Origin of the sequence: Bacillus sp. MMSF_3353 (genome assembly GCF_030733445.1) — a bacterium.
Classification (GTDB): domain Bacteria; phylum Bacillota; class Bacilli; order Bacillales; family Bacillaceae_G; genus Bacillus_A; species Bacillus_A wiedmannii.
Window position 1 is genome coordinate 171848 of record NZ_JASHJA010000006.1, and the last position, 57671, is coordinate 229518.

Consider the following 57671-nt stretch of genomic DNA (forward strand, 5'->3'; position numbering starts at 1 on the left):
GGATTAAAGAATATATGTTACCTACATATTTAGAACGAGATTTATTTTTGGGAAAAGGTTCTTTCGTTCAAAAACCTTCATTTGGTAGAGAAGGAGACACAATTACCGTTCGCGATAAGGACGAAAATATTATGATTCAAAATGCACACCAAACGTATAAAGCGTCACTGCCGATATTTCAAAAGTATACAGAACTTCCAGTCGTATCTTTGGAAACAGAGAAAGGGATGGAGAAACTGTCGTATGTGTTTGGTTCGTTTTTAATTGCTGGAAAAGCGAGTAGTATCGGTATTCGCGCTGGGGAAAAAATTACGGGGAATGAATCGTACTATTTACCGGTAGGTATAAAAAAGGAGGAAAGTATATGATTAATTTTTTATTATATTTAGCAGCAACACTGGGCCTTTTATGCATTGGTCTGTTCCTCATGGAAGTGACAACGAAAGTAAAAGAATTTAAGTTAATGGCCCAAGGGAATAAGGCGGTAAGCTATGTACTTGGAGGACGATTACTTGGGTTAGCTATCGTTTTATATTCGACAGCAGCTAATTCCATTTCACTTCTTGATATGGTTTCGTGGGGAGCCGTTGGGATTTTGGCTCAAATTATCGTCTTTTATTTAGCTGAGTGGCTTACACCACGCTTTAATATAAACAAAAGTCTTGAAGAAGATAATCAAGCAGTCGGTCTTTTTCTTATGTTTTTATCGCTTTCCATTGGGATTGTAATTGCTGGTTGTATAACTTATTAAAACCTTTACGTTTAGACGTAAAGGTTTTTATTTTATATACGTTAGTTCGCCATACCTTTCGAAAAAATTGTAGGCTACTGTTGACATCTATTTTAAATAAGAGTAACATTTTCTATGTAATAAAAATAAGTCTCTGTTAGGTGAGGCTCCTGTATAGAGAAATGCTACTGCCCAAAAATGTCGAGAGACGCCAATGGGTCAACAGGAATGATCGAATTAAGGTTTTTCTTAACGTAGCTGGTAATGTACCTATGCTATACAGTGCTAAAACTCGGTGAGGGAGAGGTCCGTAGATTTCTAATTGTTTAGGAATCGTTTATTTGTGTATGCCATGACCTTTACTCTTTTCGGAGTAAGGGTCTTTTTGTTACAAATCTATGAGTAACTTCATAGTATAAACTATAAAATTAAACGAGGAGGTGAGGAGCATGTCAAATTCTGACTCGGTTCCGTTACCCATATACTTCAAATCAAAAATATATGATGTAGGCAGGAAACGACTTGTTCCTCCCTCTATATTTATCATAATGTAGCGTTTATATGTATGTTTAAGCGCTAAACACTGTTACGGTAAAGTGGATAAATTGAGAAACAAAGCGTTTCTTCCTATGTTGTACAGGAGGAGACGATAATATGTTATATGCAAACAAAACTGTGGGTAACACGTCATATAAATTAAGTAAAAAATCAATGAAAGAACAAACAATGCTTCAAAAAAATAAAGATTTATTAATTGAAATCGCAACGAGAGATGTAAAATCTGTATTTGCGTATTTTAAAACAACAAGAGACGGATTATCTATGAAAGAGGCACAAAAACGCATTCAAGTATACGGCCGAAACGAATTAATTTCAAAAAGAGCGCGTATTGCGGAAGTAATGATGAAGCTAAGTGGAATGATTCCAGGTTTTTCAAAACAATATGTGCGTGATGGATTACAATGTGAGAAAATTACTGTGTCTCGAGTAGAATGTTCTAGTGTAACAGGTTTAAACGGTGAATTAAAAATGATGAATGTGCCAGTACAAGAGCTTGTTCCTGGGGATATGATTTTTCTTTCAGAAGGTGATACAGTACCAGCAGATGTACGTATCATTTACGCGAATGATTTATTAGTAAATGAATCCGTGCTAACAGGAAAAGATGCAAGTATTGAGAAATTTGAAAGTTGCTATCACCTTGAGCGTAAACGATTTATTCCTTTAAAACGAATGAAAGACTATAATCCACTTGAACTTGAAAACGTATGTTTCAAAGGGACTCATATTGTTGGCGGAAATGCAAAGGCTGTAGTTGTTTCGACTGGGAAAAATACGTATACAGGAATTCTTCATACTTGTTGTAGTAGAACGTCTTAATGTGTAAATGATGCTAAATATACAAAAACAATGTATAATAGACAAAGTTGAAAAAACGTAGAATGGTAATCTATTTATATAACCTTACGTGATGACGTGGGGTTATTATTTTTTTGGTAGGAGAGGGATTATGAAAAAAGTATTATTAGTTGATGGTATGGCACTATTATTTCGTGCTTTTTACGCAACAAGTGTCTACGGACAATTTATGAAACGACAAGATGGTACCCCTACAAATGGGATTCATGGTTATATGAAACATTTATTAACAGCTATGCAAGCAATTGAACCGACACATATCGTAACATGCTGGGATATGGGTAGTACGACATTTAGAACAGAATCGTTCTCGAATTATAAAGCGAATCGTGTAGCGCCGCCTGAAGAATTAATTCCGCAATTTGATTTAGTTCAAGAAATGACTGCGAAATTGTCTATTCCAGTTATCGGTATGAAAGGGTATGAAGCGGATGATTGTATTGGTACGCTTGCAAAACAATACTGTAATGAAGCGGAAGTTTATATTTTAACAGGCGATACGGATTTACTTCAGCTTGTTGATAAGAACGTTACAGTTATGCTCTTGCGCAAAGGAATTGGAAATTACGAATATTACACACCAGAGAAAATCATGGAAGAAAAAGGCGTAGAGCCGTGGCAAATCGTGCATGCGAAAGCGTTTATGGGAGATACGAGTGATAATTACCCAGGTGTAAAAGGTATCGGCGAAAAGACAGCGTATAAATTGATTCAAGAGCATGGAACAGTAGCAACCGTACTAGAAAATGTAGCAACATTAACGAAAGCGCAGCGCACAAAGATTGAAAGTGATTTAGAGAACTTAAATATTTCATTACAATTGGCACAAATTCATTGTGAAGTTCCAATTTCATGTTTACTAGAAGAAGGATTACACACAATGGATGAAGAAAAACTTAGATTCGTTTGTGAAGAAATGAATTGGGGAAGACCTGAAATATTAATCAATATGCTATAGATAGTTTTGAAAGAGGGGTGTTATATAAGTCAAACTTTGACTTATATAACACCCCTCTTTTTGTTTTTAAGAACAGTATAGTAGTAAATAAAATTATATCGAACTCAATTTTAAATATATAAATGTTTCGACAAAATATATTGATAGAAGTTGATGACAATAGCAACTTTTATAATGAAATGAAGCAATTTCAAAATGGTTTTAAGATGATCACATTTTTGTATGTTCACAAAGTTGTCAGAAAATAAATGGAATTTTCATATGAAGTTCAAATGGAATTCACAACAATCAATTATTATAAGGGCACACAGATAATTCCTTATCTTTTATATAAACCATCCCCCAAGGAGGACAATGAAAATGAGAAAAAAAGTGAGAAAATCTTTTAAACAATTATTAATTGAAAATAAACAATCACTATTAAATAATAAAGAAAATATGAAAGAAATTGAAGAGAGAATTGAGAAACGACATGTAGCATATAGTGGTGCCAATAATTAAATAAAATAAAAAAGATAGCCTTTAAAGGCTATCTTTTTTATTTTATATTGAAAAACTCTATTCCTCTCTTTAATTTTGTAACTATGCAAGATGTTTTTATAGTGTTTTTCTGTCAATATTATTCATTTTTCGAGGTTGTAATTGGTATATATCAATTTTGAAGATTCACTATCCATAATATTACAAAAAATGTTACAATACATTCAAAATTACGCTATAAAATCATTTTAATATGAAAAATTGGAATGAAAAGAAAGGAGAGGAATATGAATAATGGTGTCGCTTTGAAATGATTATTATCATTTCAGTAGGAGTTGATGTAAAACGATGGATAGGTATGAAGAACTGGATTCTATACGAGGAATTTCTTCATTAATAGTAATGATTGGCCATCATTTAATGATTTTTTCAGTATTTCAAAATTACAGTTATGAAGATAATAAACCATTTGTTATTTATCTATTAAAAGAAACACCTGCTCGTCTAATTTTTAGTAGTGGTAACGAATCTGTTATTATCTTTTTTGTTTTGAGTGGATTTGTTTTGTATAGATCCATTCAAAAAAACTACGATAGCTATGGATCATTCCTTTTAAAGCGTATATGTAGAATCTATATTCCATATATCGTAGCAATAATTATAGCTATTTTATGCCAGACTACAATGAGTAAATATGGTATTTCTAATTTAAGTGAATGGTTTAATCGCTCATGGACGATTGAAAGTTCTTTAAGCTTAATAGCGCAACATATTTTATTAATTGGGAAATATAATACAGATGCATATAACGGCGTAATTTGGTCACTTGTTCATGAAATGCGAATATCGATAATTTTTCCGTTAGTTTTGATGGTTTGTTTACGAAAAACGTTGAGGTATTCATTATTGTCATTGTTTAGTTTTAGTATATGTTCTGTCGTGATTTTATTTTTATTTCACTCAAGTTTAACATTAACTAGTTATGCATTAACTCTGCATTACACAGTGCTGTTTTTACTAGGAGCACTAGTTGCGAAATATAAAAATAATTTAATAGTTTTTTATAGTAATCGTACTAAAAATGAGAAAATTGCATGGTTTTTATTTGCGGTTTTACTTTATATGTATGAAGGGCTTGTTGGAGAAATTAATTTGCTTAATAATTTTATATTTCGAGACTACGTAGTAGCGATAAGTGCATGTTTATTTGTCATATTAAGCTTGTCAGTATCAACTTTGTCATCCTTGCTACGTAATAAATACTTGTTATATTTGGGGAAGATTTCTTACAGTCTTTATTTATACCACATCATATCTTTATTTTCCCTAGTGTATATGCTTCATGAAATATTTCCGTTACCTATTGTTTTAATGTTATCGCTCATTCTTTCGTTTATACTAGCAATAATTTCTTATTTGTTTGTAGAAAAATTTGCATTCAGGATCGGAAAGTATATAACAAAGCAATCGAATTTAGAAAAGAAAAGACTATCTGCAGAAAGTGAGTTGCAGGATGTCATTCAAACAAAGGCGGTGAAATAATTGAAGCAAGAAATTAGTATGAAGGATTTTCAGCAGCTATTGAAAAGAAGAGTAGTAACAATTATTTTGACGATGTGTTGTGTAACAGGTTCTTTAATTCTTATTTCTATGTATATATTAAAGCCTTCGTATCAATATTCAACGCAAATTCTCGTTGGGAATTTAGATGGGTTTAATAAGGAAAATGCAGTGAATAAAACACAGGAAAATAAGCAACTTGTAACGTCGTATGTTGATATATTAAAAAGTCCACTCATTATTTCAACGGTTAAAAAAAATTTAAAATTAGAGCAATCAACTTATGAATTAGCACAAAAAATTTCAGTGGTGAATATGGACAACTCACAAATCGTTACTGTCACAGTAAAAGATTCGGATCCTACAATCGTCAAAGAAATTGTAAAGTCATTGGCAGAACAATCTCAAAAAAGCTTTCAACAGTATACGAATGTACAGGGGATAAAAATATTAACTGACCCTGAGTTACAGGAAAAAGCTGAAAAGTTGTTTCCGAAATTTCAACTTATCATTCCTATCTCTTTAATTGTTAGTTTTTTTGTTGGGATAGGTTTAGCTGTATTTCGAGATTATTTTGATGAGCGTATATACGTGGAACAAGATTTAGAGAAAATAACAACAGTATCTGTTATTGGTCACATAAATATGAAACCGAATAGAAAAAAGAAATCTACAGAAGTTGATGCGCAATCATCTATATATCGAGGTGAACATGTCGATGTTTAAGACAAAGAAAAAGCTGCCATTTAATCCGCATGATGCTTTTATGAAAGAGCAGTTTTATACGGTGTATCACGAGTTGAAAAAATCGGGGAAACAAGTGTTCACAGTTACTTCAACGAAGGATAGAGGTGTTATCGCGTCGCTTATAGTAAATCTAGGGGTAGTGTTTGCAGAGATGAAAAAAAAGGTGTTACTTATCGACGTGAATTTTTCTGATCCTAAACTACATCTACTATTACAAAGCAATTATACGAAAACAGTGAACGATATAATAAACGATTCCCCTTGTAGTTATGAATCTTTTTCTAGTAATTTATCTAAATACTTATATTGTATTCCTGCCCAAAAAACAGTACACACCGGAACGCCTTTAGTTGCTACGGATGAATTTGATCATGTAATGGCGAAGTGGAAAGAAGATTTTGATTATATTTTCTTGTATTCCTCTGAAGTATTTGAGCTTCCTGCTACGCACATGATTGCAGGGAAATGCGATGGAGTGGTCTTAGCAGTCAAAAAGCGAAAAGATTCCCTACGTAAGGTGCAAAAAGTGATAGCAAATATAAAGAGGAAAGAATGTGAATTAATAGGTATAGTTTTATATTCTTGAATGTGGGGGTAACGATCTATGATTCGTGAAACAAATCAAGCCAAGTTGTATACGATTCCGGCTCAAGAAAAGACCAGTATTTTGAATCGAAGTATAAAGCGCTTGTTTGATATTATATTTTCACTCATATTGTTACTATTAACGCTACCAATTATGTTGTTCTTTTGTATTATGATTGCTTTCGAAACAGCAGGAGCTCCAATTTATTTTCAAGAACGTTTAGGGATTAATGGAAGGAAATTTAATGTATTTAAATTAAGATCGATGGTAAAAGATGCTGAAATAAATGGACCACAATGGGCAAATGAAAATGATCCAAGAATTACTAAAGTTGGATCGTTTATAAGGAAAACGAGAATTGATGAGTTACCGCAACTTTTAAATATTTTAAAAGGTGATATGTCTTTTGTCGGACCAAGACCAGAGAGAGAGTATTTTTATAAACAATTTGATACGTATATTCCAGAATTCAAGGATCGTTTAATAGTGAAGCCAGGGTTGACAGGATGGGCACAAATAAATGGAGGATATAATCTTGATCCGAAAGAAAAGTTGAAATTGGATATGGAGTATATTGAATTGAAAACGATTAAGATGGATATTCGGATTTTATGTAAAACTGTTTTAATAGTATTGAACGGTAATGGTGCAAGATAAATATATGTAAGTAGGTTGCTTGCAAAGGAGAGCAGGTATGGGGAGATCTATTTTAAATAATATTATCCATCTATTTTATAGCACAATTTTAGCTAATCTTCTTCAGGCTGTGAGTTTAATTGTTTTAGCAAATTTTTTTAATGCACAAAATTATGGGATGTTTAGTGTTGCCATAGCAGTGACGTTTGTTATGTTATTTTTTACAGATTTAGGACTTACGAATACGTTTCTTCGAGAAGGGGCAAAAGATGGAGTAGACTTAGAGACAATTTTATCGTCGTATATAAAAGTAAGGATGATTCTACTTATTTTTATTTCTATAATCGGCTATATTGCTATTCATTATATGTATGCGGATAGAAATTTGATTTATATGATGATAAACGTAATGTTTTTCATGTTAATAGGATTAACTTGGCAAAATATAGGGATTGCCTACTTTCAGCTGACGGAGCGTATGAAGTATATAGCGCTTATTAAAGTTGTATCAGCGGCAGTTGTCATTATCATTACATGTTTTTGTATTTTCGTAGAGTTACCAGTTTATATAACTGCTCGTTTATATGGATTTGGTTATATGATTGGTGGTGTATTCAGCATATATGTAATGAAAAGAAAGACGAGTATGAATATGAAGGTCGTAATTCATAAAGCGTTATTTTGGCAATTGACACCTTTTATTATTAGTGGTTTTTTAATAATGAGTACGCCACAATTAGCACCTATCTTACTTAACTATACATTGCCATTAAGTATGGTAGGTGTTTTCGCAGTGGCGTATCGGATGCCAGCAGCTTTATATCAAGTGCCAGGGGTGATTGCAGGTGCATTTTATCCAGTACTCTTTAAGCATTATAATCAGAATAATTTAGAAGAGCATACGAAATTAAACTTACTTCAAATAAAATCAATGGCGATTGTGGGAATATGTATGACGATAGGTTTATATCATTTAGCGCCATACTTTATTTCTATATTTTTTCAGGAGGAATGGAGAAATGCAGTAGAACCACTCCAAATATTATCATTTCTCATTGTGCTGCAAAGTTTAAATATTGCTATAGCTGACGGCTTAACAACGAGTGGACGTCAAAATAAAAGAACGGTGGTGCAATGTATAGCATTAGTGATAGGTGGGATTATGCTTTATAGCTTTAGTAGTATTGGTGGAGTGATAGGAGCGGCTTACGCTATGGTTTTATTTGAAATTGTGGCTTTAGTTGGGTATATAGCGGTAAGTGTAGTGAAGAAAAAAATTGTATTCCAAATTGTAATACCGTATACAATTTATTTTGGCGTAACTTTTATTGGAGTGCAATATATATTGCACACATATCATTTCATTGCGCTCGTTCTGAATACGTTAATCGTAGTAGTTGGTATATTCCTATATGATTACGAGCTGAAAAAACTTCTTCTTTCGTTTATAAGAAAAACACGCAAAAAGGATTATATTACGAAACAGGGGATATAGCCTATGGAAAATAATATAAAGATATCGATGAAATGGATTATGCTCTTAATATTATTTGTCATGTTAAGTAAATACAACATATATATTGGATTTTCGCTGAAGATATATATGATTTTTTTAGTTATATATTTTTGTTTAACAATTAAAAACTTTCATATTCAAAAGCTATATTTTCATGAAGTTGTATTTTTACTATTTTATTTCATCTATTGTTTGAGTGGAATTCTTTCTATATATTTAAATGCTAGTATTCGTATGATTCTTGGTGTGCTACTTGTTTTAGGGTGTTATTTTATAATGAGAAATTTATTAGGAAATGTTGAAATAGCAACACTCGAATCATCTATCGTCTATGTAGGATTCGTATTTAATGTTGTAAGCCTAATACTTTATATAGTCGGTTTACAGCACTTTGGATTATACGGTGGAGAAGAGAGAGAAATTTTTGCTGGACTATTAGTTGATAGAGGGTATCCAAGATTAATTGGTTTGCTAGATGATCCTAACATTTTTATTTTTTATAATACAATATTTTTTATGTATTATATGACAAATCTACATAATATGACGAACATTATAGGATTGATTTTATGTGTTACGACAAGTTTATTAACTTTTTCAAGAGGAGGGATATTAGCACTTATGCTTGTCGTTTTTGTATATATATGTACATCTAGTTTTGCAAAAAAAATAAAAATAATGATAAGTTTACTATTATTTGGTGTAGTGATTTTTAGTTTATCAAATAGTGTAATGGGTGGCCAATTGGATGACATATTGAATAAACGAATTTCTGATTTTTCGCACGATAATGGAAGTGGTAGATTTACATTATGGGAAGCTGCTTTTAAATATTATTTATCCAATCCATATATCGGAATCGGTGCGTTTAATTTTTCGAATTATTATGAGTTTCAATTTAATGAAAAGTTATATGTACACAATACATTTTTAGAAATTTTATCTGAATCGGGTACAATTGGTTTTCTTTTATATAGCGCTTTTTTATTCATATTAATGTTCAAGTTAACGCAGTATACTTTGTTTCGTGAAAAACCGTACCTTTTATTGACTATAATTGCATTTTTATTTCAGATGATGTCATTGTCACTTATTATTAACGAAGCGTTCTTTTTATTTTTAGCAATGGTTGTGAAGTACATTTCAATATATGAAGGAAGGGGAAAGGTAGATGGTAAAATGTCTATCAGCACATAATAAGGCGCCTCATGTTTCTGTAATAACACCTTCTTATAATAGTATACGATTTATAGGTGAGACGATTTTATCTGTACAGAATCAATCATATGAAGATTGGGAAATGATTATCGTTGATGACGCTTCAACTGACCAATCTCTTGCAAAAATTAAAGAGATAATAGAAGGAGACTCGCGTATTAGATTATTATCATTAAAAGAAAATGTTGGTGCTGCTAAAGCTCGGAATATAGCGATTGAAGAGGCGAGAGGAAGGTATATTGCCTTTTTAGATAGCGATGATATATGGTTGCCTCATAAATTGAAGACGCAATTGTTATTTATGGAAGAAATGAATGCGGCCTTTTCATATGCATCGTATAGTTTAATCGATGAAAACAGTAATGAACTAAATCGTGAAGTGGATGTACCAAAATTTGTTGACTATCATTGTTTGGCAGGAAATACAATTATCGGTTGTTTAACAGTAATGATTGATCGTGAAAAAATTCCGCATATTGAAATGCCTAGTGTACAGCCGGAAGATACAGCGTTATGGCTGAACTTATTACATGAAGGACATGAAGCGAAAGGGATACAGCAAGTGTTAGCGAAGTATAGAATTGTAGCAAATTCTGTTTCGAGAAATAAAATTAGAGCCGCTTTTCGTTATTGGAAATTATTAAGGGAACAAAAGCGACTTAATGCTGTGCAAATCCTTTACTATTTTAGTAAGTATGCTTATCATGCCTATAGAAAAAATAAAATCAATGTAGTTGGGAAGACGCAATTATGAATATATTGTTGATGACAGATAAATTGATAACTGGAGGAGCCGAGAGTTATTTCTGTAAATTGGAAAGCAATTTGCGTGATGAGAAATTTACGGTTTATACAGCTGCAGGTGATGGAGAACTATATGAGTCTCTTACTAGAAAAGAAAATTTCATGTTACTTAGTCGATGGAATCATTTGAGAAATATTCATTACTTACGAAGTGAGATTTGTAAACGAAAGATAGAACTTATTCATGCAAATAGTTTGCGAATGGTATTATATGCCTTTTTAATTCAAAAGTTCATGAAAAAAAAGATAAAAGTCGTGTATACGAAACATAATGTAACGATATTAGAAAAGAAAATGCCAACTCTTTTTCGTTATTTTATAAATAAATATGTGAATAATATTATTACAGTAAGTGAGTTTGAAAAAAATAATTTAATTTCAATGCATGTAGCAGAAGAGAAAATAAAGACAATTTATAACGGTGTGGATATTGAAAAGTTTTTATTCCAGCAGAAAAAGACAGAATCTATTTATAAAATAGGGATATTAGCAAGACTATCCAAGGAGAAAAACCATCAATTATTTGTAAAAATTGCAAATGTGTTAAAAAAAAGAGATGACTTTTTGTTTTATATTGCTGGTGATGGACCAGAAAAAGAATCTATTATGAAAGAAATAGAAAAGTATGGATTGCAGCAAAGTGTAAAGATGTTAGGGAATATTTCAGAGCCACATAGGTTTATAGGAAATATGAATGCCCTACTTTTATTATCTTTTCGTGAAGTGTTTCCAATGGTGGTAATTGAAGCAATGGCTACAGGAACACCGATTGTTTCAATAGATGTTGGCGGAATAAATGAAGCGGTAATAGATGGAGAATCAGGTGTTTTGGTATCTGAATATTGCGAATTAGGGTTTGCAAGTGAGCTTGAGGAACTACAAGGAAATGAGGAAAAGGTGAATCGTATTAGACTGAAAGCACGAGAGAAAGCAGAGAGATATTTCTCATTAACTAAAATGATAGAAGAAACGAAAAGTATATATGAATTAAACAAATGACCGTGCAAGTCGTTTGTTTTTTTTATTAGAGAAACTTTTAAGAGAAAACTCACATATTATATGAAAAAGGTAATATGAGGAGTGAATTTATTTTGTCAGAATATATTTCTTCCCAAGAAGATTGTGCACCAGAAAATAGTGTCCATATTGATTGTTTTGGTGCAGTTCCGAACTCAGGGAATGATAGCTCATTAGCAATTCAACAAGCTATAAATTATTGTGTAGCGAACCGTATTTCGACGGTTAGAATTACAGGGATAAATACGTACAAAATTGTAAAACCGATTGTTATTAAATCAAATGTAAGATTAGAGCTAGATCCTACTGTTACGTTGCAAATTGATGGAGATTTTAATGCGTTTGAACTGCAACAAAATGCGTCTATTACAGGTGGTACAGTTCAAGTTATAAACCCAGTGTTTCAATCTGCTGTCATTTATGTTTCCGGTTCACAACAAATAGAAGTTCCTAATCACTCTCTTATATCAAATATTAATATAATAAATGCAACGTCGTCATATAAAGGTAAGGCTATACACTTTTATTGTCAAAAAGCATGGGATTATATTAGTTTCTTTCAAGTTAACTTTATTCAAATTAAAAACTTTCAAACTGCAATACATTTGAAGACAGAATATATAGATGATATAAATACACCTTGCTGGATTAACGCAAATGTATTTCAATCTATATTTATTGATGGATGTCAGTATGGGATAGAAGTTGATGGAAACAGTGATTTACCAAATGAAAGTTCAGGAAATACGTTTCAGAATATTCAAGTGCAATGTAGACAGCAAACGAAAAAAGTCATTCGTTGTACGGGTGCCTATAATACATTTGATTGTATGATTTGGGATACGTACCGGATGAGTAGTGAACAGATTGTCATTGAATTTTCTTCTAATTCACATCGTAACTACCTTTTTTCAAATTTACTTTCCACAACTATTGTAGATAAAGGGCAATACAATGTTTGTACGTCTACCTATGAAGAATCTCTTCGAATTCAGTTACCGATTACGTTAAATAAACCACATTTAATAGGGAATCAAGATGATATTTTAGTAAACGCTCAGCAAAAGTATACTGTTAAGCAAGTTAGTGGGAAATTACCTTATGGGGGGAATCTTGCAAATTGCTTCAATTTAATAGATGAACAAAGTGTAAACTATATCGATGTTCCAGATAGTAATCCAGTTGTGATTGAGCTAGATTTTACGAAAAATCCAATCAAAATGTTAAATTGTTTTGGAATGTATTTTGGATGGGGAGAGAGCCCGAAGAAAATTAAAATTGAATATGCATTAAGTGCAACTGGAAATTGGGTTGTTGCATCGGATGTTCCATTAAATGTAGGCGATACAATTATATCGAATATGAAGGCGAGTCAACTATATAAAGTAAGAATTACATTGAGTGGTTATTCTCAAGACCATAAACGTTTTCGGATTAATCGTATGTTTGCAAGGTCTTCGATGGAAAATGGGAATGCTTGGTTAGCGACAACTGGTGGAAGAATGTTTGGAGATATTGAAATAGAAGCAAGTAAAGGTATCATTATGAAGACTGCTAGTGGAGCAAAATGGAAAGTAACGATTAATGAGGCTGGTCAGCTTATTACGACTAAAATAACTTGAGATGATGATTGGTTGTAAATGCTTGGACGAGTTATTAGGTATTACGATAAAGGGAATAAAAAAGAGATTGTAATTTGGTTTCAACCAAACTACAATCTCTTTTTGTTTAAATTAACGCCACCAAATCCAAGTCCAAAAGTAATTTCGTATATTTCGAGGAGTAATGCGTATAAAACGTTCGCCGTCAAAGAAACAATTGAAATTTGGAAGTGTTTCATCAGGATTTTTTGGAATAAAAGTGACGATGTTTTCGTTGCTTGTAACGGTTACTGTAATTGGTGGATCGGTAGGCGAGACTTGAAGTTGTAAAGAAATATCCGCCGTATTTTTAAATTCATTATTAACAGGTGGACTTATCACTTGTACTGTGAATAATACGATAATTGTTTCGTTTGGTTCCAAATTAGTAGCGACTAGGAAACCGATATTCGGATTCGCTAGTGGAGAGCGTTCGCTGTTAATAAAGACAGTACCGTTCATAAATTGTAAACCTGCTGGAATGGTATCTTGTAACGAAACATTTGAAAGTGAAATATCAGAAGTATTCGTAATACGCATCGTATAATCAAAATATTGGTTTAAATAAGCTGAGCTGACGGAAGCATCTTTCACTACTGTTGCAGTTATAAATTGAACTGGTATACGAACGATATTTGAATTGTCAATGAAAGTAATAATTGGGTCCTGTGGTGTCAATTGGAAGGCGGCTGTGACGGAAGCAGAATTGATAATTGTGCTGTTTGAAGGGATAGACGTGACGAGAACTTTAAATGCTATCTTTGCTACGGAGCCAGCTGGTAAAGCACCGATATTCATACCAGTGTCTGGACGGACATTTAGAACAGGAGTGCCGTTAATGGTTACGCTGTTTTCTATAAATGTTGTACCAGTTGGAATGATATCTAAAATAGAAGTACTTATCGTAGGAATCGGGGAATGGTTCAATACCTCTAATGTGAATGTAATCATATCACCTATAACGGCAATAGATGTGTCGGCTGTTTTGTTAATACGAACCATAGGATCAACTACTGTTGTTGTAACGACATTTGTTTGCTTTGTAATTGTAATAGGTGGTTCATTCGGGTCAATGGTAACAGTATAGGAAACAGAAGCATCGTTATTAATTGCTGGTTGAAGAGTTGTAGGAGATATTGTTACTTGGAAAGTAATGATAGTAGATTCATTAGGAGTAAGGCTTCCTAATGTAATACCGTTTTCAGGATTTTCATTAGGCTGATTGATTCCGTTAATCGTAACGCTGCCTGTAACGAAGGTTGTATCTACTGGTGCGGTGTCTATGGCAATAATATCTTCAATCGTTACATTACCACTATTCGTAATCGTAATTGTATACGTTACAGTTTGACTAGGTAAAGCATTCGAAGCATTAACAGACTTTATGGCAACGACATTATCATTTTGGACAGTTGTTGTGACGGTATTTGTTGTAGTCGTGTTTGTAACAGGTAAATTATTTGGATTGACTATATAGTTAAAAGTAGTAATGGCTTGGTTCGTCAATTCATTTGGTGTTGGGATAGAAGTCACGGTTACTTGGAATGAAGCGACAGCGTTTCCGCCGACAGTTATAGTATCAATTGGTATACCACTTACTGGATTAACTTCCGGAAGGGCTTCTCCGTTTACAATGACGCTATTTTCTATAAATGCAGTACCTTGAGGAATCATATCTTGAATGGTTACATTATTCGCTGCAACATTACCAGTTTGATTGAGTGTAATCGTATACGTTAACGTGTCACCGACTGTTGCAAATGCAAGGTCAACAGCTTTATTACTATTTAAATTTGCGTGATGAATTTCTGTTACGGCAGCTGATGAAATGATAGTTTCGGTAATAGGCGGCTGGTTTGGTATGGTGTATTGGTATTCGATTGTACTCGTGTTAGAGATTGGATTTGTTTGCGGAATCGAAGTAACCCGTACTTGAAATAGAATAGTTGCTGTCGTATTAGGCGGAATGTTATCAATTCGTATCCCGTTAAGTGGATTGTCACTTGGACGGGCGTTTCCATTCACAATAACACTATTATCTATAAAGCTCGTATTCGCCGGAATAATATCTGTAACGATAATGTTTTCAACTTGTATATTCCCATTGTTCGTGATGGAAATTGTGTAAGGGATAATCGTTTGTAGGTCAGCGTATTGGATAGGTGTTGTTTTTGTTGCAATTACATGAGCAGAAATAACTTCGGTGATAGTAATATTACTAGTCGATATTTGTTCTTCGTTATTAATTGTATAACGAGAAGTTGATTGATTTTGAATACGACCACTAGCTGGAAGAGCTACCACAGTAACGGAAAATGTGACTGGGATAGAAACGTTAGGAGCAATCGTTCCTACAAGTATACCAGTACTTGGATTCGCGTTAAGCTGAGGAATATTATTTACTAAAACGCTACCTTCTATAAAGGTTGTTCCGTCAGGTATATTGTCTGTAAATACAACAGTAGTAGCATCTGCATTTCCTATATTCGTTAAAGTTGTTGTATAAGTTAAAATGTCACCAATCGTTACAGAAGTTAAATCAACAGTTTTCAGTGAAACGATATCAGCATCATTAATTTGGACGAAAGTAGTATTGGAAGTAGTAGATTTTTGAATTGGTGCAAAGTCAGGATTGAAAATAAAGTCGTAGACGATGTTTGCAGTATTAGGCGTTGGATTTAAAGCTGGCAAATTCGTAACGGAAACTTGTAACGTTATTGTAGTCGCTTGCCCTGACGCAATATTAGGAATGAAAAAGCCGATATTCGGATCTGCTGCAGGAAGTACAGTGTTGTTAACTGTTACACTTCCCGGAATAAATACTGTTCCATCTTCTATAGTATCTGTAAAAAAGATGGAGTTAGTTGTAGTAGATCCGTTATTTTGAATGAATACTGTATATTCAATGGTGTCATCAATATTAGCTAATACTTTATTAGCAGATTTTGTAGCGATAAGAATCACATCAATAAATTGTATATTTGTAGTATTGGAAGAGGTTGTTTCTGAAATTGGTGGTGCGCTTTGTTCTGGTTTATATTCATAGTGTATAACAGCGATATTATTAATAGTATTTTGTGCAGGTATAGAGACTACATTTACTTGGAACGTAACAATAATCGTATTATTTGGAAGGATAATACCAAGATTGATACCGGTAATTGGATTTTCGTTAGGTCTTGGTATGCCGTCTACAAGGATGCTATTTGGAACGAATGTAGTGCCAGCAGCAATTGCGTCAATTAGGATAGTATTTGTAATAGGTACTGTACCAGCGTTTGTAACTGCGACTGTATATGTGATGATTTGACCGATACGTGTAATAGATCTGTTAGCAGATTTAATTGCACTAACATTTGCCGTCCGCACTTCAGTATTTACTGCATTTGATAATGATCTACGCTGAACAATCGGAGAACTAGGGTCAATTTGGTATTCATACGAAGTGTCTGAAATGTTAATGACAGTGTTGCCCTCTGGTATATTTGTAAGTTGTACTTGAAATGAAATAGTGACTGTTTCATTTTGTTGTATCGTGCCGAGAGTTATTCCATTTTGAGGATTTGCACCAGGCTGAATCACATTATTTATTGATAAGCTATCTTCAATGAATATAGTACCTTCTGGAAAGTTGTCAATGAACACCGTATTGTTAGCTGGAACAGTTCCTATATTTTGTATTGTATTTGTGTAGGTAATATTTTGCCCGATGGCTACGAAAGTAACATCCGCCTGTTTAACAGAAATAATGTTTGCATTTTGAAGTGATGTTGTAACGATATTAGAATTTGCAGAGCGATTCACTGGTGGAGCTGTAGGAATACTTACATATTGATAATTTACAGATGATTGATTTACAATTTCGGTTGCAGTTGGTGGATTATTTGTTTGTACTTGAAATAGTATTGTTTTGGAACTGTTTGGTGTAATCGTTCCAATTGGTATTCCGTTTTCTGGATTTACACCTGGCTGAAGTACACCGTTAATTGTGACACTGTCGGGAACGAATGTAGTCCCAGCTGGAATAGAATCTGTAAAAATAATATTTATTGCGTCAACGTTGCCGATATTTTTCACTTCAGAAATATAAAGTATAGTTCCGCCAATATCTACAGTTATTGGATTGGACGTTTTTGTAACTGTCAATTGTGCTTGCACGAAATTTGTAATGACAATATTACTTGTAGATGTTTCGGTAATAGGCGGTTGTCCTGGGTCTGGTTGAATTGTATATGTTGTATTAGATTGATTTGTAATCGATTGTTGCGAGAATGAATCGTTAATAAGAATTTGGAACGAAATAAGGTTTGCTACTAGGTTAGGCAAAGTAACACCTGCATTTGGATTTGCACCAAGTATAGCTGTTCCGTTAAGTGTAAAACTATTTTCTACGAATGTAGTCCCTTCTGGAATCGTATCTGAAAATATGAGATTAGTAGCTGGAATATTTCCGGTATTTTCTAGCGTTATCGTATAGGTCAAAATGTCACCGGTTGTTGCTTGTTGTGCATTGACAGCTTTTAAAGAAAGAACATTCGCATCCGAAATTTGTGTGAAAGCTGGATTAGACGTAATTGTTCGAGAGATGATAGGAGCAGTTGGATCGGCGATAAAAGTATAGTCAATACGGGCTATATTAGAAATTGGATTCACGTTTGGAATGGATTGAACGATAACTTGGAATGTGACGGTGACGATTTCTGAAGGTGCAATGGCGTTTAAGGAGATTCCTACGTTTGGATCAGCACCCGGAGCTGAAACGCCATTTATGGTTACGCTATTTGGAATAAATGCAGTTCCTTCTGGGACCAAATCTGTTAAAGTAACTGTATTTGCAGTTGTATTTCCGTTATTTTGAACGACTACCGTGTAAGTGATTGTACCGTCAGTAGATTGTACGAGAGAATCTGTATTTTTAATTACAGATAGCGATGCATCAACGACAGCTATATTTACCGTATTAGATGAAGATGTTGCTGTAACTGGAGGTTGACTTGGGTCGACAATATAAGTGTAACTTGTAAGTGCTTGATTTATAATCGCTCCTTGTGGTGGAATAGAACTTGCAAGAAATTGGAACGTAATAGTAGCAGAATCACCTGGTGCGATAATACCAACTGGAATACCGAGAGTTGGACTTGCATCTGGAAGTGAAATCCCGTTAAGCGTGACACTATTTGGAACAAATAATGCCCCTTCAGGAACTCCGTTAATGAGTAATACAGAATTTGCAGGGAAGTTTCCAGTATTCGTTAATGTTGCTGTATACGTAATGATATCTAAGGTAGATACGATTGTACGATTTGCTTCTAAAACAGTTGTAACAGTCGCGTTATTAATTTGTGTGGAAGCACTATTAGAATTTATTGTGCCGGTAACAGGAGGAGAGGCCGGATCAACTATAAATTCGTATTGAATAGATGCAACGTTTGTAATTGGATTCGAAGGTGGAGTAGATGTAACTATGACTTGGAAAGTAGCAGTTAAGGAACTACCCGCGTTAACGGTTCCGATATTCACTCCATTATTTGGATTTGCACCTGGAATGGTACTTCCATTTACAGTAAAACTATTTTCAACAAAGGTCGTTCCTGCTGGAATGAGGTCTGAGAAATTTACATTCGTAGCGTTTGTATTGCCGCTATTTTGAATCAAAACTGTATAAGTGATCGTGTCTTCGATATTTGCAAAGGCTGTATTAGCAGTTTTTACGGCTGAAAGTATTGCTGAATTAATAGAAGTAACGAAGACGTTCGTTTCCACATTGCCAGGCTGAGGTTGTAATGCATTTCCTACGTTATATTGGAAGTTCACAAATCCTAAGTTTTGGAGTTCAGGTGTGAACGTTGTTGGGTTGCTTATGATTTGCACTTGGAACATAATTATTACGATTTGATTGGGAGTTATTGTATTTATGCCAACACCGTCAATGATAGAAGCGGATGGTAATGAAGTGCCATCAACAATGACTGATCCTGCAACAAATTGTGTCCATGTCGGTATAGGGTCTGAGAAAACAACATTGTTAGCAGAGATATTTCCTGTATTCGTAATAGTGGTTGTATACGTAATCGTATCACCGATCGTTGCAAAAGCTTTATCTCCTATTTTAATAGTGTTTAAAATAGCACTTTCAATTTTTGTTGTAACGCTATTAGAAGTAATATTTTTTGAAACAGGTGGATTAGCCGGATTAACGATATGCTGGAAGCTAGCGCTAGCTTGATTGGTAATTGGATTTATAGGTGGAATTTCATTGGCATTAATATGAAATGCTACGATGACAGATTCGTTTGGCGCGATATCACCAATTGGAACGCCTGTAATGATATCTGCATTTGGGATGGTAGTTCCGTTAAGTGTAAAACTATTCGGTTCAAAGGAAGTTCCGTCTGGAATTAGGTCGGTAAAAATAACATTCGTCGCACTAACATTGCCGCTATTTGTAATCGTAACTGAGTATACAATATCTTGCCCGATATCTACTGTTTCCGCATTTGAATTTTTTTGTGCAGTAAGGATAGCGCTATTAATTTGTGTTGTCGTTGTATTGGATTGATTGGAAGTTGTAATAGGTGACTGGCTAGGATCAACGACATAATGATATGTGGTAGAAGCAAAATTAGAAATTGGATTAAGTGTTGGAAGTGTAGTAACAGTTGCTTGGAATGTAACGATTGCCGTATTACCACCATTAATTGAACCTATGTTTACACCAGTAGACAAATCAGCGCTTGGAATGGTTTGCCCATTAACTGTGAAACTATTTGGAATGAAACTTAAATTGCTATCAAGAATATCGATAATAGTTACATCAGTAGCAGCAACATTCCCGGTATTAGGAAGGTTAAGTGTAAATGTTATTGTATTACCAACATCTGCAAAAGTAAGATTTGCTGTTTTTGTGCTAATAATATTTGCGTTGTTTATTTGAAGAAGTGTAGTGTTGGAGCTAGCTGTATTCGATACCGGCGGATTACCTGGATCAACACTAAACTCATACGTCGTTGATGCTATATTTGGTGCAGGGTTAATAGGTGGGATGCTGTTAACCGTAACTTGAAATACGATACTATATATTTCATTTGGTGGAAGTGTTGCAAGTAATACACCTGTATTTGGATTCGCGTCAGGTTGTAAAACACCATCAACAGTTAATGTGTTAGGAACAAATGTGAGTCCACTTGGTAATGCATCTGCAAATACAATATTAGTTGCATCTGTATTTCCTATATTCGAAATAGACGTAGTATAAAAAACAGTTTGCCCGATATCTGCAAAGGAGACACTTTCATTTTTCGTCATGGATAATATAGCTTCTTTAATTTGTGTTGAAACAGGATTACTAATTGAAGTTTCTGGATCAGGCGGTGAGACTAATTGGTACGATGTCGATGAGAAGTTTACAATTGTATTTTCAGTTGGTAATGAGTCCACGTTTACTTGGAATGAAACATTTACTGTAGACCCAGCTGTTATAGGCCCAATATTTACACCGTTCGATGGGTCCGCACCACTTTGAGGAACCCCGTTAATAGAAAATGAGTTTACAATAAATGTAGTTCCGCTCGGCATTGTATCTGAGAAAATAACATTTTGTACGGATGAATTTCCATTGTTTGTTAAAGCAACAGTATAGGTGAGTGTGTCTCCAATACGACTAAAGGATTTATCGACTTGTTTTAATGAAAGAATGATAGCTGTGTTAATTGTAGTGAACACTGTGTTTGAAGTAACATTCCTTGAAACAATAGGGGCATTAGGGTCAGTGATAAATGTGTAAGAAGCACTAGCCGAATTGGCAATAGGATTTTGAACAGGAGTAGAAGTAGCGGTAACTTGAAATGCTATTGCTATTGAGCTGTTAGGAGCAATTGATCCAATTGTAATACCTGTATTAGGATTAAGACCAATTTGTGTGATGCCATTTATTGTGACACTATCCAAAACGAACGTTGTACCGTCTGGAATAAGGTCAGTGAACGTAATATTCGTAGCATTTGTATTCCCACTATTCGTTAAAAGTGTCGTATAGGTAATAGTATCACCTAGTGTTACAAGTGTTTGATCAACTGATTTAATCATCGTTATCATAGCATCTAGTACAGGGTTTGTAACGCTGTTCGTTGAAGTAGAAGTAGTAACAGGAGCTGCGCTTGGATCAACGGTATAAGAGTATAAAATTGTATCGTTATCCATAATTGAACTTGAAGGGGGAATAGAAATAACAGTTACTTGGAAAGTAACGGTTACTGTTTCGCCAGGAGCGATATTGGGTATATTGACTCCAAGTGCTGGCCGTGCACCAAGTTGCTGCATACCATTGATTGTGACCGAATTTGGTATAAATGTAGTGTTGGCTGGAATAGCGCTTGTGAAAGTAATATTCGTTGCTGCAGTATTTCCTGTATTTGTAATAGTAGTTGTATACGTAATCGTATCTCCGACAGAAAGAATGGATTTATCAGCACTTTTTGTAGTAGTTAATATAGCACTATTAATAGTTGTCGAAACAGTATTAGATATATTCGTTTGTGATACGGCAGGTTGGCTAGGATCGACCACATGTGAATACTGTACAGAACTAAAATTTGAAATTGGATTTATACTTGGAATGTTTGTTACAAGTACGTTTATCGTAATAGCAATCGTACTGCCAGGATTTATATTTCCAACTTGAATTCCGTTAGCGGGGTTTCCAATTTGCTGAGCACCAGAATCATTTACAAGAGTACCAGATATAAATGTCGATCCATCAGGCAAAATATCCGTGAAAAGTATATTTTGTGAAGTGACATTTCCAGGGTTGCTTAATGAAATTGTATAGGAAAGTGTATCCCCGATCTTTGCAAAAGTTTTATCTACAGATTTAATTGCCAAAATTTCTCCGGAATTTATTTGTGTTGAAACCGGATTAGATGTTGTACTTCGTGAAACGAGTGGTAAATTAGGCCCTGTCATAAATTGATAATTAATAGAAGCTCCGTTTACAACGGGTGAGTTTGGTCCCCCAGGTCCGATTGTAAAAATAGGATTTGGGATGCTAACTACTTGCACACGAAAGGTGACGTTTATAAAATCTCCTGCAATAATATCCCCAATTGGTATCCCGTTCGCCGGATTTACTCCAGGTAATAAAACCCCACCTACTCGAACGCTATCTTCTATAAATACTGTATTATTTGGAATCGGATCTGTAAAAGTGATATTAGTAGCAGTTGTGTTTCCTATATTATCCAATAAAACTGTATAAGTTAAAAATGAATTTCCGGGTGCGATGTCAGAAAATAGACGATCGACACTTTTTGTTGCTTGAATAATTGCTTCGTTAATTTGCACTAAAGTTGGATTACTTGTAGCTGTTTCTGTCACTGGCGGCTGGGTAGGATCCACAATGATAGAATATGTCGTACTGGATTGATTCAACGTAGGATTTGTAGCTGGTATTGAGCCAACGATAGCTTGAAAGCTAATTGTTGTTGTTCCTCCAACTGGAATGGGGTCTAAAGAAATCCCGCTATCTGGTCTAAATCCAAGTTGTGGGATGGTATTAATTTGTAAGCTATCAGGAACGAATGAAAGTTCAGGTGGTAATATATCGATAAAAACAGGTGTGTTTGCGGTAGTATTTCCGCTATTAGTGAGAGTAGTTGTATACGTAATTGTATCTCCAACAGCAGCAAATGTACTGCTTGCAGTTTTTGTTGCAATAACGGAGGCAGTATTTACTTGAGTAAAAGTTTTATTGGATTGAACGGTTCGTGAAACAGGCGGTTCATTTATATCAACAATAAAGCTATATTGAAGCGATGATTTGTTAGGAATTGGATTAGGATTTGGGATTGTTGTAATGTTTACTTGAAAGCTGAGTATAACTGATGCATTTGAATTTATGTTCCCGATATTGATACCGTTTTGTGGATTTGTATTAGGAATAGTTATTCCATTTACTGTAAAACTATTTGGGGTAAATGTCGTACCATCTGGCAGTAAATCTGTAAAAATAACATTGTTTGCGGTAGTGTTCCCGGAATTAATAATGGTAGAAGTGAAAGTGAGTGTATCTCCAATAGTAGCGAATGTTGAATTGACAGTTTTATTTATAGATAGAGTAGCATCAATAATTGGAGTAACCGTCGTATTCGTAATTGTACTACCAACAGCAGGTGATTGGTTTGGATTCACGTTATATTCATAATTTACAAGAGCATTATTTGTTAATGTGCCACTAGGTGGTATCGCTAAAATTTGTGCTTGAAAAGTAATGAATATAGTATCTCCGGGAGGAATATCTGCTAAGTGAATACCAAGTGATGGATCTAATCCTGGCTGTGGAACATTATTAATAGTTACAGAATTCTGGATAAATGAAGCCCCTGCGCCAAGTCCATCCGTTAAAACAGTTGCACTAGCGGGAATATTTCCTGTGTTCGTAACTGCAATCGTATAGGTAACGATATCTCCAATTGCAGCAGTCGGTGTGTTCACTGATTTTGTAGCGATAATCGTAGCATTGTTAATTTGAGTTGTTATTAAGTTACTTAACACATTGGCGGATGCTGGAGGTAAGTTAGGATTTACGACATATTGGTATGTTGTGTTACTTTGGTTCGGAATTGGATTCGGACTAGGGATAGAGTTTATGATTACTTGAAATGAGATTGTTGTATTTGTATTGGGATTTATCGGATCAATTGCTATGCCATTAGCAGGATTTGCATTAGAGAGTGTAGTACCATTTACTGTTACGCTATTTGGAATAAAAGATGTCCCGCTTGGAATGGTATCTGTAAATACTATACTTGATGCAAGTGTGTTCCCGTTATTTGTTAAAGTAGTCGTATACGTAATAATATCATTTACGTTCGCAAACTGTTTATCAGCAGATTTTGCAGAGGTAATCGTAGCGTTATTAATAGTTGTCTGTACAATGTTAGAAGTAACCATCTGCATGATGGCTGGTTTGGATGGATCGTACGTGTATTGGAATGTAGTGCCTGATTGATTCGTAATTGGATTTACAGCAGGAATAGTTGGTACAAAAACTTGGAATGAAACGGTACGTGATGAATTTGCCCCAATCGTACCGATCAAAATGCCGTTAGCAGGATTTGCATTTGCTATAGGGACACCGTTAATCGTTACAGTATTAGGAAGAAAGATGGTACCATCTGGAATGATATCTGTAAACGTTACATTAGTGGCAGGGATATTGCCGTTATTCGTTAAAATTGTTGCATAAGTTATGACATCGCCAACATCAGCGAAATTTGTACTTGTTAGTTTCGTAGCAACAAGATTTGCGGTGTTAATTTGTGTCGTTACGATATTGCTAGTGGCATTTCTAACAACAGCAGGTAAATTTGGATCTGCGATAAAGCTATATTGTAGTGCAGCACTATTTTGAACTGGATTTGGTGAAGGTAAACTATTTGCACTAATTTGAAAAACAATGGTTGTAATTCCACCTGCGGGAATTGTTCCAACTTGAAGACCAACACTTGGATCAGCACCTAGCTGTAAAGCGCCGCCTATAAAAATACTATTTGGTACAAGAGTCGTACCAGGAGGGAGTATGTCGGTAACAACTACATTATTCGCTGGAGTATTCCCAAGGTTCGCTAAGGCAATTGTATATGTGATTGGTTGCCCAACATCAGCAATAGTTAAATCTACCTGTTTGACAATAACTACATTTGCTAAATTAATTTGTGTGCTTACAGTGTTACTTAAAGAGGTTTCTATAGTTGGTGGATCGCCTGGATTTAGAATAAAGCTATACTGTGTACTAGATGAATTTGTTGTTGGATTTTGTGTAGGTAAAGCAGTGACGGTTACTTGATAAGAAACAGTAATTTCACCGTTAGCAGGAATGGAAGGTAACGGAACACCGGCGTTTGGATCAGCGTTATTTTGGAGTACACTATTAATAAGGAAAGTGTTTGGAATAAAGGTAGTACCGTCTGGATTCGTATCAACGAAAGTAGGGCTATCAGCAGTAACACTTCCTGCATTCGTTAAAAGAATAGTATAAGTTAATACATCCCCAACAGTAGCAAATGCCCGATCCACTGTTTTTGCTGAAATGACATTTGCATCGTTTACTTGAATAAATGTAGTGGTTGAAGTAGTGTTCTTACTTACAGGTGAAGCGTTTGGATCCACGATAAAGTTATAGGAAATAGAAGCGCTATTTGAAATAGGATTTGGATTTGGGATGCTAGTTATTAATACTTGGAATGAAGCTGTAATTGTAGTATTTGCATTGATGCTACCAATATTGATGCTAGCTGGTGTAACACCTGGCTGAGCAACATTGTTAATTGTAACACTGTTTGGTACAAAGGCAGTACCATTCGCAATTGAATCGGATAGTACTACATTGTTCGCCGCAACATTTCCATCGTTTGTAAGAGCAAAGGTATAAGTTAATACATCTCCAACTTCCGCAAATGTTTTATCTACAGACTTCGTAGCTTGAAGGTTTGCTAGTCTAATTGTTGATGTAACAGAATTAGAATTTGCTGTTTTTGAAGTTGGTGGCAGACTTGGATTAACAGTATATAGATAAGAAGCGAAAGCATTATTAATGATAGGATTTTGGGCGGTAATATTAATAACTGTTACTTGGAAAGAAAGAGTAAAAGTAGCTCCGCCAGGAATTGTTCCGATAGGTAAAGCGACGAGAGAATTTCCATTTTGCAAAACTCCATTTAGTGTTACAGTACCAGGAGTCAATATCGTTCCATTTGGAAGTGGATCTGTTAGTTGCACGTTAGTTGCGGCTGTATTTCCACTGTTTGTAATGAGGATTGTATAACTTATCGTTTCGCCAATTGTAGCAAATTGTTTGTTTGTTGATTTTGTTAATGTTAAATTCGCGTTGTTAATTTGAGTGGAAACAAGATTAGAAGAGATATTTTTTGTAACGGGTGATTGGCTAGGATTGACGGTATATTGATAAGAAGCGCTTGATCCATTAGAAACGACATTTGACGCGGGTATTGTGTTTACTACTACTTGAAACGAAACATTTTTTGTTGTGCCAGTTGGGATGGATCCTACATTTACACCGTTAGCAGGATTTGCTCCAACTTGTGTCGTTCCATCTATTGTTAAACTGTTGAGAACAAAAGTTGTTCCAGTAGGAATGATATCTGTAAAAATAACGTTATTCGCATTAGTATTACCTGTACCTGTAAAGGAAACAGTGTACGTTAGTGTATCACCAATATCTGCAAAATTTTTATCTACCGCTTTCGTCATTGTGACAGTAGCGTTATTCACTTGAGTAGATACGATATTGGTCGTATCAGTCCCGCTTACTGCTGGCTGATTTGGTACAGGAATGTATTGATATGTTGTTGTGCCACTATTTAATATTGGATTTGTTTGCGGGATAGAAGGAACGAATACTTGAAATGAAACAGTAGTCGTAGAATTAGCAGCAATGGTTCCAATGAATATACCATTAGCGGGATTCGCTCCAGCTTGAGTAACGCCGTTAACAGTTACACTCCCTGGAATGAAAGTTGTCCCGCTAGGAATCGGATCCGTATATATAACGTTCGTTGCCGCGATATTTCCTATATTAGCTAAGGCAATACTGTATGTTAACGTTTCTCCAAAATCAGTAAAAAGTTTGTTAACTGATTTTGTACCATTAATATCTGCAAGATTAATTTGTGTTCCTGCAGAGTTGCTTGTTGCAAGACCGTTAAAAGTTGTTCCACCGGCAATTGGTGTATATTGAAATGTAATATTCGCAGTGTTAGAAATTGGATTCTGATTTGGAAGGGAAACGACAGTTGCTTGGAAAGTTACTGTACGAGAAGCGTTATTATTAATGGTTCCAAGAGATATACCAGCAGCCGGGTTTGCATTTGTTTGTGGTATGCTATCTACTGTTACAGTGCCAGGTATAAAGGAAGTGCCGTTAGGAAGACTGTCTATAAAAATAACGTTATTGGCAGGAAGAAGCCCGGTATTAGGGATAGTAACGGTATAAGTGAGAACATCTCCAATTGCTGCGACGCTTTTATTCACGCTTTTCGTTGCTTGTATGTTAGGCGAGTTTATATTAATTTGTAATCCGACTGTATTTAACATATATGCATCTCCGTTAGTTGTTAAACGGATCGCGGCGGATACTTGGGAATTTGTTAAATAAGGAGAAATATCAATAGAAGTAATGTCCCAGCCTTGCCTTCCTGCGGAGATATTTGTACTTGTAGAAGCACTTTGATTTCGTGTTCCAAATGTCCCAGTTGTATCTAAATTTCCAGCAGCATTATTCACTTGAGAACCGAAGAAATTATTTACAGCATTATTTGGCCCGGATAATGCATTTAATGAACTGAAATTTGGTCCAAATAATGCTTGATCCCCAGTTAAATCAGCATCCCCTTCAGTAGAACTTATAAATAATCTCCCGCTTACAGGTCCTCCGGCAGGTGTTAAAAACCCTGAGACAGATACATCTGCACTACCAGTTTCTACAGAAACACGGTTACCAGCTACGTAAATTGTTAAATTTCTTGCGGGTAAGGAACCGTTTTGATAAGCGACAATGAGCGTCCATCCAGAAGAATTGATAGCTCCGTTAGAAGCATCTAAAGGATCAACAAGTCCAGGGACAGAACCGGTTGTATAAGAGCCAGATCCTCCAGCTTGAACGAGGGATGTTACATCTGCGGAACGTGTATAAAATCCAAATGTGACAGATCCGGAAACGAATGTTTGATTTGAAGCTGTAACAGCTGAAGGGGTAATCGAGTATGTTGAAACAGGTGTTGTAAAAGAAACCGGGTTTCCTAATACACTCGTAATGTTTTGATCACGAGATAAGTAGTTTCCACCCCAAACGAGTTCTGCGTAAAGAATAGTACTACCAGCAGGGATATTTAAAATAGCGGTAGAACTATTTTGTGTATAACTTAATGTTGTACCAGCAGGAAAACTCGGTACTTGTAAAGCGGTATTTATAGTTATAAATGCACCAATTGCCCCGATTGTACCAGCCCGGTTTTGATTACTAATTTTACTTAAGCCTAAAGTATTACCTGTAATCGCGAGTGCGCCGTTAGTGGTGGTAGAAAATCGATTCGTAATGGGCATGTTGTCACCTCATTTATAATATAGTCTTGGTCAAAATAGGATATGTGTGTGACAAATAAAGGGAAACATGTACAAGTTGATTTAATAATAATGATTTAAATGTCTAGAGAAGGGGATGAAGTATGCTTGAATTGGAAATTAAGGTGGAGCGTCTTAGGGACGAACAAATAGGCGATATTGTAGCATTATCTTCTTATATTGGGTGGGATTATAATAAAGAAGAAATTGAGACTATTTTTGATTCAGGTATTATATACGGTGTGTGGAATAAGAGAAAGGAACTTATTGCTAGCGCGGCAATTATATTATATGGGGAGAAATTAGCGTCTATCGGAATGGTCATTGTACATCCGAAATATGAGGGGAATGGGATTGGAAAGGCGATAACGAATTCATGCATTAAGAGCGTATCGGCTCAAACTCCAATTATGCTTATTGCTACGGATGAAGGAAAGCCGTTATATGAAAAACTAGGATTTAGGGCAGTAAGCTATGTTTCTAAATACATATGTAACTCGTACAATGTGAATGATTATTGTGTAGGAAATGAAGATTATATGATGAATTATGAAGAGTGTGATTTAGAAAAAATAATAAAATTAGATGAAAATGCGTTTGGAACAAATAGAAAAGCATTTTTAACGAAAAGAATTATACAAAGTGAACAGTGCATCGTTGTAAAGGACAACAACCAAAATGTATTAGGTTACGGTTTAAGTATACAAACACCAGAAAATAAAATAATAGGTCCAGTCGTTGCGAAAAATGATGCGATGGCAATGAGAATTGTGCATGATTTAGCAAGAGAGCATCATGGTAAATTAAGAATTGATGTATCAGAAGGAAAGAAAGGTTTCATGAAAGAATTAGAGATTACTGGTTTTCAAAAGGTTAATACACCTCCAATTATGATGAGAAATAGTGATCAATTTTTGAAAAGAAATGGGGAACTATACAGTATTGCAGCGCAAATTTTTGGATAAAAAAGAATCCTTCTAAATGAAGGATTCTTTTTTATTAATCACGATATTGGTCGTGAGTTGGTTGGAAGAGGTCTTCCTCGATATCTCTCACCATAGAAAAATGATCCACATTATAATGACCGTGTAGAACTTTAGTATGGTGCTCAATAATTTGTTCTGCAGATAACACGTTAGAATCAGTTGTGGAATGACCGTTTTTAATTAATGTAACATCAAATCCTTGTACAGTAGCTGTTCTAACTGCGGTGTCGATGCAATGTTCTGTTTTACATCCACCGATAACGATATGATTAATTTTTTCTTCTTTTAAAAGTTCAAGTAGAGAAGTGCCATAGAATGCGTTTGTTGCTGCTTTATTAATAAGGATTGCAGACTGAGGTACTTTGATTTCATTATGTACTTCAAATCCTTCTCCGCTACCAGAAGCAACATCGATATCTCTTACGAAAACAATAAGGGCATTTGCATGTATTGCTTTTTGTACGGCTGTATTTAGTGTAGATAATAACTCTTTTTTGCGAAAAACTTCTTTTTCTTGTTCATTCCCATCCATTAATTCTTGCTGCGCATCGATAATTAATAGTGCTTGTTTCATCGTGTCTCCCCTTTAATATGAAATAAGTTCCACTATACATATTCATTCATATTGCAAGGAAATCCTTTATTGTCTATGCAGTAGACGATAGATTTACAAAGTTGTCAAAGAAATTTCATTCTCATAGCGTGTAAAAACATGTATGATAGGAGATGGAGAATTTTTGAGTAGGTGGGAATATCATGCAAACAGTAGAAGATTATCTTTCATTCTTACATACGAAAGGATTTAAACTATCAGAGGAAGCACAAGGGTTTATTATGTTTGGACAAGGATATACTGGTGCATCTGATGGAATTGTGAACGCAGCAATAGAAGCGACAATTAAACATCAATTACAGTTTGATGGGAGTTATTTTGTTGCGTTATTAGAACGTTTGAAAGAAGAAGAAATTACAGATAAAAAAAGCGCTAAGGCTTTTATGCGGAAGTTACAAGCGTAACTTCACGCAGCCTGCGCTTCTTTTTTTGTTTTGGAAGGTAATTCAACAAAAACCATGCCTAGGAAAATACATAGGCATCCGATAATAGCGGAAATAGAAAGTTGTTCGTTTGCAACGAGAACGCCTGTTAATGCAGCAAAAACAGGCTCCATTGCGAAAATAATTGCTACTCTCGTTGGAGACGTATGTTTTTGTGCTGATGTTTGAATAAAAAAAGCAATGGATGTCGCAAATAGGGAAGTTAGAAATAGAGCGAATAAAAAGGAAGAATTCGTCCATAGTGCTACTGAAAATAATTTTTCCCAATCTTCAAACAAAAAGGCGCAAATAGAAGAAAACATACCGACAGCTAATACTTGCGACGTGCTTAATAATAAAGGTGATATTTTCTTAGAGAAGAAGCCGTTAACAAGAATATGGGCAGCGAAAGCAACTGCGCAACCGAGAACGAGTATATCTCCAATGTTTAATTGAAAAGAATCACCAGCAGTTAATAAGTATAAACCTGCTGTTGCTACAGCAATGCCCATTACGATAAAAATGGTAGCTTTTTGTTTTAAAAAGATAAAAGACAAAATTGGTACCATAACGATACTAAGACCTGTTAAGAAACCAGCTTTTGAAGAAGTTGTATAAAGTAAGCCGAATGTTTGTAATACATAGCCAACGCATAAAAAAAATCCAACGATTAATCCAGCGAGACTACTCTGTTTTATATCTTGTTTTGAAGATTTTTTTGAGAAAATCATTTGAACGAATAATAAAATAATTCCAGCGAATAAAAAGCGAATACCATTAAAAGTAAATGGACCAACGAAAGACATAGCATTTTGAACGACAACAAATGTAGCTCCCCAAATAAAAGAGACAAATAATAAAGCAAGAGGAGCAACCCAATCTTTTTTCACACTCATACCCCCGTTAATTTTGTAAGATAGCTTTTCTAGCTAACTCATCAGCAACTTTATTTTGACTACTTGGAATCCACTTAATAAAAAAGAGATCGAAACTTTTTATGTACTGTAATGCTTCTTCTAATAGTGGTGCAAACATTTTATTTTTTGCGTATTCTTTTTCGACAGCTCGCTCGACAAGTTGCGAATCTGTACGAAAAGAGACAATGTTATAATTATGCTCCGTGCAATATTTTAATGCCGCAAGTAAAGCGTGGTATTCTGCTTCATGATTGGACATTGTCCCAAGGGGCAATGATAATTGTACAGCTGGTTGCACCCCTTTAATAAACACTCCAGCACCAGAAGGACCAGGATTTCCTTTTGATGCACCATCAATATATACTTCAATCAAAATGAGAAACCTCCAAATTATAAGATGATCCCCTACTTATATGTTTCTTTGAAGTAGGGGATAGAGTAACTTAGCCGATTGTAATACTATAACGACATGTAAATGTTTCATTCGCTTGTAAAGATTGAATTCCTTTTTTTTCCTTGAAATCTTTTGCTGGATTTACTTCATCAGCAATACCGTACCAAGGTTCAATACATAAGAAAGGTGCGTTCTCACCTGGTGTCCATACGCCAACAAATGGGAAGCCATCAAATTCTACTTTTACAAATTTATTATGTTTATGAGAACGAATAGAGATTTCATCCGTATTCATATTTTCAAAAATAAGCGCATCATTTTTGAATAAATCGTATGTAAGTGGTAATTCATTCGTATTTTCAGCGATTAATTGTTTTTTACTTGAAAGGTAAGGTCCTTCTAATACGCTTGTTTCTAAGCGTTCAGAACCATTAAATGATAAATGATAATCTGTAAATGATTCGCCCTCTAATAAGGGGAAGTTGAAACCAGGATGTGCTCCGATTGAGAAGAACATCTCTTTTGAAGTAGGGTTATTTACTTCATATGTTACATGAACGATTTGTCCGTCTAGCTCATAAGAAACGAGTAATTCGAATTGGTATGGGTATTTTTTTAATGTTTCTTCATTACTAGTTACAATATAAGTGATTTTCGTTTCACTTTGTTCTTGTACAGAGAATGTAAGATCACGAGCAAAGCCGTGTTGTGTTAAAGAATATGGTTTACTATCTACGTAGTATGTATTATCTACTAATCGGCCGACAATTGGGAATAAAATTGGTGCGCGGCGCCCCCAATAAGAAGAATCGCCTTGCCATAAGTATTCAGTGTTATCTTCTTTTAAGCGAACGCTTTGTAATTCTGCACCTTTGTCAGAAATGGAAACGACCACTTTTTCATTTTGAATTGTTGCTGTCATGAAGTGAAACCTCCTAAAACTTTCATATGTTTTATTATACGTTGTCTAAAAGAAAAAAGGTAGTTAATGATAGGAATCTATTGACGAGAGAGTGTGTATTGCGTAGAATGTATTCTTGTTGCTTAAAAAACGAATAACGTGGTTCGAAACCATCCCACGTAAAAAAACTAAGGAGATTTTGTCATGAATATAAGAACATTAGTCGGTAATGGTATTTTAGCGGCATTATATATTGCTGTTTCTATGCTTATTCAGCCATTTGGCTTTACGAGTGTACAGTTTCGTATTTCAGAGATGTTTAATCATCTTGTTGTATTTAATAAGAAAGCAATTTACGGAATTGTATTAGGTGTATTTTTAACAAATCTCTTTTTCTCACCTATGATCGCTTACGATTTAGTATTTGGAGTAGGGCAATCTATTCTTGCATTAGTTGCAACGATTATTTCTATGCGATTTATTAAAGGTGTTTGGGCTCGTATGATTTTTAATACAGTTATTTTTACAATTACAATGTTTATGATTGCAATTGAGCTTCATCTTGCATTTGATTTACCATTTATGTTGACTTGGTTAACATGTGCCATCGGTGAATTTGTTGTCATGGCAATTGGTATGCCTGTAATGTACTGGATTAATAAACGAGTACAATTTGAAAGATTTATGCAATAGATGAAAGAGCTATTCCTATAGGGATAGCTCTTTTTGTATGTAATCATATTGAATATAATGCTGTGACTCTTGATACAATATAATAAAATAAAGTGAGGCTTTCATTAGCTGACTACATATAAGAAGTCTTATATAAGGGGAATCTAGTATGAAATATAAAATTCATTGGTTGTATAAAACAAAGAGCGGATTGCAGACGAAATTAACGACAGATTATATGAACATAGACGATGTATTGCAATTTGCAGAGGATTTCGAGAAAACAGGAAGAGTGAAAGAACTATCATTTTATGATGAAATGGATGCAGAATGGTCATTAAAGGAAATGAAAAAGCTGAGTAAACAAGTGGAGGAAGAGCCCCAAGAAATCCTCGTTTATTTTGATGGCGGTTATGATGTACAGACGAAAGAAGCTGGAGTAGGTATATGTGTATACTATAAAAAAGGAAATACAAAATACCGAATTCGCCGTAATGCATATATAGAAGGTATATATGATAATAATGAAGCGGAATATGCATCATTACTATATGGCATGAATATACTCGAGGAATTCGGAATTAAGTATGAAGCAGTTACACTTCGCGGCGATTCTCAAGTTGTACTGCAGCAATTGGCTGGAGAATGGCCTTGTTATGATGAGCATTTAAATCATTACTTAGATCAAATTGAACAAAAAGCGAAGCAAATGAAATTAAAACTTGTATGTGAGCCGATATCTAGAAAACAAAATAAAGAAGCGCATCAATTAGCTACGCAAGCATTAGAAGGAACAGTCATTGATAGTCATAAAGAAATAACCGAATAGAGAGGTGCAAAGGTGGATAAAAAGCAACTCATTACAGAGGTAAATGACTTATTAGAAACGTATTGTGAAGGATGTTTCTTGCGAGAACATAATCGAAAGACAAATAGTAAGTATTACGCTCATTCATTTTGTATACGACAATGTACAGTTGGAGAAACATTGAAAAAGTATGGGGAACAGTTATCATGAAAAACATCCAGAGAAAATTCTCTGGATGTTTTTTAGTGTCTTGCTTCATTTAATTGATGCTCGCATTTACTTAATTTCTTTTCCTCATTCATTAAAAATGGCTCATCTAAATCTGTCGCAACAGATTTCATAATTTCAAGCTGAGAGCGAGCGGCTTCTACAGCAGTAGTCGCATGCTCTAATGTATCTGGATCCATTGAAATTGTCGCTGACCCTACCATTTTTTGTGCTGTTTCTACACGGAATTTTACTTCTTCAAAATCATTTACTTCTGATCCCATTATTACTTCCTCCTTTGTATATTGCGCATTTCACATAGTTTTTGCTCTGTAAAACGGAAATATACAAAGGAATAACAAAGGAGGTTACCAAGTAAGGTAACCTCCTGTTATATGTTGGATTAAAGTTTTACTACGTTAGCAGCTTGAGGTCCGCGGTTTCCTTCAGTGATATCGAAAGATACTTCTTGACCTTCTTCTAAAGCTTTGTAGCCGTCACCTTGAATAGCAGAGAAATGTACGAATACATCGTCAGCGCCTTCCATTTCGATAAATCCAAAACCTTTTTCGTTGTTAAACCATTTTACTTTTCCTTGCATGTTACAATTCCTCCTAAAAACATTTGCTTTTTTCATTTAGTGAAATTCATTTGAAAGATAATATAAACTAAAAATGCTATAATCTTGAATATTCTGCTAAATGATTAATTTAAATATACACGAATTGGTAGAAATTAGTCAAGTAAGCGGTTTTATTTTTTTGTATTTTTAAATAATTTTTCAGCCGAATTTTAAATAGGTATAGGACAGGCCGAGTATGTAATATTCTTAATTGAATGCTATACATAATGAGGTGAAAGAAAGAATGAACGAGTCTTATTTATTAGATAATGAAGGAATGAGAACGAGAACTGACATACCAAATTGGGTTGCAAAAGAATTTCAAAATTTTTCGAGTGTCGTGCTAGAACCAACTTTCCCATGTTATTTCGGCTTAACAGCTTTGAAAAAGAATGAACTTCGTTATTCATTTCTCTCTCATAATGATTGGAGTCATTTGCCACATACAATGTTATCTTTTTTAGAGTTAATGAAAGAGCGCCCAATTGTAAGAAGAGGATTCTTTCTTTTTGTGGAACCGGAATGTGAGGAACAATCACTGGAATATTATCGTGATTACTTTTGGAAAGTACTACAATATTTACATGAAAACGATGACCAAACATGGCCGAAGCAAATTCCTGAAGACCCAGACCATTACTTATGGGAATTTTCATTTGGTGGTGAACCGATATTCGCATTTGGAAATGCGCCAGCTTATAAACAACGAAAAACTAGGCATTTAGGAAATTCTCTCGTTATTGGATTTCAACCGCGTACCATCTTTGATGGATTAGAAGGGGATCGCCCTAAAGGAGCATATTCAAGACAAACGGTCCGAGATCGAGTTGAAAAGTGGGATCAGCTGCCGAAACACCCTAACATTAGTCATTATGGTGATCCAGATCATCGCGAATGGAAACAATACTTCATAGGAGACGATGTAGAGCCGATAAAAGGAAAATGTCCTTTTCTTCATAAGTTAGAAAAGTAAGAGCCATCATCCAGATGGCTCTTTTGCATATTTTGGATAAAAAAGGGTATTTTAGTAGTAAATATTTTGATGAAAGCTAGTCTATTTTTAATCATTACATCATTACTTAATAGTAAAGGAAGTAGAAAGGATAGAGCGATGTTTGGAGCGATTATACAACAAATTGTATTAGGTATTTCATTAGCTGCGCCAGTAGGTCCGATTAATATTGAAATGTTAAAACGAGGAATTGAACGAGGTTTTTGGCATGCATGGGTTGTTGGAATTGGTGGAATGACTGCAGATATTTTGTTTATGCTTCTCATTTATTTCGGTTTATCTTCTGTGTTTATGTATACATATGTACAAGCTTTTATGTATTGCACAGGGTTTTTCTTATTATTTTATTTAGGATTTCAAAGTGTAAAACAAGGAATTTCCCACTCGAATATGGAATATAAAAAGGAAGAGGTAGGTGGCCTTAAACAATCGTTTATGGCAGGTTTTTTAATTGCGATATCCAATCCATTAAATCTTGTTTTTTGGTTTGGTATATACGGAAGTACACTTAGCTCATTGCTTACGAAGGTAACGAAACAAGAAGCCTTTTTATACAGTCTTTGTATTATCGTTGGCATTATTTTATGGAATTTAAATATTGCTTTTTCTGTCCATTTTGGCAGAACTTTATTAAAGCAAAAAGCACTTGGCTATATAACAGCCGGAGCCGGTATTATTTTAGTAGGATATTCTATCCATTTTGCATACAAAGCTTTACAGTTGTTCACATAAGATTGAAGGGGAGATTTTTATGTATCGAACCACTATTGACGGAAAAGAAATTATTATTACGTTAGCACCCAAAATCCGAAAAGAAATTACTGATAGGAATCCACTATATGAAGCGGTATTTCATAATGCAGCAAGATTACTGCAAACAAAGCAACCAACGTTTGCGCTAAATCATGAAATATTTGGGCTCATTATTGGAGAGGTACAAAGAGGAGAAGTAACAGTGTTTGCGGTGGAACATATTATTCCAAAGCAAAATATATTTGGATCGAACAATTTTTTCTCGACAATAGAGCAGCAGGCAAATTTGTAAAGTGAATAGAATAAAATAAAAAATAAAAGAAATAGTCGTAACGATATGTTGCGGCTGTTTTTTTGGAAAAGGGGGAAGGAAGATGAAGAGAGTGGGGAAAGAGTTCTTTTTACAACATGATATCGTTATTATGTATAGTATTTTATTTATTTTCATCATTATTTTAAAAATGCAATTTTTCACATGGATCGGTATGTTCGCGTGTTTGTTTGGGATTGTTTTTTATACGCTTAACGAATATATGACACATCGGTTTTTATTCCATTTAAAGCCACCTAAAAACGTATTTTTATTAAAAATGTTAAGAAGATTACATTATGATCATCATGTATATCCAGATGATTTAAAACTATTGTTTTTGCCTGTATGGTTTAGTATACCTAGCTTTACTATATATTTACTTATAGCATATGGTATAACAAAAAGTGCTACTATTACACTTTCATTCGGAATTGGAATGATTATCATGCTTCTCGTTTATGAATGGAAACATTATATTGCACATAAGCCGATTCGTCCGTTCACTAAGTTTGGAAGATGGCTAAAAAAACAGCACATATTACACCATTATAAAAATGAAAAGTTTTGGTTTGGTGTTTCAAATCCAGTATTCGATTTCATATTTGGAACGCTTAAAGATGGGAAAGACGTTGAATTAAGTGAAACAGCTCGTAATTTAGAAAAAGAGAAAAAGACAGAAGTAGTGCGATAAGCACTACTTTTTTTATTTGGAAATTTGCCGGGTGGTAAAACTCCCGCCTCAAAATCCGGCAAATATGAGGAAGTTAGATGGAAGATAACTTCCTGTAAAGCTTGACTGGTGAGGAATTGAAGTGCGTAATTTTTATGTTGAAAAAGTATATTAAAAACTTAGGAGAAATTGGCGAAAAATGTCTATCGAAAAATCTTTGCAGGAATGTATGGATTGTCTAAAATAGAAATAAGTTTCTGAATATTTATAAAATTTAGTCTTTAGGTATACAAGGGGGAATTGTATTTTCAGTAAGAGAGGGGAATGGGAATGAAAAGAGATGATACATCAGCACGTAAGTTACAAAATGAAGTGAATTATACAGAGGTTGTACAGTCAGAAGAATTTCAATTGCTATTAAATACGAAAAAGAAGTTTATCGTTCCGATGAGTATTTTCTTTTTAAGCTTTTTTATTGCATTACCTATTTTAACATCGTATTCAAAGGTGCTCAATACACCAGCATTTGGGGATGTTACGTGGGCATGGGTGTTTGCATTTGCGCAATTTATCATGACGTGGTCATTATGTATGATTTATAGCAAAAAAGCAGAATCCTTTGATAAAATCTCGCAAAAAATTCTACAAGATATGCAAAAAGGGAGGGGCTAACTTTGAATGTAACCGCTTTTGCATTATTTTTAATCATCGTTCTTGGTACACTCGTCATAACTTATTTTGCATCGAAGAAAACGAAAAATGCGAGTGAGTTTTATACAGCTGGAGGGGGATTAACTGGTTGGCAAAATGGTCTGGCCATTGCGGGAGATTATATGTCTGCTGCGTCTTTTCTTGGTATAGCCGGAGCCATCGCATTAACTGGTTTTGATGGGTTCTTTTATAGTATCGGTTTCTTAGTTGCTTACTTAGTTGTATTATACTTAGTTGCAGAGCCACTTCGAAATTTAGGGAAGTACACGTTAGCAGATATGATTGCGGCGCGTTTTGATGCGAAAAAAGTTCGCGGCGTTGCAGCGCTTAATACAATGACGATTTCGATTTTTTATATGATTGCACAATTAGTTGGGGCTGGTGCACTTATTAAATTATTATTAGGGATCGAATATACGACATCCGTTTTAATCGTTGGTACATTAATGACAGTGTACGTTATTTTTGGCGGAATGACTGCGACGAGCTGGGTACAAATTGTTAAGGCTGTATTACTTATGGCTGGTACATTTATTATTTCTGTTATCGTTTTCTCAAAATTTAATTTTAGTGTGACTGAAATGTTCGCGCAAATGAAAACAGCTACGCCATTAAAAGATTCATTTTTAAATCCAGGGGTAAAGTATAAGGATGGTCTTGATACACTGTCTTTAAATTTAGGACTAGTTCTTGGTACTGCCGGATTACCACATATTCTTGTTCGCTTTTTTACAGTACGTGATGCAAAAACGGCACGGCAATCTGTTGTGTACGCTACGTGGTTAATTGGCGCATTTTATATTATGACAATCTTCTTAGGATTTGGGGCAGCAGCATTTGTAGGAAATGAGGCAATTATGAAAGCAAACCCTGCTGGTAATATGGCAGCACCTTTATTAGCTAAAGCGTTAGGTGGAGATTTCTTATTTGCTTTCGTATCAGCAATTGCCTTTGCAACTATTTTAGCTGTAGTGGCAGGCCTTGTATTAACAGCAGCATCAGCATTTGCACATGATTTTTATAATGAAATTATTCGCAAGGGGAAATCAACGGAAAAAGAGCAAGTGTCAATGGCTCGCTATGCGTCTATTGGGGTAGCGGTATTATCCATTATACTAGCGTTATTTGCTCAAACGTTGAACGTAGCATTTTTAGTTTCATTAGCATTTGCAGTTGCAGCGAGTGCAAATCTACCAGTTATATTATTCACAATATATTGGAAGCGCTTCAATACAACAGGTGCCATTTCGGGTATGGTCGTTGGTCTTGTATCAGCAATTGTTCTCGTAGCCTTAAGTCCAAATGTTTGGAACCCTGTAGCTGGAAAAGCTATATTTGTTGGGGAAGCGATATTCCCATATACGACACCTGGAATTATTTCAATTCCGCTTGGATTCCTTGCAGCATATTTAGGAACCGTGTTATCTAGTAAGAAAGAAGATGCTGCGAAATTTGATGAGATTCTTGTGAAATCTAATACAGGTCATGGTGTTAGTGATGCATCGTCACATTAAAAAGAGAAGGGCTTTTCGATATATAAGAAAAGCTCTTTTTTTCTTGTAAATATTACTGTATTGTAAGTAGGATTTTGTCTTAATTTTGTGGAATGAAAATAAGCAGGGAGAAAATTAAATCATCATGGCACCAGCACAGCTTTTGTGAAAAATAAGTTGTTATGGAAGGTGGAAGAAATGATGAAAACGAAACAGACTGATGAATTATTAGCAAAAGATGAGCAATATGTTTGGCACGGAATGCGTCCCTTTAGTCCAAATAGTACAATGGTAGGGGCAAAAGCAGAAGGGTGCTGGGTTGAAGATATAGAAGGGAAAAGATATTTAGATGGTATGAGTGGTCTTTGGTGTGTGAATAGTGGATATGGCAGAAAAGAGCTCGCAGAGGCGGCTTATAAGCAATTACAAACATTATCATACTTTCCAATGTCACAATCGCATGAACCGGCTATAAAGCTTGCAGAAAAATTAAATGAGTGGCTTGGAGGAGAGTATGTTATTTTCTTCTCTAATAGTGGCTCGGAAGCGAACGAAACAGCTTTTAAAATAGCAAGACAATACTATGCTCAAAAAGGTGAACCGCATCGTTATAAATTTATGTCACGTTACCGCGGGTATCATGGAAATACAATGGCAACGATGGCAGCGACTGGACAAGCACAGCGTAGATATCAATATGAGCCATTTGCTTCAGGATTTTTACATGTAACGCCGCCAGATTGTTATCGTATGCCTGGAATAGAAAGAGAGAATATTTATGATGTAGAATGTGTAAAAGAAGTAGATCGCGTTATGACATGGGAATTAAGTGAAACGATTGCAGCTTTTATTATGGAACCAATTATTACGGGCGGAGGCATTTTAATGCCGCCACAAGACTATATGAAAGCTGTTCATGAAACGTGTCAAAAACACGGTGCCTTGCTCATTAGTGATGAAGTGATTTGCGGTTTCGGACGTACAGGAAAAGCATTTGGATTTATGAATTATGACGTTCAGCCAGATATTATTACGATGGCAAAAGGGATTACGAGCGCATATTTACCGTTATCAGCGACAGCTGTGAAAAAAGAAATATATGAAGCATTTAAAGGGAAGGGAGAATATGAATTCTTCCGTCATATTAATACATTTGGTGGAAATCCTGCAGCTTGTGCATTAGCGCTTAAAAACTTAGAGATTATGGAAAATGAAAATTTAATTGAGCGATCTGCACAAATGGGCTCGCTTTTATTAGAGCAATTAAAAGAAGAAATTGGAGAGCATCCACTTGTTGGGAATATTAGAGGGAAAGGTCTACTAGTTGGAATCGAACTAGTAAATGATAAAGAGACGAAAGAACCAATTGATAACGACAAAATTGCAAGTGTTGTAAATGCTTGTAAAGAAAAAGGTTTAATTATTGGACGAAACGGCATGACAACAGCAGGATATAATAACGTCTTAACATTAGCACCACCATTTGTTATTTCAAGTGAAGAAATTGCCTTTGTTGTTGGAACGTTGAAGACGGCGATGGAACGTATTTAATGAATCGAGCGAGCTGTAATATACAGCTCGCTTTTGTTTATTATGTGAAATATGATAAATTTTCAAAGGGAGGGAACTTTTATGAAGAAATATGACCCTAGTCAACATTATCACATCGGGTATTATGAAGATGGATACGATTTAGAAGTGACGGCGTACAAAAGAATAAATGAACCAGTTTGGGACGCTTATATTCCGCACTATGAGGTAGACAATTTTTATAAGAAAGTGGAGAAAATGAAGCTAGGTGAATATATAGATGATTACGGCATTATGGTGTATTCATTTAGTAATGATATTGATGATGAAGAAGCACGAATTATTTTTGAAAAATGGTTAAAAACGAATAAAATTGTTTAAAGATAAAACGAAAAAGGAGATTGCTATCTTATAAGATAGCAATCTCCTTTTTTATTAAACTTATTTACTTGCTTTCATTGCTTTATCTTTTGCACCAAAAGTGTATTTTAACATTGGTGGTGTAATCATTGTAGTTAAAATAACGACAATAACGATAGCTGTAAAGTAATCTTGTGCTAGTAGACCTGAAGAAAGTCCTGTTCCTGCGATGATAAGTGCAACTTCACCACGAGAAACCATTCCAGCACCGATAATTGCAGAAGACTTAGCGTCAAATCCAGTCATTCGCGCACCAAATCCACAACCAATTAGTTTCGTTAATACAGCGATTACTGTTAATGCTAGGATGAACCAAATTTGATTGCCAATACCGTCAAATGTAATATTCATACCGATACTAACGAAGAATACTGGAACGAACATAGCGTAAGCGATTGGTTCTACTTTCTTTTCTACTTCATGTTTGTAGTTCGTTTGAGAAATAGCGATACCAGCGGCGAAAGCACCGATAATACCAGCAATTCCTAATAGTTCGCCGAAATATGCGAATGAGAAACAGATGATAAGAGCCGCGCTCACGATAGACTCAGATACGCGTAGTGGTGATAACCAGCGCATAATCGCAGGAACACCTTTCCATCCGATTAAAATAATAGAAGCGAAGAATACAACTTTCTTCAAGATAACCATTGTTAAGTTAACATCGTCTGTACCTAAGAAGCTCATTGCAAATGCTAATAAAATAACAACAAGAATGTCATCAAATACAGCCGCGCCAAGCATAGTTGTACTTTCACGTGTTTTCATCTTTCCTAAATCACGAAGTGTTTGTACGGAAATACTAACACTTGTCGCACATAGAAGTAATCCTAAAAATACAGCATTTCCTTGTTCCATTCCCATAACAAGACCAGAAACGTAACCACCTACGAATGGTAGAATGATACCTCCAAGGGCAACAGCTAAAGAAGAATTACGATTTGCATTTAATTCCTCTAAGTCTGTTTCAAGTCCTGCCATAAACATTAAAAGAATAACACCGACATTACTTAATTGTGTTAGAAGCTCTGAATTTTCAATCCAACCTAATATAGCTGGACCGATAACGATACCGACAATTAATTTACCGAGTACAGAAGGTTGACCTAGTCTAACACTAAGGTCACCAGCAAGCTTTGTACTTAATAAAATAAGTGCAATTTGAAAGAAAAATTCGAAATCCATCGGATCCTCTCCTCATCATTTTTATTTTTATCATACGATTTCTCGGAATTTGCCTAATGAAAATATGTAAAACCCATTAAACAAAGGGTCTGATTACAAGTTCTTTTGAACTCGTAATTTGAACCTGTAATTAATATATAATATATTTTACAAAAAATCAATGAAAAAATGGGAGCTTTTTTGGAGAGAAAAGGTGTTATTAGGGATATACATATAAGAATAGTGTGTGAATTTTTATATGTATGAAATAGTATGAAGCCCTTTTTCATTACAAATAATAAAGCCTAAATACGATTTCAAGAATTATAAATGTGAAAGGGAGGGCTTATCATTTGAAGTCATTAAAAAACAATTTGTCTATCGTTGCTTTAGGTGGAGTAAATGAAATAGGAAAAAATATGTACGCTATTCAATATGAAAATGATATTATCGTTATTGATTGTGGATCTAAATTTCCAGATGAAAGTTTATTAGGAATTGATTTAATAATTCCAGACATCACATACTTACAAGAAAATAAAGAAAAAATTCGCGGGTTAGTCGTGACGCATGGACATGAGGACCATATTGGTGGAATACCATATTTTTTAAAACAACTAAACGTACCAATCTATGCGACGAAGTTAACGTTAGGTTTAATTGAAATTAAATTAAAAGAGCATAATCTTCAAAATGATACGGAATTAATCGTTATTCACGCAGAATCAGAAATCGATCTCGGTTCTATTAAGGCGACATTCTTTAAAACGAATCATAGTATTCCAGACTGTCTCGGTATTGTGTTTCATACACCAGAAGGTACTGTAGTACACACCGGGGATTTTAAATTTGATTTAACACCAGTAAATAACCAACATCCTGATATTCATAAAATGGCTAAAATAGGTAGTGAAGGTGTACTAGCTTTACTATCTGAAAGTACAAATGCAGAACGACCAGGTTTTACTCCATCAGAGAGATCGGTAGGGGAACGGATAGAGGAAATATTTATGAAAGCAAATAGAAAAGTAATTATTTCTACATTTGCTTCTAATGTGAATCGTGTTCAGCAAATAGTTGAAGCTTGCATAAAAACAAATCGAAAACTAGCTCTGCTCGGGAGAAGTATGGTAAATGTAGTAGAAGTTGCTCTAGAGAAAGGGTATTTACATATTCCAGACGACATGTTAATTGAAGCGAGTGAAGTAAATCGTTTAGATCCAAAGCAGGTAGCGATACTTTGTACAGGAAGTCAAGGAGAACCGATGGCAGCTTTAGCGCGTTTAGCGAGTGGAAACTATAGACAAGTTGATGTTTTAGCAGAAGATACGGTTATTATAGCGGCGACTCCGATTCCAGGCAATGAACGTAACGTTTCAAGAATTATAGATAATTTATTTGCTTTAGGAGCAAAAGTAATTTATGGATCAGGTAGTTCTACTGGAGTTCATGTATCTGGTCATGCGTATCAAGAAGAATTGAAATTAATGCTCACTTTAATGAAACCTAAATATTTTATCCCAATTCATGGAGAGTTTAGAATGCTACATCACCATAGCTTGTTAGCAGAATCAATTGGTGTCGAAAAAGAAAATATCTTTATCGTTCGTAATGGAGATGTTGTAGATATAAGTAATGAAGTGGCCATTCAATCTAGAAAAATACAGGCTGGAAATATATATGTAGATGGTTTAGGAATTGGTGATGTTGGAAATGCCTTATTACGTGATCGAAAACAACTTTCAGAAGATGGAATGCTCGTAATAGTTATTACCTTTAATAAAATGGATGGAGAAATTATTTCCGGTCCTGATATTATCTCTCGTGGATTCGTCTATGTTCGTGATTCAGAAGAATTTTTGAAGGAATTAAATAAATTAGCTGTTATTACGATTAATAATTTAAAGAAAGAGAATGTGAATAGCTGGGGTATTTTGAAAAGAGAAGTAAGAGAGGCTTTAGGGAAGTTTATATATACTAACACGAAAAGAAAACCGATGATCCTTCCTATAATAATAGAGGTTTAAGATTTAATAAAAAGAATTCTCTTAGGGGAATTCTTTTTTGTTTTGAAGACAGAATGAACATATAATGAAATAAATAGAAATGGAAGGAAATAAAAGATGTTATTAAATAAACGTTTTACAATTGGAGAAATGGCAAAAATGCATAATATAGCGGAATCTACTTTACGCTATTATGATGAAAAGGGGATTTTTCATCCGTCCATTGTGGACCCGCAAACAAATTATCGCTATTATACGATCGATCAATTTTCACTATTAGATACGATTAAATTTTTACGCCAATTAAATATTCCATTAAAGGAAATTAAGAAATATATTGATGAAAGAAATCCGGCATACGCACTCAATTTACTGGAAAAACAACAAGAAATGATGTTGAAAAAACAAAGAGAAATTGAGTATGCTTTGGCGAAAATGGAACATAAAATTCATTTAATTAAGGAAGCGACAAAAGCAAAAGCTGAACAAATGGTAATTAAAGAGATCCCGCAGCGAAAAATTACAGCAATTGCGGTTGCCCCGAATACGACGGATGATATGTTTGAGTACTATATTCATTCGTTGCAAAAAAATATGAAACAAATGGATGATAGCTTATTTTCTGGAGATATCGGTGTAACAGTTGCGAAAAAAGGATTAATGCAAAATGAGTTTCAAGCATATAGCAGTGTTTTTATTCTTTTGGATTACATGCCTTTTCAAATACATAGTTCAGATGAAATTAAAGAAGGCATGTTTGCCTGTGTATATCATCATGGACCATATGAAGAAACGGATGAAACGTATAAGAAGTTAATGAAATATATTAATCAAGAAGGATACGAAGTAAGTGGAGATGCGATTGAGATTGCATTAATTGATTGGTCTGTAACAGATAATCCAGAGGAGCAAGTAACAGAAATTCAAATTCCTATAATGAAAAAACAAAGCAATAAGTTGTAGGACTCGTATCATTACAAATTGGCATCAAACACGATAATTAAGTTACCTATTTTTTAATTCTCTATTGACCTTCAAGTAACTTGAAGGTTTAAACTGTGAAAAGAGCATTGAAAAAGGAGCATTTATATGATGGAAACAACAGAAAAGTTAAGAGAAAAACCGATAAAAAGTTTATTTATTTCTTATTTAATACCAGCCGTTCTAGGAATGGTGTTAATGTCAGTTAATATTGTGATTGACGCGGTTATGATTAGTAGGGGAGTTGGAGCGAACGGATTAGCAGGAGTAAACGTGGCTATTCCAGCGTTTTCAATTTTCTTCTCTATTTCATTATGGATTGGAATGGGCGGGGCAACGTTATATTCCATTGCACTAGGTGAAAATAAATTAGATAGGGCAAGATCTATTTTTACTCAATCCATGACGGTAGCAGTAATTATCGTAGGTGTGTTAGCAGCGATTTGCTTATGGAGAATAGAAGATTTAGCATACTTATTCGGTGCAAACGAAGTGATTTTACCGTATGCGTTAGACTATTTACACGTGTTATTAACATTTGGAATGATATACGTTTTAGAAAATATTTTAAGTACATTTATACGAAATGACGGAAATCCTAATTTAGCAATGGCAGGTCTAGTTGTAACTGCTGTATTAAATATAGTGTTTGACTATATCTTTATTTTCATCTTTGGATGGGGTGTAACAGGTGCTGCTTCAGCGACTATTCTTTCAGCAGCAATTGGTTTCCTTGTATTATTAACGCATTTCTTTAGAAAAAGTAGCATTTTAAAGTGGACGAAATTCCATTTTGAATGGGATACAGTTAAACAAATTATGATTATAGGTTTTCCTAGTTTTACAGCAGAAAGTACAGTAGCGATTGTTACGATTGGTTTTAATATTGCATTCGTTCAATATGCAGGAGAAGTAGGAGTCGCTTCTTATGCGATGGTGAACAGTATTCATGCGATGACATTACTACTATTCTTCGGTGTTGGAGCAGCGTTACAACCGATCGCTAGTTTCCATTACGGGGCAAATTTACCAGAAAGATTGCGTGAAGGATTAAAGTTCGCTGTAAAAATTGCGGTAGTACTCGGTGGTATTGCAATAGTTATCGGATTATTCTTCGGGAAATATATTATTGGTCTATTTGATGTCCAATCTCCAGAGTTATTGGAGTTAACATTAACGGGTATTAGCTTGTTCTTTATCCAATATGTATTTTTAGGATATAACATTGTGTATGGAGAGTACTTCCAATCAGTGCGACAAACGACAAAATCAGTGCTGATTATAATGAGCCGAGGGTTACTATTTATTATTCCATTATTATGGATTATGCCAAAAGTATTTGGGATAAATGGAATTTGGCTCGTTATGCCAGTAGCTGAAGTATTGACAGCGATTATCGTATTTACGATGAATCGTATGAAACATCCTGTTCCATTAAATATGGCGGGAGAGAAAGAAGCGATTTAATGAAGAAAATCCCCTTGAGCAAGTAAGGGGATTTTTTTACTCTTTTAAACTAATCGCAAAAGATCCATCTGTTTCTTGAACAGACGCGAAAGCAACGCTTTTAATATTAGTGATGCCCTTTTCTTTTAATTCTTTATATAACCATTTTTCGTCTTTATGAATTAACTTTAAGTTATCGTATTGAATTTGCGAATCAACGATAAGGGCAATTGGTAATCCAGCATACGTAACATCTATGTTTAAATCTTTTGGAGTTAATGGTACAAGTTCACGCTTTGGTAAAATGCTAATGGCTCCGTTCGCTTCTAAAATAGCATATTCAATTTCGTGAACACTTGGATATCCTGCGACGCGAAGGTTAGACAGTAGTTCAGCGATTGGATATCTACTTTTTTGTAAGTTTTCAAAAATAATATCACCATGTTTAATTAAAATGATAGGGTGTCCGAGAATAAAACGATTTAGTTTGTTTAGTAAGCTTAATTTTGTAAGAAGCAAATGCAAACATGTAATAACGACCATACCGAGAAAAGCTTGCAAAGCACCAGAGACAGGTATGGCCTGAAAAGCTAAATAAGATAAAAAGATAATAGCACCAAAATCATGAGGAGTTAGTTGTGCTAAAGCTGATTTACCGAGCATTTTAAGTGATAGTAAAAATAAGATGAAAAAGAACGATACGTTACATAAAAAGAGAAGCAATAGAGACACTCCTTCGTGCAAAGTTGTACTTACTGTTCCCGAAAGAAATATAAATATTACTTTCCAGAGGATAAATTAGGCTGAATTGGAATTTGTCTGTATACAAACAAATAAATGGATATTATCATGAAAGAAGCAAAGAACATAGGAGTATATGGATATGAAAAAGAAGAAAATAATTAAGTATATGATAGGCATTATAATCATTTGCACCGTTTATGCAGGATTTTTACAATATAACATTTATAAGCATGGACAGATGAATGCAACCTACGATGCGGATTATATAATTGTATTAGGATCGAAAGTAAATGGAACGAAACCGTCGTACTCATTGCAATATCGTATTGATAAAGCAGCTGAGTATTTACAATCACATGAGAAAACAATTGCTATAGTATCTGGAGGGAAAGGAAAAGGAGAAGATATTTCAGAAGCATTAGCAATGAAAAATGGATTAATGAAACTAAAAATTGCAGAAGACCGCATTATAATGGAAGATAAGTCAACGAGTACAGATGAGAATATTAAATTCTCAAAACCGTTAATTCCAGACAATATGAAAAAAGGAATGATCGTAACAAACGATTTCCATATGTTTAGAGCGAAAAAAATAGCAGCCAAGCAAGGTTTACAATTAGAAGGTCTTCCGGCTGAAACACCGAAGCGAATTGTCATTCCATCGAATATACGAGAGTATTTAGCCATTACGCAATATTGGTTTATGAATCGAATATAGAGAAAAGTAATCCCGTCTGGAAGTCCAGTCGGGATTATTTTTGATGAAAATCTTACAAATATGTCATGTTCATGAAAGGTAAAGCGATAGTTTCTAGAATCGATTCCTGACATAATGAAGATAACAAAAACTATTTAGAGGTGAATCGGATGAAAGGAAATAATATATTATCTTCACTATGTTACTTTAGTATCTTTTTTGCACCATTTTTACTGCCAATTATCGTCTACTTCGTTGCGGAGGATGAAGTGAAATACCACGCGAAAAAAGCATTTTGGTCACATATTTTCCCGTATGCGGTTTTATTTGGTGGATTAGCAGTATCCGGCATATATGGTTTAAGCTTCAATCAATCTGATGGTGCTGGAATTGGAATGATGATCACATATGCAGTATTCATTCTTGTAGGGATTTATTACTTCATTTGGAATATCGTAAAAGGTATTAAAGTTTTGAAAACAACGTAATAAGACAAGAAATAATTTGATGTAAACCTGTCGGTATTTGTTGATAAGTCGATATATTTGAAAAATCGTCGATATAATTTCATTTACCGTACTAATAGACGTTTTAAAAAAGAGCAATTCAAAAAGAATTGCTCTTTTTGTGCTTATAAGTTGTGAATATTGCAAAAGATATGTTAATTTTTCATTATGAAGAGAAAAAAGGAGTGTTTTTCATGAATGAGATCATACATAAAATGGAGCAACACGTTTCAGTTCGTAAATATAAAGAAGAATCAATTCCGAAAGATGTAGTAGAAAGAATGGTGCAAGCTGCGCAGCATGCTGCTTCCTCGCATTTTGTACAGGCGTATTCTGTTATATATGTAACAGATCAAGACCTAAAGGTTAAACTAGCAGAGCTATCCGGAAATCGTCACGTGAAAGACTGCGCAGCATTCTTTGTTTGTTGTGCAGATTTAAAACGACTTGAAATGGCGTGTGAACAGCATGGTACAGAGATTAAGCATGAAGGAGTAGAAGACTTTATCGTTGCGACTGTAGATGCTTCACTGTTCGCGCAAAACGTAGCGTTAGCAGCAGAATCGTTAGGATACGGTATTTGTTATATTGGTGGTATTCGTAATAACCCGAGAGAAGTAAGTGAATTGCTTCATTTACCAGATAAAGTATATCCTATATTCGGAATGACAGTTGGTGTACCAGATGAAAATCATGGAGTGAAACCGCGTTTACCAGTAGCAGCAATTCTTCATGAAAATGGGTATGATGAAAAGAAATATGATGAATTATTAAACGAATACGATGAAACGATGAGCTCGTATTACAAAGAAAGATCAGCAAACAAGAAAAACGTAACATGGACGGAATCAATGAGTTCGTTTATGGCTAAAGAAAAAAGAATGCATATGAAAGAGTTTTTAAGTGAAAAAGGATTTAATAAGAAATGAGTAAAAAGGCAGACCTGCATGCAGGTCTGCCTTTTTTGGAGGAGAAAAATGAAGCAAGCTTTAATCGTTTTATCTTGAAAAACTTACTTATAATAAATGCAAACTTTCAATAAGAAGATACATACCCGTACAACTCAAAAGGATGTACGTAAATATTTTAAAAATCCGTTGATTAAGCCATTTGAAAATAATTTGACCTATATACAAACCTAGAAATACGATTGGAATAGCATATAAACTGGATTCCCAAATTGTTTTGTTTGTCCCAGTGAAGAGTATTTGAGTTAGTAGACTAATGAAATATATAAATAGATAAAAAGCCAATGTAGTTGCTCGTAACTTCTCCTTTTTCGTATCAGTTCCTGTAAAATAAAGTAACAGTGGAGGTCCTGGCATACCGATACTTGTCGTTAAAAGACCAGATAATCCGCCAACTATGAAATCTCTAGATTTTGTTGATTGAATCTTAAAGTTGCATATTAGCATCAACGTTAATAGTAAGAGAAGGATGCTAATTGCTAATTTAAATGTGTTGATGTTAATGGAAGTGAAAATGATAATACCAAAAGGAACACCAATTATACTTCCGAAAATTAATCTTTTCAATAGAATAAAATCAATGTCCATTCTTATTTTCCAGATGAGTGATATGGAAATAATTAATGATAAAATGATATTTATTTGTATAGCTTCTTGTGGTAGAAATAACATGAGTAAGAAAGGTGTTGCCATAATAGAAAAGCCAAAACCTGTACTCGTTTGTAAAATAGAAGCTACTAATATAATACATATGAAAATGAATGTAATTTCCCAAATAGCCCTCCTACGTAATCAGATCCAATACATATTTTAACATAAAGTGAAACTTTAATCAGTGGGGCTTACTGTCCTTTAAAACGGGAAAAAAGCGGCTAAATAGCCGCTTTTTTCTCGCATTTAATATTCCAATGATGACCCTGTAGCCTTAAAATATTTTTCTCGTGAAGGCGTCATTACCCGGATTGCTAATAAACAGGAAAGGAAAAGAATGAGTAACGAGCTACTGATTACAGTAATTTGAACGGAAAGAAATTGTGCGGATGCCCCAATTGCTAAAACGAAAAAGATTTGGATGAAATTTTTTATTGAGTCAAATACGCTATCAATACGTCCTATCATATGAACCGGGATGTTATTTTGATAAAATGTGATAAAGCCAGTACCAGCAAATGATGAAGAAATGCCAAGTAAAATGAAACCGCCTGCCGCGACTATAAATGAATTTGAAAAGGCGAATATTACATAACCTATTGCTGTGAATATCGTACCGAATCCGATACAATGTTGAATCGGTAATCGTTTAGCAAAGAGAGAAACAAGAAATGAACCGAAAATATATGCAGCACCAGTTATACTAACAAGCATGCTATATTCCATGTCGGATAAAAACAGTACTTGTTTTGTGAATACAACTTCTTGTGAATCGAGCGCCATAGAAACAAGCATAGTGGCTTGAAATAAAACGAATATGAGAATGATGTAAGTTTCAGTTCGAGCGAATGAAAAAACTTGTTTCCAATCACTTCGTAATGTTTGTACGAAAGTATTTGCAACTTCTTCGTTTTGCTTTGTTTGTAGTGTAATGTTTGGTAAGAAATAAATGAGAATAGTAGAAAGTAGAAAGGAAAGTGAGTTGCAGTAAATTACAAAGGATGCTGAGTACGTGGTGAGAAGTATTCCGGCAAGGGCTGGACCGATAATAAAAGCCCCGCTTGTACAAAAGTTATTCCAAGCGTTGAATTGAGCGCGTTCTTCAGCTCGTATGAGCATTGTTCTATAAGAAAATGATGCTGGATCGAAAAATGATGTAGCGATGCGAGTTAAAAAGATAAAAATATAAATGGCCCAAATAGAATCAAATAGTGGAATACAGCCAATGAGAGCTGCCCGAATTATATCTGTGATGAGCATAATGGACCGTTTGTTTAATCGATCTACTATGCTACCAGACCATATTTTTGTAACAACGGTCGCAATTGGACCAACAATCCATAATCCTGCTACAGCAGCAGGGGAGTTTGTGCTATTTAACACCATTAAGTTTAGGGCGATGAGATACATAAAATCACCTAAACGAGAAATTCCTGTTCCCGACAATAATAATAATTTATTTTTCATAAGCAGTTGGACCTTTCTTTCATTGTTTTTTAATCCTGCAGGAAATAGCGTATTCCTCTTCGGAGTTTGATTGACGAGCGGTTTTGTTTTCCCAGCGTAATAAAACTTGTGTAACTTCCCAAGTAAGCTGTTGTAATTCCTCTGGAGTTAAAAATAAATGAGATACAATATGACTGCCTGTATTCGTTCCTTCTGTGCCGCTTTCTTCAATATAGAAATGAGCAGATTTTGCCTTGTAATATTTTTCAATAATTCCTCGTTTTTCTTTCGTGTCTACTAATTCAAGTAACCCTCCATCATATAAAATTTGAACGTGATAATGAACGCTACCAGCAGATTTATTTAGTTTAGTAGCTACTTGTTTTGCAGTGAGTGCCTCGTCTTTTAAAAGGTGAAGAATTTGAATGCGAGTTGCATTAGAAATGAGCTTCTGCTGCTCAGCTGAAATAGTAAGTCTATCGTCAAACATTATGATATCTCCTTTCTTATGATCTAAATTTATTGTACATTCTAAAAAATTAGAACGTAAGGAAAATAAATCGCCTTTTTCCTTTATATTTCGACATAAATAAAAATAGCATGTACATAAACATGCTATTAAGTGTTAGTAGATTCTTCACTCAGTTTCCCGCGATAAAACAGGTAAAGCCATATAAAACTAACAAAAATACAGCATAGAGCTAATAGGCTACCAATAATTTGCGGAGAAAGAATTTCTAAAAGCGCTCCTGTAAAAAACATGGATAACTGAATAAGTGATCCGTAAATGGAATAATGGAATGAAAAAACTTTACCCATCATATTTTCATTCGTATAAGTTTGAAGTAATGTCGTATCAAGTGGAACGATAATTCCTCCTGCTATGCGCATACAGAGCAATGTAATGATACCGATAATAAGTTGATCGGACAACATGAATCCGAGAAAGAAAATTCCTTGTAGGAAATAGGCCCAACCGAATACTTTTTTCATTTTTTCTTCATTTTTAGATATATAAAGGTTAACGAGGAGGCTCCCAATCATAAGCCCAGCCCCTTGAATCGTATATAAAATTCCAATGTTGGTGTGGAAAATCTTTTCGGCATAGATTGTTAGAAGTAGCTGATAAGCGCCTCCAATAATACCCCATGAAATGCCGACAAGAATTAACGTTAAAATGATTTTTGTTTGTAATATGTATGTGTAACCATCTTTTATATCAGTAAAAAATGCTTTTTTCTTGTTACAAGTATCATGAGAAGGGACATTCATAGTATAAATAAAATAGGCTGAAATAAAGTATGACAGGCTATTTACTAAAAAAGCGAACTCAATATGTAAAGATTGTGCAATTATCCCGCCCAAAGAAGCACCCATAATAGACATAAAACCATTAATTGTACTAGAAAGAGAGTTAGCAGTTACGAAATGATTTTGGTGTACGATATTTTTTAAGGTTGCTTGTTTAGCTGGTTCAAATAAACAAGAAAGTACGGAAAAACATATGTTAGAAATGAAAATAATCTCAATTTTATATAATGCAAATAAGTAAGTGAGGACGATCATGCCTCGTAAAAAATCGGTAAAAATCAGAATCTTCTTTTTAGAAAAACGATCTACAACTCCGCCTATAAAGGGGCTAAGAAGTAGCTGTGGTAAGCCTTTACTTATAAAAGTGAGTGCAATCATAAATGGCGATTCCGTTAGGCTATAGACGAATGTTACTAAAGCTACAGTATGAAACCAATCTCCAAGTACACTTAATGTTTGACCGTAAAATAGTTTTTTGAAGTTACTATTTGTTTTAAGAAGTGCGGAATAAGAAACTGACATAAAAAGATTAATCCTTATGTAATGATGATGCTTGAACTTGTTTTTTCCACTCGCTTAAATACACTTTCTCCGCTGTAGGAAGTCCAACAGGTAATTGTGCGATCAATTCTAAACTATTTCCGTCAGGATCATTAAAGTATACGGCGGCATGTGCTAATTCTGGAAAAACAATCGGCTCAATTGGTTCCATTCCAAAATCTTTTCTTGCTGAAATTCCTTTTTGGTTTAGCCAGTGTATTGCATTTTCTAAATCATGTAAGCTTACTTGAAAGGCGATGTGTCGTAAAGAAGGGTGATAATTAACTTTGTATTCTGTGCCTTCCCAAAGACCGAGCCAACTTTCGTTTTCTTTAATCCAAAAGAAAGCAATATCATCTCCTCTTTTATATAATTTCAGTCCAAGTGATTCATAAAAAGATATTGATATCTCTAAGTTACTGACAGGTAAGTGTGCTTCGTAAAGACCTTTAATCATTGTAATCCTCCTTAGTAAAACATTTCTTATTTCATAGTAAACGTTTTTTTATTAGTTGAAATCACAAAAAAGAGGGATATCACTTCATACGAAAGTATGAAAAAACAGCTCGAATATGAGCTGTTTTCGTATAGTTTTTCGTTCATTTGTTAAGGATAGGATATATTAGTATCCGTATCCGCCGCCACCCCAGCAGCTACATCCGATGATGATTAGAAGGATGAATAGTACGATAAGCAAAGCAAATCCACCGCCGAAACCAGAGCAACTTCCACCATAGCTCATATGTTTTCCTCCTTTTGAGTAAGTTAATCTATATAATTCATGGACTACTATATACAGTATGTTTTTTGTATGGAAAAGGAGCCAGTCTCTTTTGTAATTAGACAAACGCCTGTATGGTTATTTTGATTGTATATTGTGCTAGGGGTATGTGAAGAAATCATTATATATTTTGCAATTTGTTCATAAAAAAATATAAAAATTGTAAAAAAAACCATTTTTATATTTTTTTATGAGAGGATTTGTACTATAATTTTACAAGTAATATTATGGGAAAAGGGAGTTTTAGTAAAGAGATGGAGATGGGAAAATTACACAATAAAATAGAAAACAAAAAGAAAGAGCTAATCCAACTTGTTGCTAGACACGGATTGGATCATGATAAAGTTTTGTTATTTAGCCGAGATTTAGATATACTTATTAATAAGTTTATGAATGTAAAAGATAAAGTACATAAATAATTTGTAGTGTTTTATATTAAGATATTTTGCGGAAAAGGAGAGAAAAGTATTTGGAACATTTACAAGAAGAGCTATATAAACAAATAAAAGAAGAAAAAGGTATTGTTACAATTTTTTTAAAGAGTGGCGTTAGAATAGTAGGAGAAGTTGTTGCAATAGACAAATTTACCGTTTTAATGTTAGTTGATGGAAAACAACAGCTTATATACAAGCAGGCTATATCAACGATAATAAAATAAGACACTCAAATTGAGTGTCTTTTCATTATCGTTTGCAAGCCTCCACGTCAATGCCAGCAGCTAGTAATTTCTTTTCGCCATCTTGTTCAATCATTTTTTGTAATTTAGATAGGAAAGAATCAAAGTTTGTATGCTTTGCTACTTGGAATGTCATTTTATGCTCAATTGGTAGCCACGTATCAATATCAGCTTCGTTATGCTGAATTTTCACCTCAAGCTTATCAAGTGCGTTAGCTACTTTTGCTTCGTACGTTTCTTTCGCTTCAAACTCCATCCATAAATCATATAATTCCTCACCGAGAGAACCTTTTAATGTTCGTTTAATATTTAAAATGGCTTCTTGCTCATTTATTTGTTTTTGTAATTGTAATTCATGACTATTCATTGTATCAAAAGCAGGAATATCACCAGCTTCAGCTTCGACTAGGTCGTGAATAATAACCATTTTAAGTAATTTTTCAATATTTACTTTTTGATCTAAATAAGGCTCAACTAAAATGGCCATTAGAGACATGCGCCACGTATGTTCAGCAACGCTTTCTTGACGTCCGTTAGAAAGCCAGCTATGTCGCATTTCATATTTTAGTTTTTCTGCTAGTGCAATGACTTGTAAAATGTTATGTTCCATTGTGATCCTCCTCATATTTCCATACTATAATTTTAATATGGAAATGAAATGTGTCAATTTTATGAGTATATTGCGATAAACAGATGATAAGCGTATAATACTTATTATATGTGAAAACGCATTATTAAAATAAAAAAATGTTTTATAAAAATGAAAAGGAAAGGGCAGGAATATGGGAGACGAAAATCAAGGATTTGCTAGACCACAAAGAAGAAAAAGGAAGTTTGACATTTCTAGCCCAGTCGGCATTATAGTAGGTTTTGCTATAGTGATAGCGGCAATTATGATTGGCGGCGGCGGAATAAAAGCTTTTAAAAACTTTTTAGATGTTTCATCTATTTTAATTGTCATAGGGGGAACTACAGCGACAATTGTTGTGGCATATCGATTTGGAGAAATAAAAAAATATACGAAAAGCATTTTTACTGTTTTACATAGAAAAGAAGAAAATTTAGAACAGTTAACGGATTTATTTGTTGATTTTTCAAAAAAGTCTAAAAAACACGGCCTACTTTCTTTAGAAGTTGATGGAGAGCAAGTAGACAATCCTTTTATTCAAAAAGGAATTCGATTAATGTTAAGTGGTTACGATGAAGATGAATTAAAAGAAGTGTTAATGAAAGATGTTGAAACGGAAGTGTATGAGTTAAGAAAAGGGGCAGCATTATTAGATAAAATTGGCGATTTCGCTCCAGCTTGGGGCATGATAGGGACTTTAATCGGTCTTATCATTATGCTTCAAAACTTGCAAGACACATCGCAAATTGGTACAGGGATGGCAGTTGCGATGTTAACGACATTGTATGGGTCAGTACTTGCAAATATGATTGCAATCCCTCTTGCTGAAAAAGTGTATCGTGGTATTGAAGATTTATATACAGAGAAGAAGTTTGTTATTGAAGCGATTTCAGAATTATATCGCGGTCAAATTCCTTCTAAATTAAAGTTGAAACTCGATACATATGTATACGAAACAAAGGTAAAAAAAGTAAAACGAGCAGCCTAATATTTCAAGGAGTGGTATGGTTATGATGAAACGACCGCAAAAGGGATCGCCTCGTTGGATGACGACTTTTACAGATTTAACGATGTTATTATTAACTTTCTTTGTATTACTAGTTGCTACATCAAAGCAGGATGCAGTAAAATTGTCAAAGATGCTTGAAAAGTTTAGTGACGTGGAGCAAGTAGATGCGAAAGTAATGGAAAATACAATACCAGATATTTCACATGAAAAAAATGATGAAAAAATGG

53 protein-coding genes and 2 riboswitches (2 of these 55 running past the window's edge) are annotated in these 57671 nt (G+C 34.5%); of the genes, 37 read left to right on the forward strand and 16 right to left on the reverse strand.

All coding sequences use genetic code 11. The features are described 5' to 3' along the window. The 14 genes from RBB48_RS16350 to RBB48_RS16415 all read left to right on the forward strand — a co-directional run. Positions 1–368 carry the 3' end of a glutathionylspermidine synthase family protein gene (locus tag RBB48_RS16350; protein ID WP_088062737.1) on the forward strand. It extends 868 nt beyond the left edge of the window, so 368 of the gene's 1236 nt are visible here — the last part of the coding sequence; its start codon lies off the left edge, out of view; it ends in the stop codon at positions 366–368. Next, entirely contained in the window at positions 365–751 is a 387-nt protein-coding gene (locus RBB48_RS16355; protein ID WP_306007855.1) for a DUF350 domain-containing protein, read from the forward strand. Before RBB48_RS16350 ends, RBB48_RS16355 begins: the two co-directional genes overlap by 4 nt. A 125-nt stretch (positions 752–876) precedes the next feature. Beyond that, positions 877–1042: riboswitch (M-box (ykoK) riboswitch) on the forward strand. A gap of 342 nt (positions 1043–1384) precedes the next feature. Then, entirely contained in the window at positions 1385–2110 is a 726-nt protein-coding gene (locus RBB48_RS16360) for a P-type ATPase actuator domain-containing protein (RefSeq protein WP_088062738.1), read from the forward strand. 130 nt (positions 2111–2240) lie between these two features. After that, on the forward strand, positions 2241–3107 hold the full coding sequence (locus tag RBB48_RS16365; protein WP_087980021.1) for a 5'-3' exonuclease: 867 nt from the start codon (positions 2241–2243) through the stop codon (positions 3105–3107). 360 nt (positions 3108–3467) lie between these two features. Next, entirely contained in the window at positions 3468–3608 is a 141-nt protein-coding gene (locus RBB48_RS16370; RefSeq protein WP_046955196.1) for an FbpB family small basic protein, read from the forward strand. Between the two features lie 327 nt (positions 3609–3935). After that, on the forward strand, positions 3936–5129 hold the full coding sequence (locus RBB48_RS16375; protein WP_087985574.1) for an acyltransferase family protein: 1194 nt from the start codon (positions 3936–3938) through the stop codon (positions 5127–5129). Continuing rightward, the gene (locus tag RBB48_RS16380) at positions 5130–5873 is read left to right on the forward strand and encodes a YveK family protein (RefSeq protein ID WP_088062739.1); all 744 of its coding nucleotides are present in this window, start codon (positions 5130–5132) and stop codon (positions 5871–5873) included. Further along, a complete protein-coding gene (locus RBB48_RS16385) occupies positions 5860–6480 on the forward strand; it encodes a CpsD/CapB family tyrosine-protein kinase (RefSeq protein WP_137035195.1) in 621 nt (206 codons plus the stop codon). Before RBB48_RS16380 ends, RBB48_RS16385 begins: the two co-directional genes overlap by 14 nt. An 18-nt stretch (positions 6481–6498) precedes the next feature. Continuing rightward, complete coding sequence (locus RBB48_RS16390; RefSeq protein WP_060489669.1) at positions 6499–7137, forward strand: sugar transferase; 639 nt, start codon at positions 6499–6501, stop codon at positions 7135–7137. Between the two features lie 37 nt (positions 7138–7174). Then, positions 7175–8611 (forward strand): oligosaccharide flippase family protein, encoded by a 1437-nt coding sequence (locus tag RBB48_RS16395; protein WP_141542765.1) that lies wholly within the window; start codon positions 7175–7177, stop codon positions 8609–8611. A gap of 3 nt (positions 8612–8614) precedes the next feature. Then, positions 8615–9829, forward strand: coding sequence for an O-antigen ligase family protein (locus RBB48_RS16400; protein ID WP_088062742.1), 1215 nt, complete (start codon positions 8615–8617; stop codon positions 9827–9829). After that, on the forward strand, positions 9804–10604 hold the full coding sequence (locus tag RBB48_RS16405; RefSeq protein WP_087985579.1) for a glycosyltransferase family 2 protein: 801 nt from the start codon (positions 9804–9806) through the stop codon (positions 10602–10604). The genes RBB48_RS16400 and RBB48_RS16405 overlap by 26 nt, the downstream gene beginning before the upstream one ends. Continuing rightward, on the forward strand, positions 10601–11653 hold the full coding sequence (locus RBB48_RS16410) for a glycosyltransferase family 4 protein (protein WP_088062743.1): 1053 nt from the start codon (positions 10601–10603) through the stop codon (positions 11651–11653). The genes RBB48_RS16405 and RBB48_RS16410 overlap by 4 nt, the downstream gene beginning before the upstream one ends. A 92-nt stretch (positions 11654–11745) precedes the next feature. Further along, positions 11746–13293, forward strand: a complete 1548-nt coding sequence (locus RBB48_RS16415) for a glycoside hydrolase family protein (RefSeq protein ID WP_142291704.1) — start codon at positions 11746–11748, stop codon at positions 13291–13293. A gap of 111 nt (positions 13294–13404) precedes the next feature. Here the strand turns inward: RBB48_RS16415 and RBB48_RS16420 are convergent, their stop codons facing one another. Then, a complete protein-coding gene (locus RBB48_RS16420; protein WP_306007856.1) occupies positions 13405–28428 on the reverse strand; it encodes a DUF7507 domain-containing protein in 15024 nt (5007 codons plus the stop codon). Positions 28429–28550: 122 nt separating this feature from the next. On the opposite strand from RBB48_RS16420, the gene RBB48_RS16425 reads away from it, so the two are divergent. Beyond that, positions 28551–29411: a GNAT family N-acetyltransferase gene (locus RBB48_RS16425; protein WP_088062746.1), complete on the forward strand. Its 861-nt coding sequence runs from the start codon at positions 28551–28553 to the stop codon at positions 29409–29411. Between the two features lie 34 nt (positions 29412–29445). Here the strand turns inward: RBB48_RS16425 and RBB48_RS16430 are convergent, their stop codons facing one another. Next, complete coding sequence (locus RBB48_RS16430; protein ID WP_088062747.1) at positions 29446–30006, reverse strand: cysteine hydrolase family protein; 561 nt, start codon at positions 30004–30006, stop codon at positions 29446–29448. Positions 30007–30188: 182 nt separating this feature from the next. On the opposite strand from RBB48_RS16430, the gene RBB48_RS16435 reads away from it, so the two are divergent. Further along, a complete protein-coding gene (locus tag RBB48_RS16435; protein WP_001195212.1) occupies positions 30189–30449 on the forward strand; it encodes a DUF6123 family protein in 261 nt (86 codons plus the stop codon). 2 nt (positions 30450–30451) lie between these two features. On the opposite strand, the gene RBB48_RS16440 is transcribed toward RBB48_RS16435, so the two are convergent. The 3 genes from RBB48_RS16440 to RBB48_RS16450 all read right to left on the reverse strand — a co-directional run bounded on the left by RBB48_RS16440 (position 30452) and on the right by RBB48_RS16450 (position 32700). Beyond that, positions 30452–31357, reverse strand: coding sequence for a DMT family transporter (locus tag RBB48_RS16440; protein WP_048543452.1), 906 nt, complete (start codon positions 31355–31357; stop codon positions 30452–30454). Between the two features lie 13 nt (positions 31358–31370). After that, on the reverse strand, positions 31371–31757 hold the full coding sequence (locus RBB48_RS16445; RefSeq protein ID WP_000573873.1) for a reverse transcriptase-like protein: 387 nt from the start codon (positions 31755–31757) through the stop codon (positions 31371–31373). 70 nt (positions 31758–31827) lie between these two features. After that, positions 31828–32700, reverse strand: a complete 873-nt coding sequence (locus RBB48_RS16450) for an aldose 1-epimerase family protein (RefSeq protein WP_088062749.1) — start codon at positions 32698–32700, stop codon at positions 31828–31830. Between the two features lie 132 nt (positions 32701–32832). Continuing rightward, positions 32833–32877, forward strand: a riboswitch (PreQ1 riboswitch). A gap of 6 nt (positions 32878–32883) precedes the next feature. Here RBB48_RS16450 and RBB48_RS16455 point away from each other — a divergent pair. The 3 genes from RBB48_RS16455 (at position 32884) to RBB48_RS16465 (ending at position 34369) form a co-directional block, all read left to right on the forward strand. Next, entirely contained in the window at positions 32884–33372 is a 489-nt protein-coding gene (locus tag RBB48_RS16455) for a QueT transporter family protein (RefSeq protein ID WP_001026482.1), read from the forward strand. A gap of 148 nt (positions 33373–33520) precedes the next feature. Continuing rightward, complete coding sequence (locus tag RBB48_RS16460; protein WP_088062750.1) at positions 33521–34180, forward strand: ribonuclease H family protein; 660 nt, start codon at positions 33521–33523, stop codon at positions 34178–34180. Between the two features lie 12 nt (positions 34181–34192). After that, entirely contained in the window at positions 34193–34369 is a 177-nt protein-coding gene (locus tag RBB48_RS16465; RefSeq protein ID WP_000358801.1) for a zinc-finger domain-containing protein, read from the forward strand. A 32-nt stretch (positions 34370–34401) separates the two neighbouring features. Here RBB48_RS16465 and RBB48_RS16470 read toward each other — a convergent pair whose 3' ends face one another. Beyond that, positions 34402–34650: a DUF2564 family protein gene (locus RBB48_RS16470; RefSeq protein WP_000534395.1), complete on the reverse strand. Its 249-nt coding sequence runs from the start codon at positions 34648–34650 to the stop codon at positions 34402–34404. A gap of 119 nt (positions 34651–34769) precedes the next feature. Next, a complete protein-coding gene (gene cspB, locus RBB48_RS16475) occupies positions 34770–34967 on the reverse strand; it encodes a cold shock-like protein CspB (protein ID WP_001161731.1) in 198 nt (65 codons plus the stop codon). A 265-nt stretch (positions 34968–35232) separates the two neighbouring features. Here cspB and RBB48_RS16480 point away from each other — a divergent pair, with 265 nt between their 5' ends. From RBB48_RS16480 to RBB48_RS16515, 8 genes are all read left to right on the forward strand, one after another. Then, positions 35233–35961, forward strand: a complete 729-nt coding sequence (locus RBB48_RS16480) for a YqcI/YcgG family protein (protein ID WP_001005942.1) — start codon at positions 35233–35235, stop codon at positions 35959–35961. A gap of 138 nt (positions 35962–36099) precedes the next feature. Then, positions 36100–36732, forward strand: coding sequence for a LysE family transporter (locus tag RBB48_RS16485; RefSeq protein WP_000466560.1), 633 nt, complete (start codon positions 36100–36102; stop codon positions 36730–36732). Positions 36733–36751: 19 nt separating this feature from the next. Next, complete coding sequence (locus RBB48_RS16490) at positions 36752–37045, forward strand: hypothetical protein (protein WP_000286360.1); 294 nt, start codon at positions 36752–36754, stop codon at positions 37043–37045. 82 nt (positions 37046–37127) lie between these two features. Then, a complete protein-coding gene (locus RBB48_RS16495) occupies positions 37128–37757 on the forward strand; it encodes a sterol desaturase family protein (RefSeq protein ID WP_000832138.1) in 630 nt (209 codons plus the stop codon). A 309-nt stretch (positions 37758–38066) separates the two neighbouring features. Continuing rightward, positions 38067–38408, forward strand: coding sequence for a DUF485 domain-containing protein (locus RBB48_RS16500; RefSeq protein WP_062822009.1), 342 nt, complete (start codon positions 38067–38069; stop codon positions 38406–38408). 2 nt (positions 38409–38410) lie between these two features. Next, on the forward strand, positions 38411–39961 hold the full coding sequence (locus RBB48_RS16505; RefSeq protein WP_001103252.1) for a solute symporter family protein: 1551 nt from the start codon (positions 38411–38413) through the stop codon (positions 39959–39961). 180 nt (positions 39962–40141) lie between these two features. Continuing rightward, positions 40142–41491 carry an aspartate aminotransferase family protein gene (locus tag RBB48_RS16510; protein ID WP_306007863.1) on the forward strand — a complete coding sequence of 450 codons (1350 nt, stop codon included), beginning with the start codon at positions 40142–40144 and terminating at the stop codon, positions 41489–41491. A gap of 81 nt (positions 41492–41572) precedes the next feature. Beyond that, entirely contained in the window at positions 41573–41851 is a 279-nt protein-coding gene (locus RBB48_RS16515; protein WP_088062751.1) for a DUF3986 family protein, read from the forward strand. A 60-nt stretch (positions 41852–41911) separates the two neighbouring features. On the opposite strand, the gene RBB48_RS16520 is transcribed toward RBB48_RS16515, so the two are convergent. Next, a complete protein-coding gene (locus tag RBB48_RS16520; RefSeq protein ID WP_048543422.1) occupies positions 41912–43075 on the reverse strand; it encodes a cation:proton antiporter in 1164 nt (387 codons plus the stop codon). Between the two features lie 332 nt (positions 43076–43407). Here RBB48_RS16520 and RBB48_RS16525 point away from each other — a divergent pair, with 332 nt between their 5' ends. The 3 genes from RBB48_RS16525 (at position 43408) to RBB48_RS16535 (ending at position 47508) form a co-directional block, all read left to right on the forward strand. Next, positions 43408–45081 (forward strand): ribonuclease J, encoded by a 1674-nt coding sequence (locus RBB48_RS16525; RefSeq protein WP_088062752.1) that lies wholly within the window; start codon positions 43408–43410, stop codon positions 45079–45081. 96 nt (positions 45082–45177) lie between these two features. Then, on the forward strand, positions 45178–46023 hold the full coding sequence (locus RBB48_RS16530) for a MerR family transcriptional regulator (RefSeq protein ID WP_088062753.1): 846 nt from the start codon (positions 45178–45180) through the stop codon (positions 46021–46023). Between the two features lie 129 nt (positions 46024–46152). Next, positions 46153–47508: an MATE family efflux transporter gene (locus RBB48_RS16535; protein ID WP_087985632.1), complete on the forward strand. Its 1356-nt coding sequence runs from the start codon at positions 46153–46155 to the stop codon at positions 47506–47508. Positions 47509–47544: 36 nt separating this feature from the next. On the opposite strand, the gene RBB48_RS16540 is transcribed toward RBB48_RS16535, so the two are convergent. After that, entirely contained in the window at positions 47545–48210 is a 666-nt protein-coding gene (locus tag RBB48_RS16540; RefSeq protein ID WP_000923941.1) for a DUF421 domain-containing protein, read from the reverse strand. Positions 48211–48370: 160 nt separating this feature from the next. Here RBB48_RS16540 and RBB48_RS16545 point away from each other — a divergent pair, with 160 nt between their 5' ends. The 3 genes from RBB48_RS16545 to nfsA all read left to right on the forward strand — a co-directional run bounded on the left by RBB48_RS16545 (position 48371) and on the right by nfsA (position 50363). After that, complete coding sequence (locus tag RBB48_RS16545) at positions 48371–48949, forward strand: YdcF family protein (RefSeq protein ID WP_088062754.1); 579 nt, start codon at positions 48371–48373, stop codon at positions 48947–48949. 149 nt (positions 48950–49098) lie between these two features. Continuing rightward, positions 49099–49416, forward strand: a complete 318-nt coding sequence (locus RBB48_RS16550) for a magnetosome magnetite crystal formation protein family (protein ID WP_087985595.1) — start codon at positions 49099–49101, stop codon at positions 49414–49416. A 212-nt stretch (positions 49417–49628) separates the two neighbouring features. Then, the gene (gene nfsA, locus RBB48_RS16555; RefSeq protein ID WP_088608790.1) at positions 49629–50363 is read left to right on the forward strand and encodes an oxygen-insensitive NADPH nitroreductase; all 735 of its coding nucleotides are present in this window, start codon (positions 49629–49631) and stop codon (positions 50361–50363) included. A gap of 87 nt (positions 50364–50450) precedes the next feature. Here nfsA and RBB48_RS16560 read toward each other — a convergent pair whose 3' ends face one another. The 6 genes from RBB48_RS16560 to RBB48_RS16585 all read right to left on the reverse strand — a co-directional run bounded on the left by RBB48_RS16560 (position 50451) and on the right by RBB48_RS16585 (position 55092). Continuing rightward, a complete protein-coding gene (locus RBB48_RS16560; protein WP_306007864.1) occupies positions 50451–51179 on the reverse strand; it encodes a sulfite exporter TauE/SafE family protein in 729 nt (242 codons plus the stop codon). Between the two features lie 120 nt (positions 51180–51299). Continuing rightward, entirely contained in the window at positions 51300–52520 is a 1221-nt protein-coding gene (locus tag RBB48_RS16565; RefSeq protein ID WP_097889720.1) for an MFS transporter, read from the reverse strand. 19 nt (positions 52521–52539) lie between these two features. Then, a complete protein-coding gene (locus RBB48_RS16570; protein ID WP_000459087.1) occupies positions 52540–52989 on the reverse strand; it encodes an ArsR/SmtB family transcription factor in 450 nt (149 codons plus the stop codon). Positions 52990–53117: 128 nt separating this feature from the next. Continuing rightward, complete coding sequence (locus RBB48_RS16575; protein WP_262801183.1) at positions 53118–54332, reverse strand: MFS transporter; 1215 nt, start codon at positions 54330–54332, stop codon at positions 53118–53120. 7 nt (positions 54333–54339) lie between these two features. Next, the gene (locus tag RBB48_RS16580; RefSeq protein WP_000589719.1) at positions 54340–54807 is read right to left on the reverse strand and encodes a VOC family protein; all 468 of its coding nucleotides are present in this window, start codon (positions 54805–54807) and stop codon (positions 54340–54342) included. 165 nt (positions 54808–54972) lie between these two features. Next, complete coding sequence (locus tag RBB48_RS16585) at positions 54973–55092, reverse strand: YjcZ family sporulation protein (RefSeq protein ID WP_000120183.1); 120 nt, start codon at positions 55090–55092, stop codon at positions 54973–54975. 239 nt (positions 55093–55331) lie between these two features. On the opposite strand from RBB48_RS16585, the gene RBB48_RS16590 reads away from it, so the two are divergent. Beyond that, positions 55332–55550, forward strand: a complete 219-nt coding sequence (locus RBB48_RS16590) for an aspartyl-phosphate phosphatase Spo0E family protein (protein ID WP_002096752.1) — start codon at positions 55332–55334, stop codon at positions 55548–55550. A gap of 50 nt (positions 55551–55600) precedes the next feature. Beyond that, complete coding sequence (hfq, locus tag RBB48_RS16595) at positions 55601–55789, forward strand: RNA chaperone Hfq (protein WP_087985600.1); 189 nt, start codon at positions 55601–55603, stop codon at positions 55787–55789. Positions 55790–55814: 25 nt separating this feature from the next. Here hfq and RBB48_RS16600 read toward each other — a convergent pair whose 3' ends face one another. Next, the gene (locus RBB48_RS16600) at positions 55815–56417 is read right to left on the reverse strand and encodes an HD domain-containing protein (RefSeq protein ID WP_064476552.1); all 603 of its coding nucleotides are present in this window, start codon (positions 56415–56417) and stop codon (positions 55815–55817) included. Positions 56418–56589: 172 nt separating this feature from the next. Between RBB48_RS16600 and RBB48_RS16605 the strand changes: the two genes are divergently transcribed. Both RBB48_RS16605 and RBB48_RS16610 read left to right on the forward strand, forming a co-directional pair. Further along, entirely contained in the window at positions 56590–57423 is an 834-nt protein-coding gene (locus tag RBB48_RS16605; protein ID WP_098230168.1) for a flagellar motor protein MotP, read from the forward strand. A gap of 22 nt (positions 57424–57445) precedes the next feature. Then, positions 57446–57671 carry the beginning of an OmpA family protein gene (locus RBB48_RS16610; protein WP_000977943.1) on the forward strand. The gene runs 452 nt beyond the window's last position, so 226 of the gene's 678 nt are visible here — the first part of the coding sequence; the start codon lies at positions 57446–57448; its stop codon lies off the right edge, out of view.

What these genes read in the sequence shown, in the direction of transcription:
- RBB48_RS16385 (WP_137035195.1), top strand. Translation starts at nt 5,860, where the DNA reads ATGTCGATGTTTAAGACAAAGAAAAAGCTGCCATTTAATCCGCATGAT.
- RBB48_RS16545 (WP_088062754.1), top strand. Translation starts at nt 48,371, where the DNA reads ATGAAAAAGAAGAAAATAATTAAGTATATGATAGGCATTATAATCATT.
- RBB48_RS16420 (WP_306007856.1), bottom strand. Translation starts at nt 28,428, where the DNA reads ATGCCCATTACGAATCGATTTTCTACCACCACTAACGGCGCACTCGCG.
- RBB48_RS16395 (WP_141542765.1), top strand. Translation starts at nt 7,175, where the DNA reads ATGGGGAGATCTATTTTAAATAATATTATCCATCTATTTTATAGCACA.
- RBB48_RS16405 (WP_087985579.1), top strand. Translation starts at nt 9,804, where the DNA reads ATGGTAAAATGTCTATCAGCACATAATAAGGCGCCTCATGTTTCTGTA.
- RBB48_RS16570 (WP_000459087.1), bottom strand. Translation starts at nt 52,989, where the DNA reads ATGTTTGACGATAGACTTACTATTTCAGCTGAGCAGCAGAAGCTCATT.
- RBB48_RS16565 (WP_097889720.1), bottom strand. Translation starts at nt 52,520, where the DNA reads ATGAAAAATAAATTATTATTATTGTCGGGAACAGGAATTTCTCGTTTA.
- RBB48_RS16435 (WP_001195212.1), top strand. Translation starts at nt 30,189, where the DNA reads ATGCAAACAGTAGAAGATTATCTTTCATTCTTACATACGAAAGGATTT.
- RBB48_RS16360 (WP_088062738.1), top strand. Translation starts at nt 1,385, where the DNA reads ATGTTATATGCAAACAAAACTGTGGGTAACACGTCATATAAATTAAGT.
- RBB48_RS16510 (WP_306007863.1), top strand. Translation starts at nt 40,142, where the DNA reads ATGAAAACGAAACAGACTGATGAATTATTAGCAAAAGATGAGCAATAT.
- RBB48_RS16575 (WP_262801183.1), bottom strand. Translation starts at nt 54,332, where the DNA reads ATGTCAGTTTCTTATTCCGCACTTCTTAAAACAAATAGTAACTTCAAA.
- RBB48_RS16460 (WP_088062750.1), top strand. Translation starts at nt 33,521, where the DNA reads ATGAAATATAAAATTCATTGGTTGTATAAAACAAAGAGCGGATTGCAG.
- RBB48_RS16585 (WP_000120183.1), bottom strand. Translation starts at nt 55,092, where the DNA reads ATGAGCTATGGTGGAAGTTGCTCTGGTTTCGGCGGTGGATTTGCTTTG.
- RBB48_RS16490 (WP_000286360.1), top strand. Translation starts at nt 36,752, where the DNA reads ATGTATCGAACCACTATTGACGGAAAAGAAATTATTATTACGTTAGCA.
- RBB48_RS16365 (WP_087980021.1), top strand. Translation starts at nt 2,241, where the DNA reads ATGAAAAAAGTATTATTAGTTGATGGTATGGCACTATTATTTCGTGCT.
- RBB48_RS16530 (WP_088062753.1), top strand. Translation starts at nt 45,178, where the DNA reads ATGTTATTAAATAAACGTTTTACAATTGGAGAAATGGCAAAAATGCAT.
- RBB48_RS16430 (WP_088062747.1), bottom strand. Translation starts at nt 30,006, where the DNA reads ATGAAACAAGCACTATTAATTATCGATGCGCAGCAAGAATTAATGGAT.
- RBB48_RS16485 (WP_000466560.1), top strand. Translation starts at nt 36,100, where the DNA reads ATGTTTGGAGCGATTATACAACAAATTGTATTAGGTATTTCATTAGCT.
- RBB48_RS16550 (WP_087985595.1), top strand. Translation starts at nt 49,099, where the DNA reads ATGAAAGGAAATAATATATTATCTTCACTATGTTACTTTAGTATCTTT.
- RBB48_RS16480 (WP_001005942.1), top strand. Translation starts at nt 35,233, where the DNA reads ATGAACGAGTCTTATTTATTAGATAATGAAGGAATGAGAACGAGAACT.
- RBB48_RS16605 (WP_098230168.1), top strand. Translation starts at nt 56,590, where the DNA reads ATGGGAGACGAAAATCAAGGATTTGCTAGACCACAAAGAAGAAAAAGG.
- RBB48_RS16520 (WP_048543422.1), bottom strand. Translation starts at nt 43,075, where the DNA reads ATGGATTTCGAATTTTTCTTTCAAATTGCACTTATTTTATTAAGTACA.
- RBB48_RS16370 (WP_046955196.1), top strand. Translation starts at nt 3,468, where the DNA reads ATGAGAAAAAAAGTGAGAAAATCTTTTAAACAATTATTAATTGAAAAT.
- RBB48_RS16535 (WP_087985632.1), top strand. Translation starts at nt 46,153, where the DNA reads ATGGAAACAACAGAAAAGTTAAGAGAAAAACCGATAAAAAGTTTATTT.
- RBB48_RS16400 (WP_088062742.1), top strand. Translation starts at nt 8,615, where the DNA reads ATGGAAAATAATATAAAGATATCGATGAAATGGATTATGCTCTTAATA.
- RBB48_RS16425 (WP_088062746.1), top strand. Translation starts at nt 28,551, where the DNA reads ATGCTTGAATTGGAAATTAAGGTGGAGCGTCTTAGGGACGAACAAATA.
- RBB48_RS16410 (WP_088062743.1), top strand. Translation starts at nt 10,601, where the DNA reads ATGAATATATTGTTGATGACAGATAAATTGATAACTGGAGGAGCCGAG.
- RBB48_RS16580 (WP_000589719.1), bottom strand. Translation starts at nt 54,807, where the DNA reads ATGATTAAAGGTCTTTACGAAGCACACTTACCTGTCAGTAACTTAGAG.
- nfsA (WP_088608790.1), top strand. Translation starts at nt 49,629, where the DNA reads ATGAATGAGATCATACATAAAATGGAGCAACACGTTTCAGTTCGTAAA.
- RBB48_RS16495 (WP_000832138.1), top strand. Translation starts at nt 37,128, where the DNA reads ATGAAGAGAGTGGGGAAAGAGTTCTTTTTACAACATGATATCGTTATT.
- RBB48_RS16375 (WP_087985574.1), top strand. Translation starts at nt 3,936, where the DNA reads ATGGATAGGTATGAAGAACTGGATTCTATACGAGGAATTTCTTCATTA.
- RBB48_RS16600 (WP_064476552.1), bottom strand. Translation starts at nt 56,417, where the DNA reads ATGGAACATAACATTTTACAAGTCATTGCACTAGCAGAAAAACTAAAA.
- RBB48_RS16390 (WP_060489669.1), top strand. Translation starts at nt 6,499, where the DNA reads ATGATTCGTGAAACAAATCAAGCCAAGTTGTATACGATTCCGGCTCAA.
- RBB48_RS16455 (WP_001026482.1), top strand. Translation starts at nt 32,884, where the DNA reads ATGAATATAAGAACATTAGTCGGTAATGGTATTTTAGCGGCATTATAT.
- RBB48_RS16470 (WP_000534395.1), bottom strand. Translation starts at nt 34,650, where the DNA reads ATGGGATCAGAAGTAAATGATTTTGAAGAAGTAAAATTCCGTGTAGAA.
- RBB48_RS16450 (WP_088062749.1), bottom strand. Translation starts at nt 32,700, where the DNA reads ATGACAGCAACAATTCAAAATGAAAAAGTGGTCGTTTCCATTTCTGAC.
- RBB48_RS16500 (WP_062822009.1), top strand. Translation starts at nt 38,067, where the DNA reads ATGAAAAGAGATGATACATCAGCACGTAAGTTACAAAATGAAGTGAAT.
- RBB48_RS16515 (WP_088062751.1), top strand. Translation starts at nt 41,573, where the DNA reads ATGAAGAAATATGACCCTAGTCAACATTATCACATCGGGTATTATGAA.
- RBB48_RS16355 (WP_306007855.1), top strand. Translation starts at nt 365, where the DNA reads ATGATTAATTTTTTATTATATTTAGCAGCAACACTGGGCCTTTTATGC.
- cspB (WP_001161731.1), bottom strand. Translation starts at nt 34,967, where the DNA reads ATGCAAGGAAAAGTAAAATGGTTTAACAACGAAAAAGGTTTTGGATTT.